56 protein-coding genes (1 of these 56 only partly in view) are annotated in these 55,977 nt (G+C 69.2%); 20 read left to right on the top strand and 36 right to left on the bottom strand.

Features of this window, described 5'->3' with window-relative positions:
- Together ACZ6O0_RS15955 and ACZ6O0_RS15950 are read right to left on the bottom strand one after the other, a co-directional pair.
- A protein-coding gene (locus tag ACZ6O0_RS15955; RefSeq protein ID WP_465765658.1) for an ATP-binding protein crosses the window boundary here: on the bottom strand, positions 1-326 show its 5' portion. It extends 2,401 nt beyond the left edge of the window; 326 of the gene's 2,727 nt are visible here — the first part of the coding sequence; it begins with the start codon at positions 324-326; its stop codon lies off the left edge, out of view.
- A gap of 186 nt (positions 327-512) precedes the next feature.
- On the bottom strand, positions 513-3,230 hold the full coding sequence (locus ACZ6O0_RS15950) for a family 20 glycosylhydrolase (RefSeq protein ID WP_465765657.1): 2,718 nt from the start codon (positions 3,228-3,230) through the stop codon (positions 513-515).
- Between the two features lie 437 nt (positions 3,231-3,667).
- Between ACZ6O0_RS15950 and ACZ6O0_RS15945 the strand changes: the two genes are divergently transcribed.
- On the top strand, positions 3,668-4,105 hold the full coding sequence (locus ACZ6O0_RS15945; RefSeq protein ID WP_465765656.1) for an RNHCP domain-containing protein: 438 nt from the start codon (positions 3,668-3,670) through the stop codon (positions 4,103-4,105).
- 32 nt (positions 4,106-4,137) lie between these two features.
- On the opposite strand, the gene ACZ6O0_RS15940 is transcribed toward ACZ6O0_RS15945, so the two are convergent.
- The 3 genes from ACZ6O0_RS15940 to ACZ6O0_RS15930 form a co-directional block, all read right to left on the bottom strand.
- Positions 4,138-5,592, bottom strand: coding sequence for a nitric oxide synthase oxygenase (locus tag ACZ6O0_RS15940; RefSeq protein ID WP_465765655.1), 1,455 nt, complete (start codon positions 5,590-5,592; stop codon positions 4,138-4,140).
- Positions 5,593-5,663: 71 nt separating this feature from the next.
- Positions 5,664-6,197, bottom strand: coding sequence for a DivIVA domain-containing protein (locus ACZ6O0_RS15935; protein ID WP_465765654.1), 534 nt, complete (start codon positions 6,195-6,197; stop codon positions 5,664-5,666).
- The gene (locus ACZ6O0_RS15930; protein ID WP_465765653.1) at positions 6,145-7,446 is read right to left on the bottom strand and encodes a globin domain-containing protein; all 1,302 of its coding nucleotides are present in this window, start codon (positions 7,444-7,446) and stop codon (positions 6,145-6,147) included. Before ACZ6O0_RS15930 ends, ACZ6O0_RS15935 begins: the two co-directional genes overlap by 53 nt.
- A gap of 534 nt (positions 7,447-7,980) precedes the next feature.
- Between ACZ6O0_RS15930 and ACZ6O0_RS15925 the strand changes: the two genes are divergently transcribed.
- From ACZ6O0_RS15925 to ACZ6O0_RS15915, 3 genes are all read left to right on the top strand, one after another.
- Complete coding sequence (locus tag ACZ6O0_RS15925) at positions 7,981-8,223, top strand: hypothetical protein (RefSeq protein WP_465765652.1); 243 nt, start codon at positions 7,981-7,983, stop codon at positions 8,221-8,223.
- Positions 8,220-9,305 (top strand): hypothetical protein, encoded by a 1,086-nt coding sequence (locus ACZ6O0_RS15920; RefSeq protein WP_465765651.1) that lies wholly within the window; start codon positions 8,220-8,222, stop codon positions 9,303-9,305. Before ACZ6O0_RS15925 ends, ACZ6O0_RS15920 begins: the two co-directional genes overlap by 4 nt.
- Before the next feature lie 227 nt (positions 9,306-9,532).
- The gene (locus tag ACZ6O0_RS15915; protein WP_465765650.1) at positions 9,533-10,471 is read left to right on the top strand and encodes a GNAT family N-acetyltransferase; all 939 of its coding nucleotides are present in this window, start codon (positions 9,533-9,535) and stop codon (positions 10,469-10,471) included.
- Between the two features lies 1 nt (position 10,472).
- Here ACZ6O0_RS15915 and ACZ6O0_RS15910 read toward each other — a convergent pair whose 3' ends face one another.
- Genes ACZ6O0_RS15910 through ACZ6O0_RS15900 form a run of 3 tightly spaced genes read right to left on the bottom strand, consistent with a single transcriptional unit; the run spans position 10,473 to position 12,107 of the window.
- Positions 10,473-10,880: a helix-turn-helix domain-containing protein gene (locus tag ACZ6O0_RS15910; RefSeq protein ID WP_465765649.1), complete on the bottom strand. Its 408-nt coding sequence runs from the start codon at positions 10,878-10,880 to the stop codon at positions 10,473-10,475.
- Positions 10,832-11,278 carry a hypothetical protein gene (locus ACZ6O0_RS15905; protein WP_465765648.1) on the bottom strand — a complete coding sequence of 149 codons (447 nt, stop codon included), beginning with the start codon at positions 11,276-11,278 and terminating at the stop codon, positions 10,832-10,834. The genes ACZ6O0_RS15910 and ACZ6O0_RS15905 overlap by 49 nt, the downstream gene beginning before the upstream one ends.
- Before the next feature lie 22 nt (positions 11,279-11,300).
- Positions 11,301-12,107, bottom strand: a complete 807-nt coding sequence (locus tag ACZ6O0_RS15900) for an alpha/beta fold hydrolase (RefSeq protein WP_465765647.1) — start codon at positions 12,105-12,107, stop codon at positions 11,301-11,303.
- A gap of 167 nt (positions 12,108-12,274) precedes the next feature.
- Here ACZ6O0_RS15900 and ACZ6O0_RS15895 point away from each other — a divergent pair, with 167 nt between their 5' ends.
- The gene (locus tag ACZ6O0_RS15895; protein ID WP_465765646.1) at positions 12,275-13,750 is read left to right on the top strand and encodes an alpha/beta hydrolase; all 1,476 of its coding nucleotides are present in this window, start codon (positions 12,275-12,277) and stop codon (positions 13,748-13,750) included.
- Between the two features lie 2 nt (positions 13,751-13,752).
- Here ACZ6O0_RS15895 and ACZ6O0_RS15890 read toward each other — a convergent pair whose 3' ends face one another.
- Together ACZ6O0_RS15890 and ACZ6O0_RS15885 are read right to left on the bottom strand one after the other, a co-directional pair.
- Complete coding sequence (locus ACZ6O0_RS15890; protein ID WP_465765645.1) at positions 13,753-14,124, bottom strand: VOC family protein; 372 nt, start codon at positions 14,122-14,124, stop codon at positions 13,753-13,755.
- Positions 14,125-14,138: 14 nt separating this feature from the next.
- Positions 14,139-14,873, bottom strand: a complete 735-nt coding sequence (locus ACZ6O0_RS15885; protein ID WP_465765644.1) for an arsenate reductase/protein-tyrosine-phosphatase family protein — start codon at positions 14,871-14,873, stop codon at positions 14,139-14,141.
- Positions 14,874-15,003: 130 nt separating this feature from the next.
- Between ACZ6O0_RS15885 and ACZ6O0_RS15880 the strand changes: the two genes are divergently transcribed.
- From ACZ6O0_RS15880 to ACZ6O0_RS15850, 7 genes are all read left to right on the top strand, one after another.
- Positions 15,004-16,974: an amino acid permease gene (locus ACZ6O0_RS15880; protein ID WP_465765643.1), complete on the top strand. Its 1,971-nt coding sequence runs from the start codon at positions 15,004-15,006 to the stop codon at positions 16,972-16,974.
- A gap of 82 nt (positions 16,975-17,056) precedes the next feature.
- A complete protein-coding gene (locus ACZ6O0_RS15875; protein ID WP_465765642.1) occupies positions 17,057-17,416 on the top strand; it encodes a DUF2089 domain-containing protein in 360 nt (119 codons plus the stop codon).
- Positions 17,413-17,673 (top strand): hypothetical protein, encoded by a 261-nt coding sequence (locus tag ACZ6O0_RS15870; RefSeq protein ID WP_465765641.1) that lies wholly within the window; start codon positions 17,413-17,415, stop codon positions 17,671-17,673. Before ACZ6O0_RS15875 ends, ACZ6O0_RS15870 begins: the two co-directional genes overlap by 4 nt.
- Positions 17,674-17,692: 19 nt before the next feature.
- Positions 17,693-18,100, top strand: coding sequence for an SHOCT-like domain-containing protein (locus ACZ6O0_RS15865; RefSeq protein ID WP_465765640.1), 408 nt, complete (start codon positions 17,693-17,695; stop codon positions 18,098-18,100).
- Positions 18,101-18,169: 69 nt separating this feature from the next.
- The gene (locus ACZ6O0_RS15860) at positions 18,170-18,505 is read left to right on the top strand and encodes an ArsR/SmtB family transcription factor (RefSeq protein ID WP_465765639.1); all 336 of its coding nucleotides are present in this window, start codon (positions 18,170-18,172) and stop codon (positions 18,503-18,505) included.
- Positions 18,502-18,939 carry an SRPBCC domain-containing protein gene (locus ACZ6O0_RS15855; protein WP_465765638.1) on the top strand — a complete coding sequence of 146 codons (438 nt, stop codon included), beginning with the start codon at positions 18,502-18,504 and terminating at the stop codon, positions 18,937-18,939. The genes ACZ6O0_RS15860 and ACZ6O0_RS15855 overlap by 4 nt, the downstream gene beginning before the upstream one ends.
- A 15-nt stretch (positions 18,940-18,954) precedes the next feature.
- On the top strand, positions 18,955-19,359 hold the full coding sequence (locus ACZ6O0_RS15850) for a DUF6855 family protein (RefSeq protein ID WP_465765637.1): 405 nt from the start codon (positions 18,955-18,957) through the stop codon (positions 19,357-19,359).
- Between the two features lie 25 nt (positions 19,360-19,384).
- On the opposite strand, the gene ACZ6O0_RS15845 is transcribed toward ACZ6O0_RS15850, so the two are convergent.
- A complete protein-coding gene (locus ACZ6O0_RS15845; RefSeq protein ID WP_465765636.1) occupies positions 19,385-19,858 on the bottom strand; it encodes a MarR family winged helix-turn-helix transcriptional regulator in 474 nt (157 codons plus the stop codon).
- 83 nt (positions 19,859-19,941) lie between these two features.
- Between ACZ6O0_RS15845 and ACZ6O0_RS15840 the strand changes: the two genes are divergently transcribed.
- Positions 19,942-20,607 carry a hypothetical protein gene (locus ACZ6O0_RS15840; RefSeq protein ID WP_465765635.1) on the top strand — a complete coding sequence of 222 codons (666 nt, stop codon included), beginning with the start codon at positions 19,942-19,944 and terminating at the stop codon, positions 20,605-20,607.
- Between the two features lie 7 nt (positions 20,608-20,614).
- Here the strand turns inward: ACZ6O0_RS15840 and nagA are convergent, their stop codons facing one another.
- Genes nagA through ACZ6O0_RS15810 form a run of 6 tightly spaced genes read right to left on the bottom strand, consistent with a single transcriptional unit; the run spans position 20,615 to position 27,548 of the window.
- Entirely contained in the window at positions 20,615-21,736 is a 1,122-nt protein-coding gene (nagA, locus tag ACZ6O0_RS15835; protein WP_465765634.1) for an N-acetylglucosamine-6-phosphate deacetylase, read from the bottom strand.
- Positions 21,736-23,202 carry a glycoside hydrolase family 3 protein gene (locus ACZ6O0_RS15830; protein WP_465765633.1) on the bottom strand — a complete coding sequence of 489 codons (1,467 nt, stop codon included), beginning with the start codon at positions 23,200-23,202 and terminating at the stop codon, positions 21,736-21,738. Before ACZ6O0_RS15830 ends, nagA begins: the two co-directional genes overlap by 1 nt.
- A gap of 19 nt (positions 23,203-23,221) precedes the next feature.
- Positions 23,222-24,043, bottom strand: coding sequence for a carbohydrate ABC transporter permease (locus ACZ6O0_RS15825; RefSeq protein WP_465765632.1), 822 nt, complete (start codon positions 24,041-24,043; stop codon positions 23,222-23,224).
- Complete coding sequence (locus ACZ6O0_RS15820) at positions 24,040-25,014, bottom strand: carbohydrate ABC transporter permease (protein ID WP_465765631.1); 975 nt, start codon at positions 25,012-25,014, stop codon at positions 24,040-24,042. Before ACZ6O0_RS15820 ends, ACZ6O0_RS15825 begins: the two co-directional genes overlap by 4 nt.
- Before the next feature lie 12 nt (positions 25,015-25,026).
- Complete coding sequence (locus tag ACZ6O0_RS15815) at positions 25,027-26,325, bottom strand: extracellular solute-binding protein (protein WP_465765630.1); 1,299 nt, start codon at positions 26,323-26,325, stop codon at positions 25,027-25,029.
- Positions 26,322-27,548: an ROK family transcriptional regulator gene (locus ACZ6O0_RS15810; RefSeq protein WP_465765629.1), complete on the bottom strand. Its 1,227-nt coding sequence runs from the start codon at positions 27,546-27,548 to the stop codon at positions 26,322-26,324. Before ACZ6O0_RS15810 ends, ACZ6O0_RS15815 begins: the two co-directional genes overlap by 4 nt.
- Positions 27,549-27,684: 136 nt before the next feature.
- Here ACZ6O0_RS15810 and ACZ6O0_RS15805 point away from each other — a divergent pair, with 136 nt between their 5' ends.
- The 4 genes from ACZ6O0_RS15805 (at position 27,685) to ACZ6O0_RS15790 (ending at position 33,011) form a co-directional block, all read left to right on the top strand.
- Entirely contained in the window at positions 27,685-28,929 is a 1,245-nt protein-coding gene (locus tag ACZ6O0_RS15805; RefSeq protein ID WP_465765628.1) for a PucR family transcriptional regulator, read from the top strand.
- Positions 28,930-29,053: 124 nt separating this feature from the next.
- A complete protein-coding gene (locus ACZ6O0_RS15800; protein WP_465765627.1) occupies positions 29,054-31,396 on the top strand; it encodes a molybdopterin cofactor-binding domain-containing protein in 2,343 nt (780 codons plus the stop codon).
- Positions 31,397-31,403: 7 nt separating this feature from the next.
- Entirely contained in the window at positions 31,404-31,880 is a 477-nt protein-coding gene (locus tag ACZ6O0_RS15795) for a (2Fe-2S)-binding protein (protein ID WP_465765626.1), read from the top strand.
- A 6-nt stretch (positions 31,881-31,886) separates the two neighbouring features.
- Positions 31,887-33,011, top strand: coding sequence for an XdhC family protein (locus tag ACZ6O0_RS15790; RefSeq protein ID WP_465765625.1), 1,125 nt, complete (start codon positions 31,887-31,889; stop codon positions 33,009-33,011).
- On the opposite strand, the gene ACZ6O0_RS15785 is transcribed toward ACZ6O0_RS15790, so the two are convergent.
- Positions 33,008-33,847, bottom strand: a complete 840-nt coding sequence (locus ACZ6O0_RS15785; protein ID WP_465765624.1) for an alpha/beta fold hydrolase — start codon at positions 33,845-33,847, stop codon at positions 33,008-33,010. The genes ACZ6O0_RS15790 and ACZ6O0_RS15785 overlap by 4 nt on opposite strands.
- A gap of 12 nt (positions 33,848-33,859) precedes the next feature.
- Positions 33,860-35,263, bottom strand: coding sequence for an FAD-dependent oxidoreductase (locus ACZ6O0_RS15780; protein ID WP_465765623.1), 1,404 nt, complete (start codon positions 35,261-35,263; stop codon positions 33,860-33,862).
- 165 nt (positions 35,264-35,428) lie between these two features.
- Between ACZ6O0_RS15780 and ACZ6O0_RS15775 the strand changes: the two genes are divergently transcribed.
- On the top strand, positions 35,429-37,537 hold the full coding sequence (locus tag ACZ6O0_RS15775) for an AAA family ATPase (protein WP_465765622.1): 2,109 nt from the start codon (positions 35,429-35,431) through the stop codon (positions 37,535-37,537).
- A gap of 6 nt (positions 37,538-37,543) precedes the next feature.
- On the opposite strand, the gene ACZ6O0_RS15770 is transcribed toward ACZ6O0_RS15775, so the two are convergent.
- The 4 genes from ACZ6O0_RS15770 to crcB (ACZ6O0_RS15755) form a co-directional block, all read right to left on the bottom strand.
- Positions 37,544-38,413 carry an LLM class flavin-dependent oxidoreductase gene (locus ACZ6O0_RS15770; RefSeq protein WP_465765621.1) on the bottom strand — a complete coding sequence of 290 codons (870 nt, stop codon included), beginning with the start codon at positions 38,411-38,413 and terminating at the stop codon, positions 37,544-37,546.
- A gap of 264 nt (positions 38,414-38,677) precedes the next feature.
- Entirely contained in the window at positions 38,678-39,043 is a 366-nt protein-coding gene (gene crcB / locus ACZ6O0_RS15765) for a fluoride efflux transporter CrcB (protein WP_465765620.1), read from the bottom strand.
- The gene (locus tag ACZ6O0_RS15760) at positions 39,040-39,384 is read right to left on the bottom strand and encodes a DUF190 domain-containing protein (protein ID WP_465765619.1); all 345 of its coding nucleotides are present in this window, start codon (positions 39,382-39,384) and stop codon (positions 39,040-39,042) included. Before ACZ6O0_RS15760 ends, crcB (ACZ6O0_RS15765) begins: the two co-directional genes overlap by 4 nt.
- Positions 39,381-39,863, bottom strand: coding sequence for a fluoride efflux transporter CrcB (crcB, locus tag ACZ6O0_RS15755; RefSeq protein WP_465765618.1), 483 nt, complete (start codon positions 39,861-39,863; stop codon positions 39,381-39,383). Before crcB (ACZ6O0_RS15755) ends, ACZ6O0_RS15760 begins: the two co-directional genes overlap by 4 nt.
- Before the next feature lie 218 nt (positions 39,864-40,081).
- On the opposite strand from crcB (ACZ6O0_RS15755), the gene ACZ6O0_RS15750 reads away from it, so the two are divergent.
- Positions 40,082-40,282: an ATP-binding protein gene (locus ACZ6O0_RS15750; RefSeq protein ID WP_465765617.1), complete on the top strand. Its 201-nt coding sequence runs from the start codon at positions 40,082-40,084 to the stop codon at positions 40,280-40,282.
- Complete coding sequence (locus tag ACZ6O0_RS15745; protein ID WP_465765616.1) at positions 40,279-40,923, top strand: response regulator; 645 nt, start codon at positions 40,279-40,281, stop codon at positions 40,921-40,923. The genes ACZ6O0_RS15750 and ACZ6O0_RS15745 overlap by 4 nt, the downstream gene beginning before the upstream one ends.
- A 142-nt stretch (positions 40,924-41,065) precedes the next feature.
- Here the strand turns inward: ACZ6O0_RS15745 and ACZ6O0_RS15740 are convergent, their stop codons facing one another.
- The 13 genes from ACZ6O0_RS15740 to ACZ6O0_RS15680 form a co-directional block, all read right to left on the bottom strand.
- Positions 41,066-43,828, bottom strand: a complete 2,763-nt coding sequence (locus tag ACZ6O0_RS15740; RefSeq protein WP_465765615.1) for an ATP-binding protein — start codon at positions 43,826-43,828, stop codon at positions 41,066-41,068.
- 6 nt (positions 43,829-43,834) lie between these two features.
- Positions 43,835-44,980 carry a helix-turn-helix domain-containing protein gene (locus ACZ6O0_RS15735; protein ID WP_465765614.1) on the bottom strand — a complete coding sequence of 382 codons (1,146 nt, stop codon included), beginning with the start codon at positions 44,978-44,980 and terminating at the stop codon, positions 43,835-43,837.
- 82 nt (positions 44,981-45,062) lie between these two features.
- Complete coding sequence (locus tag ACZ6O0_RS15730) at positions 45,063-45,686, bottom strand: sigma-70 family RNA polymerase sigma factor (protein ID WP_465765613.1); 624 nt, start codon at positions 45,684-45,686, stop codon at positions 45,063-45,065.
- A 157-nt stretch (positions 45,687-45,843) separates the two neighbouring features.
- A complete protein-coding gene (locus ACZ6O0_RS15725; protein ID WP_465765612.1) occupies positions 45,844-46,794 on the bottom strand; it encodes an alpha/beta hydrolase in 951 nt (316 codons plus the stop codon).
- Between the two features lie 37 nt (positions 46,795-46,831).
- A complete protein-coding gene (locus ACZ6O0_RS15720; protein ID WP_465765611.1) occupies positions 46,832-47,641 on the bottom strand; it encodes an alpha/beta hydrolase in 810 nt (269 codons plus the stop codon).
- 96 nt (positions 47,642-47,737) lie between these two features.
- A complete protein-coding gene (locus ACZ6O0_RS15715; RefSeq protein ID WP_465765610.1) occupies positions 47,738-48,973 on the bottom strand; it encodes an MFS transporter in 1,236 nt (411 codons plus the stop codon).
- Between the two features lie 76 nt (positions 48,974-49,049).
- Positions 49,050-49,757: a DUF4386 domain-containing protein gene (locus ACZ6O0_RS15710; RefSeq protein WP_465765609.1), complete on the bottom strand. Its 708-nt coding sequence runs from the start codon at positions 49,755-49,757 to the stop codon at positions 49,050-49,052.
- Positions 49,754-50,029, bottom strand: a complete 276-nt coding sequence (locus ACZ6O0_RS15705) for a hypothetical protein (protein WP_465765608.1) — start codon at positions 50,027-50,029, stop codon at positions 49,754-49,756. The genes ACZ6O0_RS15710 and ACZ6O0_RS15705 overlap by 4 nt, the downstream gene beginning before the upstream one ends.
- 87 nt (positions 50,030-50,116) lie before the next feature.
- Positions 50,117-52,765 carry a winged helix-turn-helix domain-containing protein gene (locus ACZ6O0_RS15700; RefSeq protein ID WP_465765607.1) on the bottom strand — a complete coding sequence of 883 codons (2,649 nt, stop codon included), beginning with the start codon at positions 52,763-52,765 and terminating at the stop codon, positions 50,117-50,119.
- Positions 52,766-52,815: 50 nt separating this feature from the next.
- Positions 52,816-53,583 carry a universal stress protein gene (locus ACZ6O0_RS15695; protein WP_465765606.1) on the bottom strand — a complete coding sequence of 256 codons (768 nt, stop codon included), beginning with the start codon at positions 53,581-53,583 and terminating at the stop codon, positions 52,816-52,818.
- A complete protein-coding gene (locus ACZ6O0_RS15690) occupies positions 53,580-54,383 on the bottom strand; it encodes a 2-oxo acid dehydrogenase subunit E2 (protein WP_465765605.1) in 804 nt (267 codons plus the stop codon). Before ACZ6O0_RS15690 ends, ACZ6O0_RS15695 begins: the two co-directional genes overlap by 4 nt.
- 89 nt (positions 54,384-54,472) lie before the next feature.
- Positions 54,473-55,279: a polyphosphate kinase 2 gene (ppk2, locus tag ACZ6O0_RS15685; protein ID WP_465765604.1), complete on the bottom strand. Its 807-nt coding sequence runs from the start codon at positions 55,277-55,279 to the stop codon at positions 54,473-54,475.
- A gap of 68 nt (positions 55,280-55,347) precedes the next feature.
- Positions 55,348-55,977, bottom strand: a 630-nt coding sequence (locus tag ACZ6O0_RS15680) for a sensor histidine kinase (protein ID WP_465765603.1), incomplete at its 5' end; no start/stop codon positions are given.

The following is a 55,977-nucleotide window of genomic DNA, read 5'->3' as shown; positions in this document are numbered from 1 at the left end:
TCCGGGGCCGGTCCGGTCTGCAGGCCGAACGCCGTACCGAGAGCGTCGTGCTGGGGAGGCGGCAGGCGGTCGATCCGGTCGAGGAACGGGTGGCACAGCTGATGGAGTCCGGCGTAGGCGAGCTCCATCTCGGACTCGATCCCGACGACCTTGGTGACCTGGCACGCCTCAGCGCGTGCCGCCAGCGAGTCCAGCAGGGCCGACTTGCCGACTCCGGCCTCACCACACAGCACGAGGACATCACTCCGGCCCGTCCGTGCGGCGCTGAGCAGCCCGTCCAGTACGGCGTTCTCCTGCCGCCGACCGCGCAGTTCACGCTCCGCCATGCCCACCCCTGCCGTCTCCCGGGGAGCCCCGCCGCCCACCAGCCCGGCTCTGATCGGCAGGCGTCACACGAGCCTCAGGCTGCACCCAGAACCGATCCCGCGCAACCGAGCTCGGCTCTCTATCTGACCGGCGCGGCCCTGCGCAGGTTGTGGGTGCGCAGGGCCGCCGTGGTCAGCTGCCGGGTGTCAGAGGCCGGTGCACTGGCCGGACTTCGGGCCGGATGCGGAGTTGGGTTCGCCTTCGTTGGTCGGCGCGGGGGAGTTGCCCGTACAGGACAGCGGTCCGCTGATGTGGTTGCCAGAGATGATCGTGGAGCCGGTGTTGTTCTGTACGGCGAGTGGCCCGGCGATCGTGGCGCCGTCGATCGTCACTTGACCCACTGAACCGGTGACCCTCACCAGACCCTTGACCGTCGAGGGCGCGCACTCGCCGTTGTTGTTGCCGAGCCAGACCCGGGTTGCACCGGTCACGTTCACCGGCCCGGACACGGTGGTGCCGCACAGCAGGACGTTGCCCGCGCCGGACGCCGTCACCGGACCCTGGATGTCAGACCCTGATGCGTACAGTCCGGCACCCGCAGCCACGGTGACAGGGCCCGAGACGGTGGCGCCGTCGAAGCACGCGACGCCCGAGGACACGGTCAACGGGCCCTGGTGCGTCCCGGAGAGCATCGTCGTACAGGACGGGACGCCGGTCGCGACGAACGGCACGACCCAGGTCTGGTCCTGACGGCTGTAGGTGACAGTGCCGTGATACGTCCCGTCCGCCGGGTAGGTGTGGCTTCCACTGACGGTCATCAGGCTTCTGCCCTGACGTTGGCTCGCCACGTAGTCGCGTGCTGCGATACCGGCTGCCTCCACTGGGGATCCGTCGCCCCAATCGATCGTGGCGGTGAACTGACCCGGTGGAATCGAGCCGGCGGCCAGACGTCCCAGCGGTGCGTTGTTCACGGTCCGGTCCACACCGAAGCGGGTGACCGTGCCCATCGCCTCCGGACTCCAGGTGACTTGAGCGATGGAGCCGTAGTTCACGTTCGCGAACGCCCACCGAGGTCCGGCGACGCTGAGCCGCTGGCGGTACGCGTCGTAGTCCTGGGTGAGCACCTTGGGCGACCAGGCCTTCTCCAGGATGCCGGCCAGCCGCGGGAAGACCATGTACTCGTTGGTGGCCAGCCCGCGCATCTGCTCACCCCAGATGGGCGCCTCGATGCCGATGATGTCCTCCGCCTTCGGACCGCCGTACGCCGGTTGCGCCCAGACGGACCGGTACTTCTCGTACACCCACTCCGGGTCCCACGAGTAGGCCTTGTCCAGTTCGGTGCGGGGCGTGCGGCCGGGCGAACCGTCGTACCCGAAGTCGAGGTAGGCGTTCCACTCCGGGGTGGTGATGACGTCGCGGCCCTGGTTGAACCACTCGGGCTTGATGAGCGGCGGACCGCCGCCGGTGTAGTCGGACCAGTAGTGGTTGATGGACGTCGAACCCGGTGCGTAGCCCTCGAGTGCGGGGTTCCAGCCCATCATGCGCTTGCCGGTGGCGTCGACGATGGCCTCCATCTGCCCGATCCACCACTTGTAGTCCTCGTGCGGCATCCCGATGGCCTCGTCGCCGCCGATGTGGATGATCGGCCCGGGTGAGATCGCGGCGAGCTGCGCGATCGCGTCCCGCCAGAACGCCAGCGCTCGTTCACTGGCTGGGTCGTTCGGGTTGGTGCAGAACCGGTCGGTCTGGGTCTGGCCCTGGCACCCCATGACCGCGACACCGCCCAGGGATCTGACTGCCGCGGTGGCGTGGGCCGGGCCTTCCAGTTCCGGGACGATCTCGACGAACCGGTCGGCGGCGTACTTGACCAGGCCCTTGAAGTCCTCTTGCGTGTAGAAGCCCGCGATACAGCCCGATCCGTTGCAACCGGTGCCGTCCAGCGCCGGGTAGCCCTTGATCTCCAGGCGCCAGGACTGGGAGTCGCTCAGGTGCAGATGCAGCTGGTCGCCCTTCAACGCTGCCAGCTGGTCGATCATGGATCGGATCTCGGCCACGGTCATGAAGTTGCGGGCAGGGTCGAGCTGAAGACCGCGATGTTCGTAGCGCGGGTAGTCGAGGACCGTGATCGGCTGTACCGTCCACGGCCCCACGCCGGTGGCCGGCGAGTTGATTGCCGCTGGCAACAGCTGCCGAAGGCTCACGAAGCCGTTGAACAGGCCGTGCGCCTGCGGGGCGGCGATCGTCACGCCGGCACTCGACACCGTGAGGGAGTAGCCCTCGGCCGTCTTGTCCGCCGGGAGGCCGGACACCGGCTCGAGGCTCAGCGCGATGTCGGAGGCCGTCGCGGAACCTGTCACCACGGGGAGCACGAATCCGGTGGCCGGCCGCAGGTAGCCGGCGAGCACCTCGGCCGTGGCGGCGAGGGCACTGCTGGACACGACGATGCGGGACGTGTCCGTGAGCTCCCACGGCTGGCCGGTGCCGGGCGTCTGCTTCACCGGGACGGGAATGATCTGCCCGACGACCGGCGGCGGCTTGGGACCGGACCAGATCTCGAACTCGTTGATCGTGTACCCGATCGTGGACGTCGTGGCCAGGGCTTGCATCCGGACACACGAGATCGGGTCCTTGCGATCGATCACCTGGGAATCCTTGTCGCTCGGATTCACCACGTGCGTGACGGTCGACCAGGTCTGGCAGTCCGCGTCGGTGGAGACCTGCAGGTCGTACTCGGTCGGCTTGGCCGGGGAAGTCCAGCGGCTGAACACCTCGTAGACCGGGGCGGGTGTGGCCAGCTTGACCTGGAACCAGTCCTGGGTCGGGTCGTAGCCGTTGCCGACCGACGCGTAGTTCGAGGTCCATCCGTTGTGCACGAACACGTCGACCGCGTTGGCGGGCGCGTACGTCGCCGCGGGTGCGGTCATCCGTTGGGACTTGGCGGAGGCGACCGCGCCCGGCAGGAGGGCGAGGTTGATGCTCTCGGAGTCAGCGGCGGCCGTTGGTGGTGTGTCGGCGGAAGCCGGTCCGACTGACAGGGGAACCAGAGTTGCAGCCACAAGCGCACCAATTGCGAGAGCGGGTACGGCACGAGGCTTGGACAAGAAGGAGAATCTCACGTCACTCCTTACCGTGCAGGGCGGTGTCACGCGGTCTGGAAGGCGACCGTACCGGCGATTTTCCGCCCCACTCACCAGCCGTGCAACAACACCCAGCGCGCCCCCGAAGCCGTTAATTGTTTGACGCCGCCGGACGTGTGCTGATCTGCTGTGGGGACAGTGCGCCGGACACGCCGGCGCGGGCCGGAAGGAGGGAAGCCGATGACCATCTCGTCCTGTTTGCTTTTCTCTGAAAGGTTCCTGGTTTGGCATTCGCGCGTTCGTTCAGCTGTGAGCATTGCGGCGTAGAGGTTTCTCTCGACGCCCCTGGTACCACCCATCGCAACCACTGCCCGAGTTGTCTGTGGTCACGTCATCTCGATCGCAACGTTCCGGGCGATCGCAAGGCCGATTGCAGCGGCGGTATGGAACCCATCGCGGTCACCGTCCGCGGCGAGGGGCGCTGGGTCCTCATCCATCGGTGCACCAACTGTGGCCGCCTTCGTCTCAACAAGACCGCGGGTGACGACAACGTGCTGTTGCTGATGCGGCTGGCGGCGCTGCCGCTGACCATGCCGTTCATCCCGTTCGCGGCCGAGCCCGAGGCCGCGGGCAACGGCATCGGCAATGGCAACGGCACCAGCAACGGCAACGGTGGGCATCCCGTCGTCCGCAAGCCGAGGGCGCGCAAGAGCAAAGCCTGAGTGGCGCCCCCGCGCGGTCCCCCCTCGGCGTGTCAGTGGAAGGCGGGGGGACCGCCGTGGAGGGCTCGGTGGGTGGCGTCGGCGTCGCCGAAGAAGTTCGGCAGTTGGTCGCCGGCATTGTCGTAGTAGCGGTGGAAGACCGGGGTCTGCGAGCTGGACATCGGTGGCACGATCCAGGTCCAGTCGGCAGGGCATTGGCGACCCGCTCGCTCCTCCCGCTCCAGATGGATGAGGAATCTGCGGGACTCGGTGTGGTGGTCGGTGATGGTCACGCCGTTCGCGCGGAACGAGTGCAGGACCGCGCGGTTGATCTCGACCAACGCCCGGTCCCGCCACAGGGTGGCGTCGTCCGAGGTGTCGAGGCCCATCCGTTCCGCAACCTGCGGGACCAGGGCGTAGCGGTCGCTGTCGCCGAAGTTGCGGGCCCCGATCTCCGTACCCATGTACCACCCGTTGAAGGGTGCGGCCGGGTACGAGACACCACCGATCACCAGTCGGTTGTTGCTGATCACCGGCACCGCGTGCCACCGCATGCCCAGGTCGGCGAACCACGCGAGCTCAGGGTGCTCGAGCGGGACCTCGTGAACCGCCTGGTCGGGGAGCTGGAACATCCGAGGTCCCTCGTCGACGGTTTCGACGACGAGCGGGAGTACGTCGAAGGCTCCCGGAACGTCGGGTGGACGCCACCCGCGCCGGACGAGCTCGCTGGTGAAAGCCCGGTAGCGGGGATCCCCGAGGACACGGCCGTCCGGCTGCTCGTACCCGGCGTACCGGATGAGTTGCTCGTTCCAGATCCGGGGCGCGGGCCTGGCTGGGGTCTCGGGAGCGAACACGCTGATCATCGGCCGGATCTTGCCGTCGTTGTGAGCCATGCGCAGGTGGTCGAAGCAGTGCGCGGCGACCCGGCCGGCGTCGGAGACAGTCCTCAGGTCGCGCACCTGCAGGCTGCGCCAGTACAGCCGGCCGATGCACCGGGCGTTGTTGCGCCAGGCGACGCGGGCACCGAAGGCCAGCTCCTCGGCGGTGTGCCAGTAGGTCCCGGTCATGTCGATCTCGCGCATCACCGCGGCGATCCGCGGCCCCATCCACCCGGCCTGGGGATTCTCGGCATGAAAGAGCTCGAGGAACTCCTTGGCCGCGGCCCGAACCGTCTCGATGTCCGGGCTGTCAGGGCTGTCGGGACTTGGCCGGGGATCGGGCCGGCTCACGGGGTGGGCGGGCCTCGCCCGGATTCTCCCGGGACCTGGCGACGCCCGCCGGCCGGCCCGTGGAGCCTTGCCCCACGACCTGTCGCCGACCTGGAGCAGCTGTTCTCCGGCGTGGGCCGCGACGAGCTGGTGGGAGCAGATCCGAATGGCCAGGAACAGGATGGCCAAGCTCAGTACGACGACGGCCGGGCGGCCGGTCGGCGCGGTCCAGCCAATTTCGACCGCCCCGACGGTGGCACCGGGCACGGCCAGTGCGGCGACCGCGAGGGGGAGAATCACTAGTCGGCGATGCTCTGTCGCCGGTTGGTGGGCAGGGATGCTGTGGGCGGGGCAGCTCGGCTGCGAACGGTTCATGTGGTGCCTGGACGCTGGGTGTGCCAGTCGCCCGAGTTGTCGAACAACGGGTCGTTCTGCGGGGGCGCCGCGGACCCCGGCGCGGCGGACAGCGACGTACTCCCGAGCTGGTCGACCTCGGTGGCGAACGAGTCCACGATCGACTGCATCTGCGCGTGGGCCGTCTGTGCGTACGAACGAACCTGCTGCCCGGCCGTGTCCATCGCCTCCGCGACGATCCTGCGCTCGTGCTCGCGCGCCTGGCCGATGCGCTCCCGGGCGTCCCGGGTGACGTCCTGGACCATCTCCTCGACCACGAGCTGGGCCTGGCTGAACATCTGCACGACCTGTTCGTTCACACGGTCGCCGGCCTGCTCGTACTGGTCCAGTTCCGCCTGCATGCGCTGCAGGTCCGCCCGCCCGCGCTGCAGCTCGGCCTCGAGACGGTCGTTCCTGGCCCGGCTCTCGCCGAGCTCTCGCTCCGTGGCCTCCACCTGGTCAGCGAGCAGATCGAGGTACCCGTAGACCTTGCTCGCGTCGAGGCCCCGCATCCGGCGCGGGAACGCCTCGTCCCGGATCGCCCGGGCTGTCTGATAGCCCGGGGAGTCGTTGCGGTGGTTGTTGGTCACTTGTCGTCTCCTGACCTGGTAGAGCTGGCAGGGCGGTGTGGTCCCCCGCGGCCGCGTAGTAGAAGTGCTCGTACTTGATGTGCTCGGGTTGCATGCCGGCGGCGGCCAGTTGCTCCAGCGTGTGCGCGACCATCTGCGGGCCGCCGCACACCATCGCCGTACGGCCGTACAGCAGCTGGCGGGCCGCGACCGTACCGACCTTCCCGCGCGTCCCGGGATAGGACCGGTCGTCGGACACGACCTCCGTGTAGTCGAACCATGGCCGCGTCTGGGCCAGATCGCGTAGCCGGGGGCGGTCGTAGAGGTGCCAGGGCATCCGGACGCCGTGGAGCAGGTGGACCAGAGGTCCGGTGCCCGCGCGTTGCCACTCGAGGTCGATCTGCTCGAGTACGGCGAGGAGCGGTGCGAGACCGGTTCCGCCGGCGACCAGCAGCAGATCTCTCGTGTCGCCGGCCCGGCGGGTCAGCCGCTCGCCGACCGGCGCTCCCAGCTTCACGGTGTCGCCGGCCTTCAGGGACCGGACCACGGCCGGGCTCACCTGGCCACCGTCGATCTGCTGCACGTGCAGATCGATCGAGCCGTCCTGACGCGGGGCGTTGGCCGGGCTGAAGTACCGCCACAGCCGGGGGCGTTGCGGGATCTCCATCGAGACCGACTGGCCGGGGAGGAACTGGTACGCGCGACTGGGCCGGACCGTCAGCAGGGTGAGGTCCATGGTCCGCCGCTCGGCAGACACCACTTCGGCGTCCCACCAGTCAGGGGTGGACTCCGAGGACATCTCGGCCGCCTCGACCATGATCCGCGCGACCACCTGGTAGGCCGCCGTCCACTGCGCGGCGAGATCCTCGTCCCACTCGGGTCCGAGGAAGTGCATCAGGGTCGCGCACAACGAGGCACCCACCGCGTTGTAGTGCTCCGCCACGACGGCGTACTTGCGGTGGTCGCGGCCGAGGTGCTGCAGGAAGGCCGCGTCGTTCTCGATCTGGTCGGCGTGGCTGACGATCCGGCCGAGTGCACTGACGAACTTGTCCCGCTGGTTCGACATCGAGAGCGGGAACATCGACCGTACCTCGGGATGAGACACGAAGATGTGTGAGTAGAAGTACAGCGCTACCTGGTCCCCGTGCTTCGTGACCTGGTCCCAGCTGCGTTGCAGGGCGTGTGCATCCATGGGGGCTTGGCTATCCGTCTCGGAAGGGCAGCTCCTCGAACGGAACAGGCCGCCGATCAGACGGCACCATGTACTCCCGGTTGTCGGCGGCGCGTGCCGACGGGTACTGCGTTGACAAGGGTTCGTCCTCCCAGTCCAGACCCCGAGTCTTTTCCAGTCCTCCCGTGCCCTCCCGACCTACCCGCGGCCCCACAGCCTGAAACCGCCAAATCGGACTTAATCGTGCCGAAATCTCAACACGCCGCCAGCCACCCCACGCGCGCCACCCAGGCGCTATCCTCCCCGCCCCTCAACGCGCCCGCTACGCCCGCTCCCACCCACCCTCTGGCTCATCGCAGGCACCTACCTCGCCACCGCGGTTCTGCTGCTGATGAACGCCGCCCCGGAATGATGGCTGCCGTTGCCCTCGGCATCTCATGGCTACTGGCGTCCCCGCACTCATTTCTGGATCCCGTGCCCAGGCGTTGACATCGTTTCGATTCGGGAGGAACGCTAGGTGCGATCGACAATGCCGGATGGAATGGGGTGGGCGGCATGATCGACGTCACGGGCATATCAGAGGACGATCCCCCGATCTTTGCGCTGCGGATCGTCAGCGACGAGCCCTACGGTGAGCTCAAGTCCTGGTTGGACGATCGAGACGAGGTCCGAAGCGTCGTACTGGATCTCGCGGGTGGGGCCGACCTGCTCCCGGACGAGCTCGACGAGCTGTCCGAGGTGCATGATGTCACCATCCAGGTCATTGCCGGAGGCACGGACGAACCAGCGCCGGCATGAAACTCGGCGGCTGGAGACGCTGGCTCAAAGAGTCGCCGGCCCAGGAGCAGAACAAAGGCAGCGCGGCTGAGCAGCCGAAGCCCGCCGAACCCTCCGGTCCGCCCGTCGCTGTACAGGCGGAAGCTCTCAAGCAGATGGCAACCGCGGTGACTTGGCTCATCGGGGCGCTTGCGGCCGTCGCGGCAGCGATGATCGCCGGAAGCCAGTTGTCGAGTATCGGGAAGCTGTCCTGGAGCGCGGATCGCGATCGCTTGCTGATCGCGATCGTGAGTGTCTCGGCGGCGGTCGGCGTCATCCTTCTCGCGATCGGACTGCTGTACCGCGCACAGGCTCCGACCAACACGGACTTCAGCCGGTTACGCAAGCTGGCGGAGGCAAAGAACCTGACGCGTCAGGATGTGGAGCTTCGGAGGCAGGTGGCGGACGACAGCACGCTTCACGGCGGGTACGGGGATCTCGGCAAGCTGATGGCCGCCTTTGATGACGTGCGCGAGAAGTTTCACCGTCTCAAGGACGAGTGTTATCAGGCCGAGCTGGCGATCGCTCGCGAGACTGACGACGACGTCAGGGCGTCGAAGCAGGCCGAGCTGAACCGGCAGGCTGCGGTGCGCGAAGTCATCGGGAGAAGGATGACGGAGTGCCGAACCTCCCTCGTCCGCGTAGCCCAGTTGGACAAGTACCTGCGAACCAAGGCTCGCTATCGACGCACTGCCTGGACCGTCATGGGACTTTCGGTCCTGGCGGCGTTCGGGTTCGTGAGCTTCGCCTGGGCGGCCAATCCGCCGGAGAGGCCCACCGGCGCGGCTGCGCAGCGCATCGTCGCCGCTCATCTGACTCTCAACTCCCACGGTCTGGACGCACTCAAGCCGCAGCTCGGCGAACCCTGTGCCACAGCCGCCGCTGCTGCCGGCGGTGTGCCGGTTCTCGCCGTGAGTTCGACGGATTCGGGCATCGAGGTGATCTTCGTGCCGACCGGCGAGTGCGTGGAGCCACGTCGTCTCGTCATCAGCCAGGACGACGGCGAGGTGACGGCGGACAAGAGTGCGGTTCCGGCCAGCCCTACGCCTCAAACGCCACGGTAGTGAGCTGCGGAGTCGGCCGATCGATCTTCCTGCCAGAAGTGGGCGCCGTGGGTGCCGGGGCGTTCGGTGATGATGATGTTCCGTCCGTGGCCTCCTGGTCGCAAAGGTTGCTTTTGGCAAGCACTTGCTCCGTGACGGCTCAGACCGTACATGCGCCCCGACAGTTCGGCCGGGATTGGTCGTGAATCCGGAAGGAGGATGTCCGGAATGGGGCTTAGCATCTGGCTATGGATCACGAGTTCGTCGGAGAGGTGATCGAGTGGCGCGGCCCGGCGCCGTACTACTTCGTTCCGGTGCCGGACGAGGCTGGTGTCGCGCTGCGGGACGCGGGGTTGGCTGCCAGCTACGGCTGGGGAATGCTGCCGATTCGCGCTCGGATCGGTGGCAGTGAGTGGAAGACGTCGCTGTGGCCGAAGGACGGTGGGTACCTGCTTCCGCTGAAGGACGCCGTGCGCAAGCCCGAAGGGCTGGACGCGGGTGACACGGTGGAGGTTCGGGTCACGTTCGAGGCGCAGCCTCGCAAGCAGAAGTCGCAGGCCAAGCGGGCCACCGTTCCCCGGCCGACGGGCTCGCGGGAGCCGGTCACCGCGGAGCAGTTGACGATCGTTCCGGCCAATCAGGCGGACTGGGAGGATCTGCAGGCGGTCTTCGGTACGACCGGGTCCACCGCGCGGTGCTGGTGCCAGCGATTTCGGATGCTGCCCAAGGAGTCGTGGGCGTCTGAGGGTCCCGAAGAACTCGCTGCCCGGTTGCGCGATCAGACGGCCTGCGGCAACCAGAAGGCGCGGACGACGAGCGGCCTGGTCGCGTATCTCGACGGCGAGCCCGTCGGCTGGTGCGCCGTCGCGCCGCGGGCGGACCACCCGCGGTTGCTGCGCGACTTCCGCGTTCCCTGGCTGGGCCGCGACGAGGACAGAGCCGACACCACGGTGTGGGCCGTGACCTGCTTCGTCACGCGCGCCGGCTACCGACGCCGGGGGATCGGCCGCGCACTCGCCCGCGCGACCGTCGAGTTCGCCCGTGAACAGGGCGCGGGCGCCGTGGAGGGCTACCCGGACTTCGTGGACGGCGGGTCCGTCGGGACGCTGGCGATGTTCGCCGATGCCGGGTACGTCGAAGTGAGCCGGCCGGGCAGCCGTCGGGCGGTCATGCGGGTCGACTTCTGAGCTAGTACGGCCAGGCGACGTCGTCGATCGCCAGCCACGCAGCGGTGGCCAGCGCGGTGGGTGTTGTGCTCGCGAACGCTGCGATCTCGCGGTGGAGGTGGGACTGGTCGACGTACCCGCTGTCCGCGGCAGTCCTTGCGGCGCTGTGGCCCGCGGCGAGCAGATGCGCGGCGTGGTCGAAGCGGACGAGTTGGGCGGCGCGTTTGGGGGTGATGCCGAGTTGGGAGCGGAAGCGGGACCACAGGCGCTTGCGGCTCCAGCCGGTCTCGTCCGCCAGGCGTTCGATCCGCACGCGGCCCCGGCTGGCCGACGTACGTCGCCAGGTGTGGATCACCTCGGGATCGATAGAAGAAGACCTGCTCAGCCGCCGGCCGAGGACGTCCACGACGACGTCGAATCGTTGGTCCACGGTGTGGCGCGCAGTCTCTCCTCGAAGCGTCCGGCGTCGGGTCCCCACACGTCCGCGAGTGTCGCCACCGTGCCGGTGAGGTCGATCGAAGGGCCGAACACCATGGCTGCCGCGATCGGCGAGAGGCGGACCTGGAGACAATCGCCCGTCGCCCCGGCGGCGCGGAGTTCGCCGGGAAGCAGTCCGACGAAGACACTGCCCTGCTCGCGCCGGCCGTGGACGTCGTACACGATGCCGTTGCCCTCGCTCAGGTCGACGATCAGGGTGACCGACGGGTGCGCGACCATGGCGATGTCCACGGGCGTCCGGCCCCGGTGGCGGAATCCGGCCATGCTGACGCCGGGCAGCCGGCGACGTGCGACGGCGACGTCCACCAGCGCCCAGTCGATCGATGGCATGTGAATGATGCTAGGCCCGGTGTCAGCGGCCCGGCGCGGTGAAGTCGAGCAGCAACTTGCTGGTTGCCTCGGGCGCTTCGAGCATCGGGACATGGCCGATTCCCGGCAGGAGCTCGACCCGGCCGCGCGGCAGTACGTCGTACTCGTGGGCCGACGCCGGGTCCCACCGGGGATCGGCGGCACCGAAACCCACCAGCACCGGGAAGTCGAGCTTGGCGAGCCGGTCGGGAACGCTGCGCTCGGCGATGTACTCGCCGTTGTGGCGTAGCACCGAGACGAAGGTCTGGTACGCCAGTCCGCGGAGCTCGGCGACCAGCGCGTCCGGAATGTCGATGGGCCGGGCGCAGGTCACGTTGATCCCCCTCCGGATCAGCTTGTCCGAGCGCAGCGCCCAGACGAGCCGACCGAGCGGCGGGCGCGTGAGGGCCCGCAGGAGTGCGGGCTGCGGGAGGAGTGCGCCGGGGCTGGGTCCGGTGCTGATCAACGCGATCTCCTTCACCAGCTCGGGACGCTGCTCCGCGAGCGACGTGGCCACATAGCCGCCGCTCGAGTGTCCGACCACGGTGACAGGTCCGGCGTCGAGGCTGTCGATCAGCTCCGCCACCCGGGACGCCTGCGTCGGGACGTCGTATGACGTACCGGCCCCGGAGTGACCCATTCCCGGCAGGTCGACCCGGACGACGTCGTGATGGTCGGCCAGCGCCGGGACCACGGGCACCCAGGTCGTGCCGGAGGCGCCCGAGCCGTGGATGAGCACCATCGGAGGCGACTGGCGCGAGCCGTCGCGGACCATGTGCAGGCCGTGCAGGTATTGGACGTACTCACTCATACGTCCCAGCATGCGCGGAAGCCGACGATCAGTCTTGTACGAATGTCCTTCGGGTTCAGTCGCCCGCGAGTAGTTGTCCGCTGAGCCCCACCTGGTCGAGGCGGAGAAGGGTTTCCTGCAGTGCCGACCTCTGTCGCGGCTCCGGACCGGCGGGGTTTACTGAGGGCGTGCGACTGTTGGGTGGGGTCGTGGTCGTGGCCACGGTCCTGGGGGTGGGCTCGTGTACGTCGTCACCGTCGCGGGACTCGACCTCCGTCGAGTGGGGAGAGTGCGCTGCCGTCACCGACGTGCGAGCGGCGAATCTGCCTGCTGAGCGGTTCGGACGGCTCGAGTTCCGCTGTGGCGCCGTGGACGTCGATCTCGATGCCGGCCGCAAGGAGGCCGGGACGCTCCCGGTGCAGCTGATTCGGGTCCATCAGACAGGTGGCGCCGCGACCAAGGATCCGCTGCTGCTGATCGCCGGCGGGCCCGGTCAGTCGGGTGTGGACTTCGCAGTCGTTGCCGCCGGCATGCTTCCCGATGCTGTCCTGGATCGGTTCGACCTGGTCGGGTTCGATCCGCGCGGGGTCGGGCACTCACAGCCCATCCGGTGTGAGCATGCCGAGTCCGGGCCGCCGAGTTTTCCCGATCTGCTGACCGCCGCGGGTTATGCCCGGGCCGCGAGTCAGATGCGCAAGGCAACTGATGAGTGCGCCGCGGCGCTGGGCGCGAAGGCGGCCTTGTTCAACACGACAGCCACAGCCGTCGACATCGACCGCATACGCTCGGTCCTCGGCCAGTCGGCGCTGACCTACCTGGGGTGGTCGTACGGCGCCAAGCTCGGGGCGGAGTACGCCCGGCTGTACCCGGACAAGGTGCGGGCGGCCGTGCTCGATGCGCCGACCGATCCCGGTGTGACCTGGGTCGAGACCGTCGAACGCCAGATCGCCGGCTTCGAGCACGCCTTCGACCAGTTCACCGCGTGGTGCGCCGCCCAGAGCCGTTGCGATCGGTTGGGCAACGTACGGAACTTCGTCGGCGATCTCGTCCGCCGGGCGCGGCAGTCGCCGATCCCGAGCGGGCGACCGGGCGACGACGTACCGACATACGGCGTCGACATCATCGACGCGGCGGCGGCCGCGCTGTACGACGACGTCCGGTGGCCGGATCTCGCCGATGGTTTGGGCGAGGCCGCCGACGGTGACTCAGGCACCTTGCGAGGCTTGGCCGACGCCGGCCGCGGTGCGGACGATCACTCGGCCGATGCCCAACTCGTCATCAACTGCAACGACAGCGCTCCCGGGCCGACCGAGGCCGAGATCAAGGCGGCCGGAGCTCGTTTCACGCAGCGGTTCCCGCTGTTCGGGGTGTGGGGATCGTGGCAGTTGTTCGGATGCGCGTTCTGGCAGCCACCGCGGCACACCCTCCACCCGCCAGTCGCCGCCACCCCGCACCCGATCGTCGTCGTCGGCACCCGTCACGACCCGGCCACGCCGTACGCCGGTGCCGTCGCGATGGCCACCAGCCTGGGCAATGCCGAGCTACTGACCTGGGAAGGGCAGGGGCACGGGGCGGTAGGCCGCGACGACTGCATCACCCGCCTCGCGGCCGACTACCTGATCTCACTGACCGTGCCGCCGCACGCAACTCGCTGCCCAGCCTGAGCTCAGGTTGCGGGCTGGAAGAGCTCGACGAGGTTGCCGGCCGGGTCCGCGATCAGGACCTGGCGGCCGCCCGGCCCGGTGACCGGTTCGCTGCGGAACTCGACGCCGGCGTCCTGGAGACGGGCGATCTCGACGTCGAGGTCGTCGACGATCAAGTGGATGCGATTGCGGCCGGCGCCGGACGTGTCGGCCGGGGTGGCACGGGCACCGGACGACTGGGGTCCGGAGAGCAGGAGGCGCAGAGGGCCGAGGGTGACGTCGGCGAAGGCTGGTGCGGGGTGACTGAGTACGGCGAATCCGAGGTGGGTGGTGTAGAAGTCGAGCGCCGTCGAGACGTCGTCGACGATGTAGCGGACGCTTGCGTAGGTATCCATGGTGGGTCCTCCAGCTAGGTGCTGAGAGTCGGTAGGAGATGCCGGACGCGGGTGTCGAGCTCGGCCGCGGTAGCCACGTACCTCGAGTAGGCGCTCCGTCCGTCCTTGCCCGCCGCCGGGTCGGCGATGCTCCAGTGAGCGCGGGGCCAGTGCCCTGCCTCGGGAAGAGCCTCGCGGGCCTTGTCACACAAGGTGATGACGCGGTCGAACCGACGGTCCCGTAGCAGGTCGAGCGGGCGCGGTACCTGCCCCTCGATGTCGATGCCGTAGTGCTCGCGCAGCACCCGGACCACGTGGTGAGGGATGCGGTCCTTGGGCTGGGTGCCGGCGCTGGTCACGCGGACCCGGCTTCCGGCTCGATGCCGCAGCAGTGCCTCGGCAATCGGTGAGCGAGCGCTGTTACCGCTGCAGACGAACAGCACATTCGAGCCTGAACGCACCGCAGGGGAGTCCGGCACCATCCGCAGGGCCGGGTGCAGCGCGGCGCCAACGCCCGCGAGCGCCTGGGCGCAGCGGTCGAGCTCGAGGTGGTAGTAGCTGTCCCGCGCGTCGAAGCTGCTGCGCCGGGATGCCACCAGGCCGCCGTCGCGCAGGAGCCGCAGGTGATAGGAGACCAGGTTCTGTGGTTCGTCGACGATCGTGACGAGCTCACGCACGCGCAGGTCGGTCCGCGCGAGCTCGGCGACCAACCGCCACCGCAGCGGATGGCTGACCAGCCGGACGAACTCCGGCAGTCCCGCAATGCCCATAACCTGAAACTACATCAAATGCAGTTGATGGAATAGGCCTGCGCTCGCGCGACGTGACATTCGTCGGGGCTTGTTAGAGGGGTGTTAGAGGCGGCGGGTCTGGTGGTTTCCGCTGGCTAGGCTCCGGCCGGTGACAGAAACGTGTGAGAACGACGTGGCCGCGGAGACGGTCGGCGCGCCGGCTCCGGTGCACGGGCGGGTGGTCGGCTGGTTGCTGCACGACCGTCCGGCCGGGCACGCCGGGCCGCACCGGCCGGCGCCGCACCCGACGCACCGCTGGTGGAAGGTGATGTGCCTGACCGGCGTCGACTACTTCTCGACGCTCGGGTACCAGCCGGCGATCGCGGCTGCGGCGGTCGGGCTGCTGTCACCGGTGGCCACGTTGGTGCTGGTCCTGCTCACACTGCTCGGCGCACTGCCCGTGTATCGCCGGGTGGCCGCCGAGAGCCCGGACGGGCAGGGGTCGATCGCGATGCTGGATCGGCTGCTCGGCCGCTGGAAGGGCAAGTTCGCCATCCTGGCGCTGCTCGGCTTCATGGCCACGGACTTCATCATCACGATGACGCTGTCGGCCGCCGACGCGACCCAGCACGTGATCGAGAACCCGTACGTACCGCACTGGTTCGAGGGCAAGGAGGTGATCATCACCCTGGTCCTGCTCGCGTTGCTGGCCGGTGTCTTCCTGCGCGGGTTCGACGAGGCGATCGGGATCGCCGTGGTGCTGGTGGTGGTGTACCTCGCGCTGAACCTGATCGTGGTGGCCGACGCGCTCTGGAACGTGATCACCGCGCCCGAGCTGGTGACGAACTGGCGCGGCATGCTGACCACCGAGCACTCGAACATCTGGGTGATGATCGGCATCTCGCTGGTCGTGTTCCCGAAGCTCGCGCTCGGCCTGTCCGGGTTCGAGACCGGGGTCGCGGTGATGCCGCAGATCGAGGGCGGCGCGGACGACGAACCCGCCCGTCCGGCCGGGCGGATCCGGAACGCGCGCAGGCTGCTCACGACCGCCGCCCTGATCATGAGCGGCTTCCTGATCACCAGCAGCTTCACCACCATCGTGCTGATCCCGAAGCACGAGTTCGAGGACGGCGGCGAGGCGAACGGCCGCGCGCTCGCCTATCTCGCGCACGAGCACCTCGGCAGCGTGTTCGGAACCGTCTACGACGTCAGCACGATCCTCATCCTGTGGTTCGCCGGGGCGTCCGCGATGGCCGGCCTGCTCAACATCGTGCCGCGCTACCTACCGCGGTACGGCATGGTCCCGGACTGGGCCCGGGCGACCCGGCCGCTGGTGATCGTGTTCGGCCTGATCGCGTTCGTGATCACGTTGCTGTTCAAGGCCGACGTCGACGCGCAGGGCGGCGCGTACGCGACCGGCGTACTGGTGCTGATCCTGTCGGCCTCGATCGCGGTGACGCTGTCCGCACGACGCAAGGGCCAGAAGGCGCAGACGATCGGGTTCGGCGTGATCAGCCTGGTCTTCCTCTACACCACGATCGCCAACGTCATCGAGCGGCCGGACGGTGTCCAGATCGCGTCCTTCTTCATCGTCGCGATCATCGTCACCTCGCTGATCTCGCGCGCCACCCGCTCGCTGGAGCTGCGGGCGACCGAAGTCCGGTTCGACGAGGAGGCGTGCCGGCTCATCGCCGAGGCCGCCGTGGCGGGCGAGCTGCGGATCATCGCGAACGAGCCGGACGCTCGCGACGTCGCGGAGTACCAGGAGAAGGAGGCCGAGCAGCGCGAGGTGCGCAACCTGCCCGAGGGACTGCCGATCCTGTTCCTCGAGGTGACGCTGACCGACGCGTCGCAGTTCGAGACCGAGCTGGACGTCCACGGCGAGGAGCGGTTCGGCTACCGGATCCTCAAGGTGGAGAGCCCGAGCGTCCCGAACGCGATCGCCGCCCTGCTGCTGAAGATCCGCGACGAGTGGGACGTGATGCCTCACGTGTACTTCGCCTGGGCCGAGGGCAACCCGTTCCACTTCCTGTTCCGGTACCTGATCTCCGGCGAGGGCGACGTACCTCCGGTGACCCGCGAAGTGCTCCGCCGCGCTGAACCCACCCGCTCCAACCGTCCGTGGGTCCACGTCGGATGATCTCAAGAAAGTTAAGACATCTGCGTTGAGATATTGAGAAAATCAAGATACAACTGAAGAGAGGCGAGGAGAGGGGCCGAGGGTGGAGTGGCAGGAGCTGACGGACCTGACCCGCGGGCAGGCGTTCGTGGTCGAGCGGGTCCGCCTCGAGAGCGGCGTGGCGATCGAGGGTCGGTTCGAGCCGCCACAGCTGGCGGAGCTCAGCGTCGACGACCAGGTGTTCGTCGCCGCGTTCGTCCGGTCGCACGGCTCGATCAAGGAGATGGAGCGGATCTTCGGAGTCAGCTATCCGACGGTCAAGTCCCGGCTGAACCGGATCGCCGAGCAGCTCGACTTCGTCGACACCGACCCCAAGCCCACCGGCGCGGATGTCGTCGACCGCTTGCGGCGGGGCGAGATCACCGCCGAGGAGGCGCTGGCCGAGCTGGAGGGGCCTCGATGATCCCGCAGCTGGTGACGGTGCGCTATCGCCGTTCCGACGGGCGCTGGCGACGGCTCTATCTCCCCGTCGTGCCGCTGCTGCTGGTGCTGTCGCCGTTGCTGCTGCTGGTCGTGCTGGCCGGGTTGGTGGCGTGCCTGATCTTCCGGATCGGGCCGGTCGGCGCGCTGTGTGCCGCCGGGCGACTGCTGTGCGCGCTGCGCGGGACGCGGTTCGAGCTGGACGACGGTCAGATGGCCGTCTTGGTGAGCGTCAGTTGAGTCAGGACAAGGAGCAACGATGAACGAGCAGCGCCGTCAGATCCTGCAGATGCTTGCCGAGGGCAAGATCACGGCGGAGGAGGCCGAGCGGCTGATCGACGCCCTCGGGCGGGAACAGTCCGAAGCGCCCGCGTCGAGACCCCGACCCAAGTACCTGCGGGTGGTGATGCACGACTCCAGCGCCGGAGCGCCGAGCCGGATCAACATCCGGGTCCCGCTCCAGCTGCTGCGCGCCGGCGTCAAGCTCGCCAGCTTCGTCCCGCCGCAGGCGCTCGCCAAGGCGAACGTGGAGCTGGCCAAATCCGGGGTGCCGATCGATCTCACCGAGCTCAAGCCGCAGCACCTCGAGGAGCTCATCGAGCAGCTCGACGAGGTCACCGTCGACGTCGACGACCCCGACACCAAGCTGCAGGTGTTCTGCGAGTAGCCGGGGCACAGGGGCCGCCGCGGGAGCGTAACGGGATGGTTACCGTAACTGATGGGTTACGCTTGCGGGGTGGTGACGGAGGCGGGGCGTGATCCGTTCTCGGCGTTGGGAGATCCCACCCGGCGGCGGATCCTCGAGTTGCTGGCTGACGGGTCGCGGTCGGTGGGGGAGCTGGCCGGGGAGTTGCCCGTCAGCCGGCCGGCCGTGTCGCGCCATCTCCGGCTGCTCAAGGAAGCGGGGCTGGTCGAGGAAGCGCCGGAGGGGACCCGACGGATCTATCACCTCCAGGAGTCCGGCGCCGAGGTCGTGCAGGCGTACCTCCTGCAGGTGTGGGGAGAGGCAGTCGGGCGGTTCAAGTTGCTGGCCGAGAACACCCGGCCGCCGTCACCCGGGGAGGCGCCGTGATCGAGCCGTTGCGGGTCGAGGTCGTCCTGGACTGTTCTGTCGAGCACGCCTTCACGACGTGGACCGAGCGGTTCTCGGCGTGGTGGCCACGTGGCCACTCGGTCAGTGGCGACCCGGCCGCGGTCACGTTGGAGCCCCAGGTCGGTGGGCGCATCTACGAGCGCACCCGCGATGGCGAGGAGATCGACTGGGGATGGATCACCGCGTGGGATCCGCCGCACCGGCTGAGCTACCGGTGGCACATCCGCCGGCCGTCCGCCGAGGCCACCGATGTCGAGGTCCGCTTCGTCGCCGTCCCCGGAGGCCGAAGCAAGGTGGACATCACGCAGACGGGCTGGGAGCGGCTCGGGCCCGAGGCAGAGCGCTGGCGCGATGCCAACGCCGGCGGCTGGAGCGGACTCCTCCCGTACTTCGTGGCCGCCTGCAACCCCTGACCGAAGGAGAGCGACGTGAGCGGCACCGGCACCACAGAAGATCCCTGGGTTCTCAAGACACCACCCGGTACGTCGGAGTACACCATCCACCGCGACGACACCGCCGACCCGGCCGAGCTCGTGTGCCAGGTCGGTACGACGAAGCTCCGCTATCTCGCCCGCTGTCTCGACGACGTCCCCGCGATGCTGAAGGCGCACGGTGACTGGATGGAGCTGGGCAGCGCGGACGAGAGCAAGCCGGCGAAGGACGGGACGCTGGAGGCGTGGGCGCGCGCGGACGGCAACCCGGTCGGCGGATGGTACGGCCTCCGCAAGGGATACCGCGGCCGCTTCGCGATGTACATCCCGCCGCTACTGGAACAACTCGGCCTGGTCGAACTCGAACACAACCCCCGCAACAACCGCATCCGCGTTCCCTGACAGACGAACAGTCGGACCGCCCGGGTCATGCCGTCGGCGGGTCCTGTTCGGGTGCCGCGAGCTTGAGCATCAAGGTGATGAACTGGCGCCGTTGCGCGGTGGTCAGGGGTTCCAGGACTCGTTCCTGGACGGTGTCGATGACGTTGTCCAGTTCCAGGAGTTGGGCGACGCCGGCCTGGGTGATGGTGACGATGTTGCGGCGTTTGTGGTTGGGGTCGACCGACCGCTTGACCAGCCGGCGTGACTCGAGCTCGGACAGGGCCGCGGTGACGTCGCTGCGATCGATCCCGGTGCCGCGGCCCAGTTCGGCCTGGCTCGCTGGGCCCCACTCCTCGAGCGCGGCCAGGAGCCGGTAGTGGTAGCTGCGAAGTCCGCGGCCGTGCGACTCGAATCCGGCGGCGAGAAGGCCCGACGAGCGGGCGAAGGCCCGGCTGATGAGCCAGGTCGGACGGTCCTTGACGCGGGCGGGAGTACGGCTCGGCGGGTGATCCATCGGCATGGGGAGACGGTACCAGTTGTTGGCTCGGCCAACACTTGCTATGTTGGCCGTACCAACACTCAAACTTCCTGGGAGACCGGTTCATGGACATGCCGAACACCAGCGTTCTCGTCATCGGCAGGAGCCCGAGCGTGATTCTCGACGCTGCGGACATCCTGCGGAGCAAAGGCTTCCACGCGGACGCGACCAACCAGTTCGACGAGGTGCTGACGGAGTACGACACCGCGAGCCTCGATGTCGTCGTGTTCGGTGGGATGGTTCCGCCGGACACCAAGCGGCACCTCAGAGAGGAGATCTCCAAGGGCAACGGTCACGTCACCTTCGTCCAGGGACTCGCCGGAATCGCGGGCCTCATCGCGGCCCAGGTCGAGGGCGTCACGTCGACTGCCCGAGACGACAACGGCGTGATCTATGACTCGGCCGAGCGAGCAGTGCGGCTCACTCTGAAGGAGCGGGCCCGAGTGGTGGTCGAGGCATGGTGGGGCACGTCCTTCACGCCACCCGAACCGACGAGCACCTCGATGCGTGTCGTCGACTCCGACTTCGATTCGGGGGAGCACCTCATTCCGCTCCCCGCCGACGTTCCGGCCGTGGCGTCGTTCGTCACCGTATCCGTGGGGCCGGCCGTCCACGCATTCACGGTTGGCGCGATGCCGGACGCAGTACGGCGTATGGTCCCCACCGGCGGCGCGGCCCAACCTGCCGCACTCCCACCGGTCCGCGCAGTAGCCACCCACCACAACGACTGACCGGCCGTCACCCTTGCTGCCGGCGGCCTGCCAGGTAGACGGCCTCGACGGTGAGGTCGGGGGAGAGCTGCACGAGGTCGGCGGGGTTGCCGGGGGCAATGGTGCCGCGGTTGGTCCAGCCGTAGTGGTGGGCGGCGTTGGTGGCGACGAGGGTGGCGGCCTCCGCGGGAGTCAGGTCGAGGAGGCGTACGACGTTGGCCAGTGCGTCGGAGAGGAAGTGGACGGAGCCGGCGAGGGTGTCGGTGTCGCGGAGTTTGGCGATGCCGTCCCGGACGGTGACGTGGCGGTCGGCGTACGAGTAGTCGCCGTCGCCCAGCCCGGTGGCGGCCATCGCGTCGGTGACCAGGATGCTTCGGTGCAGGCCTGCGGTGCGGGTCGCGACGGTCAAGGCTTCCGGTGACAGATGGGTGCCGTCGGCAATCAGTTCGCAGGCGACCCGGTCGTCGAGCAGGGCGACGCCGACCGGGCCGGGTTCGCGGTGGGTCATGGTGGGCATCGCGTTGAAGAGGTGGGTCGCGGTACGGGCGCCGGCGTCGAACGCCTGCCGGGTGTGGGATCCGTCGTCGTCGGTGTGACCTACGGCGAAGCTGATCTCCTCGTGGTGGCGGCGGATGAGGTCGATGGCGCCGGGGAGCTCGGGAGCGATGGTCATCGACACGGCCAGGCCGTCGGCGGCCTCGATCAGCCGGGCGAAGACCTGCTCGTCGGGGGCGAGCAGCGCGGACTCTGTCTGGGCGCCGCGTCGTCGGTGGGACAGGAACGGACCTTCGAAGTGGATGCCGCGGATGTTCGGCGCGTCGGCTTCGGCGATGGCGCGGGCGGCGGCGAGCATCCGATCCAGCCGCATCGTGGCGACCGAGGCGACCAGGGTGGTGGTGCCGTGCAGTAGATGAGTACGAGCGGCCTGGACCACGTCGGCGGGATCGCCTGAGTAGAGGGCGGCTCCGCCGGCGCCGTGGCAGTGGGTGTCGACGAAGCCGGGCAGCACCCACTGCCCGGCCACATCGACAACTTCTCCGGCGTACGGCGGTTCGCCCGGGCCGAGCGCGGTGATGAGACCGTCGTCGATCCGCAGCCAGCCGTCCACCGGCGTCGGCGCACAGATGCGGGCGTTGACGAAAGTCGTCATCAACCGAGCAGGCGACGGGCGGCAGCCTCGGAGCAGACGCGGGCGCTGCCGAAGGTCTGGATCCAGCCGGCGAAGCCGGAGTAGTCCGTGCCGGGAACGCCCATGTCGACGACGATCATGTCCGGGTGCTGGCTGTGCAACTCACCGATGAGCTTCTCCTGCCAGTCGAACCGGTGAGCACCCCGAACCAGCAGGACGACCTGGCTGTCAGCGCCGTGCTCCGACCGGAACTCGCCAACACTGGCCCGAGCCATCCCCGGCCCGTTGTACGTCTGCCCCGACAACCCGATGCTCTCGACAACCTTCCCGGCGTCGCGCAGCAGCGTCTCAACACCCCAGCCCGCCGAGCCGGCCGCGGGGGAGTGCGTCGGCTCCAGCCGGATGATCAGTACGGCGTCACTCCGCAGTACCGGGTCTCCGTGGGTCACCACGACCTGGTCGGCCAGCTGCGAGCCGAGCGCGTTGTCCCGCAGCGCGACATCCGCCTTGGGGCGCGTCCCCAACCGGGCCAGTCGCTCGTTGGCGCTCCGCAACCGCTCCAACGGCAGCCGCCCACTCTCGACGGCCTCGACCAGAGCAGCGGCCGCGACGTCCACGTCGTCGAGGAACGACCACGACCCGAGGCAGAGCGCGTCGGCCCCGGCCTCGATCGCCCGTACGGCGGCCTCCGGCAACGGGGCCACGTCGGCGATCCCATACATCTCCAGCGCGTCGGTGATCACCACCCCGTCGTACCCGAGCTCGCCACGCAGGATGTCGGTTAGCAGCACCTTGCTGATCGTCGCCGGTACGTCGTCCACCTGAGGCACGAGGTCGTGGGACACCATGATGCTGTCGACGCCGGCCGCGATCGCCGCCCGGAACGGATCGAGGTAGCTGTCCAGCAGCTCATCCCGGGAGACGTCGACGAGTGGCGTGGCGAGGTGAGCGTCCGTGCCGCTGAGACCGTGTCCCGGATAGTGCTTTGCACAGGCGCTGACCCCGGCCGCCTGCAGGCCTTCCACCCAGGCAGCCGTGTGCCGGCTGACCAGATCGCGGTCGTTGCCGAAGCACCGGATCCCGTTCGGGCTCAGCGGGTTGACGGCCGTGTCGACCGCCGGGGCCAGGTCCCAGTCGATCCCGGCCTCGACCAGCGACAGACCGATCTGGAACGCCGCCTGCCGGGTCAGCTCAACGTCGTTCAGCTCACCGAGCGCCCGGTTGCCCGGCATCGAGAAACCGCCGATGTTCTCCAGCCGGTTGACGTCGCCGCCTTCCTCGTCGATCGAGAGCAGCACGTGGTCCCGCAGGCCGTGCAGCTCGGCCGCGAGCCGCTGGAACTGGTCGCCGTCGACGATGTCCCGGCCGAAGATCACGAAGCCGCCGAGGCCTTTCTGGATCCGCGGTCCGACCCAGTTCGGCACCGTGGGCCGGCCGAGGGCGGGGAACAGTACGCCGTGGGCGAGCCGGTCGAGCTCTGAAGTCACAACATCCTCCTGAGGGGATTCATCCTTTGACCGCGCCGCTCGTCATCCCGCCGACCAGCCGACGCTGGATCAGCAGGAAGACGATCAGCACCGGGAGCGAGAAGATCGCGGACGCCGCGATGGTGGCGCCGTTGTCGATGCCGTCGGACGTCTGGAACGAGACCAGCCAGACCGGCAGCGTGTAGTTGCTCTGCGACTTCAGGAACACGTAGGCGAACAGGTAGTCGTCCCACGCGCTGATGAAGGCGAAGATCGAGGTGGCCACGATGCCCGGGGCCAGTAGCGGGAGCTGGATGTGCCAGAAGGCGCCGAACCGGCCGCAGCCGTCGACCATCGCGGCTTCCTCGAGCTCCAGCGGGATACCGGCCACGAAGCCGCGCAGGGTCCAGATCGTGAACGGCAGGACGAACGTCATGTAGGTGATGATCAGCCCCGGCACGAAGTCGATCGCGCCGACCGAGCGCAGCATCAGGTACAGCGGGATCACCATCGCCGACCCCGGCACCATCTGGACCAGCACCAGGCCGACCAGGAACGCCCGGCGGCCGAGGAACCGGAACCGGGCCAGCGCGATCGCGGCGCCGAGGGCAACGATCAGCGCGATCAGCACTGTCGACACCGAGACCAGCAGCGAGTTGCCGACGTACCGCAGGAACGTGCCGTGGGTGAGTGCGGTGTGGAAGTTCTCCAGGCTCAACGGCCAGGGGACGAACTCCGGTGTCGCCGACAGGATCCTGCCGGGCTGCTTCAGCGCGGTGGCGAACATCCAGTAGACCGGGAAGATCACCACCAGCGACACCAGGACGGCGATCGTGTTGGGGAGTGCGCGTCTGCGTCTCATCCGGTCACCTCGCCCTGGGCGAACAACCGCCGGACGTAGAGCACGGCCAGGACGGCGAGCAGCACGACGGTGACGATCGCGATGGCTGCGCCGCCGCCGTAGTCGTTGCGGGTGAAGGCTTCGAGGTACGAGTACACGCCGAGCGTCGTCGTACCGCCGTCGGGGCCGCCCTGGGTGAGCACCCAGAACGGGGTGAAGGAGTTGACCGACCAGATCACCTCCAGCAGTACCAGTACGGCGAGCACCGGGCCGAGGATCGGCAGCGTGATGTGGCGCGCCATCGACCACCGCCCGGCGCCGTCCAGGCCGGCCGCTTCGTACAGGTCGTCGGGGATCTGGCCCATCGCGGCGTACAAGGTCAGGGCCACGAACGGCAGCCCTTTCCAGACGATCAGGGCGATGATCAGGAACAGGGCCTGACCCGGCGACGAGAACCAGTCGTGCGCGGAGAAGTCACCGAGGACCCGCACCTGCGTGATGACCCAGTTCAGGACGCCGTACTGCGGCTCGAACAGCCACCGCCAGATCATCGCCGCCGACACCATCGGCATCGCCCAGACCAGCACCAGGCACACCGACAGCATCACCCGGGCCCAGCCCGACACCTGCCGCAGCAGCGAGGCGAGCAGGAACCCGATCACCATCAGCGCGCCGACGCAGGCCACGCTGACGATCAGCGTCCGGAGCAGGACGTGCCAGAAGTCGCTGTCGCCGAGCACCCGGGTGAAGTTGCCCAGGCCAACGAACGGCGCCTCCCCGGTGAACAGCGACCGCGGCCCGAAGGCCTGCACCGACAGCCAGACCAGCCGGACCATCGGGTAGCCGAGGACGACCACGAACGCGATCACCGCCGGCCCGACCAGCCCGTACGGCGTGAGCCGTCCGAGCCGGTGGGGCCGGACCGGCCGGCCGGCGCGTGGTGGCGCCGGCGTGACGGTTCCCGTCTCCGGTGCTTGGGTGAGCGAGGTCATCAGCCGCTACCGTCAGCGCTGGCCGGACTGGGCGTTGAAGGCCTCGGTCGCGTGTTTGTCGTAGTCCTCGGCGGCCTTGGCGATGTCACTGCCCTTGGCGATCTTGGAGAAGAACTGCTCGTTGTAGCTCTCGGTCTCCAGGGTCGCCTCGCCCGGTGTCGACGGCAGGGCCTGGCTGACGGTCGCCGCCTGGGCGCCGAGCTTCAGCACCTCGGGCACGTCGTCGGTCGGCAGGAAGCCGGTGACGACCGGGAGCTGGTGGATGGTCCGGGTCATCGTCTGCTGGAAGGTCTTGCCGGTGACGATCTTCAGCCAGTCGACCGCCGTCTCCTTGTTCGGGCTGTTCTGCGCGATGCCGATGGTGGAGCCGGCCACGATCACCGGCAGCGGCTTGCCGGGCTCGTAGCCCGGCATGATGAAGTAGCCGGCATCCGCGGCGACCGCGGCGTTGATCTCCTTCACCGCGCCCGGCTCCCAGGCCTTCACGTAGATCATCGAGGCCTTCTGGTCGGCGAAGATCTGGTCCTGGTCAGGGCTGTCGGTGTTCGCGCCGATCGAGGACGGCGTCGAGCAGGCGTTCTGGAACCTCTTCCACTCCGCGAGGCCGGCCTGGTTCTCGGCGCTGCTCATCTCGGCGGCCCACTTGCCGTCGTTCTCGCTCGCGATCTTGCCGCCCTTGCCGAACAGGAACGGCATCCCGGCGAACCAGTACTGCCCGGGCATGTAGAACGCCGAGAAGTTCGGGGTCGCGGTGTGCGCCTTGGCCAGCTTCCCGCAGTCGGCGACCAGCTCGTCCAGCGTCGCCGGCGGCTTGGCGATGCCCGCGGCGGCGAACATCTTCTTGCTGTACATGACGACCTTCGTCCCGCCGTACAAGGGCGCCGCGTAGAGCTTGCCTTGGTACGTCGAGGGCCCGGCCAGGCCGGCCAGCCACTGGTCGGACGACTCGAAGTCGCCCTTGTCCGCGGTGAGCTCGGCCAACGCGCCGGAGGCGGTCAGCATCGGGGTCTGCGTATTGCCCATCTCGACGATGTCGGGCGGGTTGTCCGAGGCCAGTGCGGTGGTCAGTTTGGTGACGATGTTGTCCCACTGCTGCACCTCGACCTTGACCTGGACGTCGGGATGCTTCTGGTGGAACTCGTCGGTGACGTTCTGGATGATCTTGTTGTCGCCGGGGCCGCCGGTCATCATCCAGACCGTCAACTCGTTCGTCGGCGCCGACTTGCCCGGCCCTCCGCCGCCGCAGGCGGCCAGGGCGGTGAGGGCGGCGGAGATCGATGCGATGACAGCCAGCGTCTTGCAACGTGTCATGCTGGTTCCTCTTTCGCTGATGGGTCGACAGCGCAGCCGTCCAGCGAGGCCACGACGTCAGGGGCGGAGGTCGTGATCGAGGCGACCTGATGGCGCGCCACCCCGATCGAGGTGTAGTAGCCACTCAGGGCCGCGGCCATCGCACCCAGCAGGCCGCCGGAGTCCCCGAGCACGGATCGGCGCAGGTCGCTGTGCACGCCGACGGTCTCGTACGTCTCGGTGCTCACGGTCTGCAGGGCGGAGTCGCTGAACGCTCCGGAGAAGCCGCCGGTGAAGACGACCGTGCTCGGTTCGTACGCCAGGGCGACGATCGATACGAGGTGCAGCAGCGCCTCGTGGATCTCGTCGACGAGGCCGCCGAAGCGGTCCGGGTCGGCGAACACGTCGTCGGCCCTGGCGAGCCGGTGACCGGAGGCCTGGGCGAGGGCGAGCAGGCCGGCACCGGACAGCAGGTCCCGCAGGCGCTCTTTGCGACCGGGCAACCGCAGCCGGCCGAACTCGCCGAGCAGACCCTCGGGCCCGGCGAGCACCTGCCGGTTGAAGGCGACCGCCGAGCCGAGACCGGTGCCCAGGCTGAGCAGGACGACGGTCTCGTCCCTGGGCAGATCGCCGTAGTGCAGCTCACCGAGCAGAGCCAGGTTGGAGTCGTTGTCGATGATCGTCGGTACGCCGAGCTCGGCGCCGACGGTCCGGACGAAGGTGGTGCCGAGGATCTGCGGCAGGTTGAACGCGCCGACCACGCGGTCCTTGGTCGAGGCAACCACACCGGGCAGACCGATCGCCACGGACGTCAGCGGTACGCCGTCGCCGTACCGGTCGACCAGACCGAGCACGCGGGTCGCGATCCAGGACGCCAGCTCGGCGGCCTCGAGATCGCGTGGTGTCTCGTCCCGGCAGCGGATGATCGCCGAACCGATGCCGTCGGCGATCACCATCCGGCAGTATGTGCCGCCGAGATCGATCCCGCAGACCAGCCCGGACCGCGGGTTGAACCCGAGCGCGGCGGCTTGCCGGCCCGGGCCGTCCCGGACGATCTTGTGCTGCTCCAGGGCCAGCCCGTCGGCGAGCAGGTCGTCCACGATCCGGGCCACGGTGGCCCAGCTCAGTCCGGTCTGCTCGACCAGTTGCCGGCGGTCGATCCCGGCCTCGGACAGCAGCGCGGCGATGATCGCCCCGCGGTTGGCCGTCCGGGTCCCGGCACTGCCTCGTTCCAGCTTCGTCATTTATTCTCACGGTGAATAGAATTGGTTGAGGTGAGACAGTAGTCCCGGCATCCGGGCAGTGTCCAGGGATTCTCGGAGGTGTCCTGCATCGCGGGATCTGTGCGATTCGGCCACGGTGTGCGATGCTGTGCCGACTATGAGTGAGGTTGCCCGTCAGGACGTCGCGCTTCCGGTGGCCCCGCGGACCGCGGAGTCACTGGCCGGCAGCCTGCTGCAGCACCTCTCGCCGGTCACCGACGCGCTGGTCGAAACCATCTACGCGCAGAACCCCGCCTATCGCGAGCTTGACTCGGTCCCGGCGGACGACCTGTGGCGCTCGTGTCACGACAACGTCGCCCGGGTCGTGCAGATGATCGCCGGCACGGACCGCCACCTGGGCCGGTCCGCGACAGTGGACTACTTCGATGCGGCGCGGGAGACCGGACGGCGCCGGGCCGAGCAGCGGATGCCGCTCGACGACGTGCTCCGCTCGTTCCGCCTGGGTGGCCGGCTGGTGTGGGAGGCGCTGATCGACGAGGCCCGGGCCCAGGGCGTGGTCGACTCCGACGCCCTGCTGGATGTCGCGAGCAAGGTCTGGGAAGTCGTCGACAGTACGTCGTCGCAGGTCGCGGCCGCGTATCACGCCGCGGAGCGGCACCTCGTCCGCGCCGACGAGCGACGACGATCGATGCTCTGGGAAGGGTTGCTGCACGGCCGCGCGAAGGACCGGGCGTTCGTCCTGGAGGCGGCCACGGTCCTCGACGTCCCGGTGAACGGTGCGTACGCCGTGGTCGCGATCGACAACCTGGTCGACGACGAGTGCACGGTCGCGTCGCTCGCCCGGCGGTTGGCCGGCGTCCGGGTCGCCTCGGCGTGGCAGGTGCGCACCCACACGGTCGTCGGATTGCTTGCCCTGGGCACCGAATCTCCGGACGCCGTTCTCCGATCGCTGCGCGCCGCCGTCCGGGCGCCCGCGGGGATGTCCGGGGTCGTCTCCGGACTGGCTGATGTGGACGTCGCGTACCGGCAGGCGACACTGGCCCGGCGGACGCTGCCGGCCGGCCAGATCGGGGTGGCGTCACTGACCGAGCGGCTCCCGGAAGCCTTGCTGCTCAGCGCTCCGGAGCTGGCCGAGCAACTCGTCCAGACGTGGCTGGTGCCGCTCCTGGAAGTGCCGGAAGCCGAACGTGAACTACTGCTGGACACCCTCGAGAGATGGGTGGCCGCGGGCGGTTCCGTCCGGCGCACAGCCGAGTTGGCGTACTGCCATCGCAACACGGTGATCAATCGGCTGCACCGGATCCATCAGATCACCGGCCGCGACCTCACCGACGCCGCATCGCACCTGGATCTCGGCCTCGCGATCCGGGCCATCAGGCTGTTCCCACCGCGCGCCGGATGAGCTCGGCGGCTGTGCGTTGTGCACAGCCGGGCCGGTCCGAACGTAGGCGTTCTGGCCATGCCGCGACGCCTTTCCCACTGTCAGACTGCGTTCCCAGCATTGGTCGAACACGGAGGAATCTTTGATGGCCGAACACCGTCGGTCGCCGGACGAGTCACCACAGCAGCCGGCCGGAGTGCGCGGCCTGCTGGGCCGCCGTCGCGTTCTCGGGTATCTGCTCGCCGCGCCGACCCTCGCGGTCGGGGTGAGCTGGCTCGCCGACTCGGCGGACCCGCGGGCGGCGGATGCCGCCGTACCGTCGCTGCCGCAGCCCGAGGACATCTTCGACCTCGGCGATCTGCAGAACCTCGCGGCCCTTCCCACGTCCGGCCTGATCTCGGTCGAGCTGAAGACCGACGGCACCGCGTTCTTCGCCGTTCCCCGGGCCGAGGTCGGCCAGGGCGTGACGACGTCGATCGCGATGATGGTCGCCGAGGAGCTGGACCTGCCGATGGACAAGATCACCATCGGGCTGGCCGACGCACGGCCGGAGTTGCTGATGAATCAGCTGACCGGCGGTTCGAACTCGATGCGCAGCATGTACATCCCGGTCCGTACGGCCGCCGCGATCACCCGGCAGCGCCTGGTGGACACGGCCGCCGCGCAGTGGGGTGTGCCGGCCGCCAAGCTGACGACGCGCAACGGTGTGATCAGTGGACCGAGCGGGCGGACGGCCACGTACGGATCGCTGGCCCGGGCCGCCGCGAGTTCGCAGACGATCACGGTGTCGGCCGAGCTCAAGCCCCGGTCGGAGTTCACCGTCCTCGGGCGCCCGCACAACCGGGTCGACGCGCATGACATCGTCACCGGCCGCAAGCAGTTCGGGATGGACATGGACGTCCCGGGCGCCAAGCCGACCATGGTGGCCCGGCCGCCGACGATCAACGGCACCGTCAAGTCGGTCAACAATCTGGCCGAAGTCCGCGCGATGCCCGGCATCACGGACGTCGTCGCCATCACGCACGGCGTGGCGATCCGGGGTGAGACGTTCGGTCAGTGCATCGACGCCATCCAGGTGGTCGACGCGACCTGGGGCCCGGGAACGGTGGACAACGAGTCCGATGCCACCGTGCTCGCGAAGCTCCGTGCGGCACAGCTCCCGATGGCCGTGCCGCCGCTGCTGTCGAACACGATCGACGCCGAGTTCGTCTTCGCCTTCGCCAGCAACAGCCCGCTGGAGCCGGACTGTGCGATCGCCGACGTCCGCCCGGACAGCGTGGAGATCTGGTCCTGCCTCAAGGTGCCGATCGTCGCCCAGGAGGACATCGCCAAGCGGCTCGGCCTGCCGATCGACGCGGTGAAGGTGCACGTCATCCAGGGCGGCGGCTCGTTCGGCCGGCACCTGTTCCACGACGTGGCGGCCGAGGCGGCGGAGATCTCGCAGAAGATGGGCAAGCCGGTCAAGCTGTCCTGGTCGCGGACGGACAACTTCCGCCAGGGCCGCGTCCACCCGATGTGTACGTCGCGGGTCCGGGTGAACTACCTTGCCGGGAACGTCCTGAGCTACGAGCAGCGGCACACCAGCGTGCAGACCGAGTTCGGTCACGGACTCGGCGAGATGATCACGTCGACCGCCGCGCATCTGCCGGTCGGCGGCAACCTCTCGTTCGCCGAGACGATCTTCGCGCTCAGCCAGTCCTCGCCGTACAACTTCGGGGTCACCACACAGTTGCTGAACGAGATCCCGCTGAAGTTCAACACCGGCAGCATGCGCAACATCTACTCGCCGAACGTGGTGTGTGCCGAGGAGCTCGTGGTCGACCGGCTCGCGGCCAAGATGGGCCAGGACCCGGTGCGGTTCCGCCGCAACTTCCTCAAGGATCAGCGTTTGCTGGCGGTGCTGAACAAGGCGGCCGAGGCCGGCCACTGGGGCAGGACGATGCCGAAGGGCATGGCGCAGGGTGTGGCGGTGCACTCGGAGTACCGGGGCGCGGTCGCGACGCTGGTCGAGATCGACTGCCGGCCGGAGACGGTGAACAGGCCTGTTCCGCACGGTGTGAGCGGTCCGCGGGTGACCAAGGCACTGATCGTGGTGGATCCCGGGTTCTGCATCAACCCCCGCGGGCTGGAAGCGCAGATGATCGGCGGTTTGCAGGACGCCGTCGCGCTCGCGCTGACCTCGAGCCTGCACATCAAGGACGGCATGCCACTCGAAGGCAGTTGGGACGACTACTTCTACACCCGGCAGTGGAATACGCCTCGGGACGTCGAAGTGATCATCATGCCCAACACCAGCGACAACCCCAGTGGCGCCGGTGAGCTGGCGGTGGCGCCGGCCTTCGCCGCGATCGCGTGTGCCTACGCTCGTGCCACCGGGACGATGCCGACGTACTTCCCGATCAACCACGGCACGCTCGGTTTCGAACCGCTGCCGCTGGAGCCGTCCACCCCGCAGTCACCCACCGACGGTCTCGACCACACGTTCTGAGGAATTCATGGCAACGCACACTTTCAAACTCAACGGCAAGCAGATCAAGGTCGAGGCCGAAGGCAACGTTCGTCTGCTCTGGGTGCTCCGCGACCTGCTCGGCGTCACCGGGCCGAAGTACGGGTGCGCGCTGGAGGTCTGCAAGTCCTGCACCTCGCACATCAACGGCAAGGCCTTCAACCCGTGCGCGGTTCAGGTCAAGGAAATCCAGCCGGCCGACGAGATCACCACCATCGAAGGCCTGCCAGCGACCGTCGGCAAGGACCTGCACCCGATGCAGCAGGCCTGGCTCGACCACGACGTCTCCCAGTGCGGCTACTGCCAGCCCGGCCAGATCATGGCGGCCGTGGCCAAGGTCAAGCAGGCCCATGCGGCGGGCCGCGAGATCACGGACGCGGACCTCGACGAGCTGCGCAACATCTGCCGGTGCGGCACCTACTCGCGGATCCGTGAGGCCATCAAGGCCGGCGCCGAGGACATGTGAGGCGGCGTGCGTGAGCTGCTCCCGCACCTCCGGCAGTGGTACGGCGAGGGCGGGCGGTTCGCCGTTGCCACGGTGATCGACACCTTCCGGTCGGCGCCCCGCCAGCCGGGCGCGGCCATGGCCGTGTCCGGCGACGGCGTTGTGGTGGGCAGTGTCTCCGGCGGCTGCGTCGAGTCCGACTTGTACGAGGTGGCTCGCGAGGTCATCAAGACCGGCCTGCCGGCTGTGCGACGGTACGGCGTCTCCGATGACGATGTCTTCGCCGTGGGACTGACGTGTGGGGGAGTGATCGAGCTCCTGGTGCAGCCAGTCGATCTGGCGTCGTTCGCCGACTTCGATGCGGTCACCGATGCCGTCGATGCGGGCCGACCGGTCGCCGTCGCGACTGTGGTCACCACCGGAGAGAGCCTGGGGCAGCGGTTGGTCGTCTGTCCGGACGGAGTCACCGGCAGTGTCGGTGACTCCGGCTTGGATGCTGCCGTCGTCGAGGACGCGGTGGCCATGCTCGACCAGGGCTCCACCGCGATCCGGTACTACGGCGCGCAGGGCGAGTGTCAGCGGGCTGAGGTCGCCGTGTTCGTCCAGGCGTTCACGCCGCCGCCGCGGATGTTCGTGTTCGGCGCGATCGACTTCGCGGCCGCCATGGCGCGTGCGGGCAAGTTTCTCGGTTACCACGTGACGGTGTGCGACGCGCGTGGAGTGTTCGCCACTCGGCAGCGGTTTCCCGAGGCGGACGAGGTGGTCGTCCGCTGGCCGCATCGCTTCCTGGCGGAGGCGCTCGACCAGGGCCTGGTGGATCGGCGCACCGTCCTGTGTGTGCTGACCCACGATCCGAAGTTCGACGTACCGCTGCTGGAGGTGGCGTTGCGGACCGACGCCGGCTACATCGGCGCGATGGGATCACGCCGTACGCACGAGGATCGGGTGACCCGGTTGCGAGCGGTCGGCGTGACCGAGGCGGAGCTCGCCCGGCTGTCGTCACCCACCGGTCTGGACCTCGGCGCGCGGACCCCGGAGGAGACCGCGATCTCCATCGCGGCGGAGATCATCGCGTCGCGGTCCTCGGCCAGCGGCCGGCCCTTGTCGACGACCAAGGGCCGGATCCACGGCGAGCCGGCGGGCGTGTCCTAGGCGATCTTGCGCACGCCGATCCCAGGGCTGCTCAGGAAGTCGAGCAGCAGGGCGTTGATCTGATCGGGTACGTCGAGTTGTGGCCAGTGGCCGACGCCGTCGATCCGCTCGTACCGCCACGGGGCGTCGACGAAAGCCGCCGTACCGGTCAGGGCCTGTTCCGTGATGGCGAGATCCTCGGAACTCCAGATGCCCATGGTCGGTGCCTGGATGGGCGGGAGCTCCGTCGGAGGCCGGATCAGCGATTCCGGGGGCAGGATCGCCCGGTACACCGCGAGGCTCGCGGTGAGGGCCGCGGGGTCGCGGAGGTGTGCGATGACAGAGTCGATGTCCGGGTGCCGGCTCCAGGTCCGCAGATTGGCGAAGTCGTCGGCAGCGAGCCAGCGTTCGGCGACGCCGGGGAACTGGAACAGCAGCATGTACCACGACTTCTCCCGCTGCTCCCAGCCCGCGGCCGCGAACGCCGCCGGGTGACCGACCGACAGACAGGTCAGGCTGGCGACTCGTTCGGGCGCCAGGGCGGCGAGCACCGCACCGATCGCACCGCCCCAGTCATGCCCCACGACCTCGGCCTGTGGTGCCCCGAGGACGTCGAGGAGTCCGATGAGATCGCTGACCAGCTGGATCATTCCGTAGCTCTCGACGGTGCCGGGCTTGTCCGAGAGCCCGAATCCGCGGAGGTCGGGCGCGATGATCCGGTAGCCGGCCTCGCCGAGTGCGCTGATCTGGTGGCGCCAGACCTCGTGGGTGTCCGGCCAGCCGTGGAGCAGGAGGACGGGCCGGCCGGTGCCGTGGTCCTCGACCTCGAGGACCGTTCCGTTGATGTCGAGGCGCATGGCGAGCTCCTTTCAGGCGATGGCGGACAGGAGTTCGCCGCGGTTGGGACCGGGTAGTGGGTACTGCGGTGCGTTGGCGCCGAGAGTGAGGACCCGACCGACCAGACCGGGTGCTGCCAGTGCCTCCTGCGGAGTGCACAGCATCGAGACGACGGACACATAGGCACGCAGTACGTCGGGATCGTGGCGGGCCGCGGCGTACAGCGCTTTGCTCATCGCCCAGGCGGCGTCCGAGGTGTGGTAGGGCTCCCCGGCGACGTCCCCGGCGATCTCGTTCAGCCGGTGCCGGTCGAAGCCGACGGTCATCCGGTACAGCGGGGTGACCGTGCTCTCGGTGATCTCGTCGAACCGCCGTACCAGCTTCTCCGGCTGGTCCGGGCCGACGTCGCGGAGCAGGTCGCGGAGGGCGCAGGCGTGCAGCATCCCGATCGACGCGCCGCGACCGAGCGAGGGGTTGGTACACGCCCACGCGTCGCCGACCGCGACGAGCCCGGTGACCACCGGTTCGCCGTCGACGACGTACCGGCGGTAGCGGTCCTCGATGCCGGCGATCACCTGGACGTCGGTGATCGGTTCGGCCTCGCCCCAGTGGGCCACCGTCGGATAGAGCTTCAGCGCCGCCTGCCAGGCGGACGCGTCGCGCAGCCCGCGCACCTGCTTGTCCCGCGCGGACGTGATGAACCCGACGCCCCAGGTGTCGTTGTCACAGGGCAGCGTCAGGACCGACAGGCTGTCGAAGTGCTGGAGCAATGTGCCCAGGGCCGCGGGGCGGGATCCGTCGGCCGAGCGGAAGTGGCGGGCGTAGTACACGAATCCCGAGTCCTCGCGCTCCTCGTGCGGCCGGCGGCCACCGGCGGACTCGATCATCGTGCTGACCTGCGACCGCCGCCCGGTCGCGTCGACGACGAGGTCGGCACGGAGTACGGCGCCACCGTCGAGCACGACCCCGGTCACGTGGGGTGCGGCTGCGACCGAGCTAGGCCCGGTGAGCAGTCCGGTGACCGTGACGCCGCGGCGGATCTCGACACCGGGAGTCGTCCGGGCGACAGCGGCGACGGCTGCCTCGAGGATCGGGCGCCGGGCCGTCACCGTGCCGAAGCGCTCGTCGCCGTCCCGCCGGCCACCGGTCAGCTCGGCCGGCAGCTCGTCGAACACGTTCACGCGGGTGCCGCCGAGGGCGATCAACTGCTCGAGCACGGCCGGCAGTTCGTGCTGCATCAGTGTCCGCCAGCGGGGCAGCATGAAGTGCAGCTGGCGGAACTGGTTCACGCCCGGCCGTTGCCAGTCGCGCCAAACGTCGTCGCCCGGACCCGCGTCGTCGCGTTCCAGGATCGTCACGCGGTGGCCGTCGCGGGCCAGGAGCATCGCTGTGACCAGGCCGTTCAGGCCTGCGCCCAGCACGAGGATCTGCGCCATGTCGCACCTCCGGAGCCGTCAATCAGTGCCGGAAGCGTGCGGCAGGGACCTGTTCACCTTCCAGACCGATCACTGTCCATTCGCTGTCCAATCACTGTCCGGGGCGTCCATCCGTCTTGACCGTCAACCGGGCGCGGGGCAAGTTGGACTGAGGGGGTGTGGCGCATGACGAGCCGTGGCAGGTCGACGCCGACAGCGCAGCTGGGCGCGAGCACGGTCGCGGATCGGCTCCGGCAGGCGCGACGCCGGCGGTTCGTCGGGCGGGCCGGTGAACTCGACTTGTTCCGGACCGCGTTGACGCCGGGCGAGGCCGGTTTCACGGTGCTGTTCGTGCACGGGCCGGGCGGGATCGGGAAGACCACACTGCTGGGCGCTCTCGCCGAGGCCGCCGAGGAGGCGAATGCCACGGCGGTGCGGCTGGATGCGCGGACGATCGAGCCGTCGCCGCCCGCGTTCCACGCTGCGCTCGGCGCGGCTCTCGGCGTACCGGACCGGGCGGCGTCGCTGGAGGGCATCCCGCGCCCGATTCTGTTCATCGACACCTACGAGCAGTTGACGCCGCTGGACAACTGGTTGCGTGAGGAGTTCCTGCCGGCGCTTCCCGCGGACGCCCTGGTCGTGGTGGCCGGGCGGATTCCGCCGTCGCCGCAGTGGGCCAGCGATCCCGGCTGGGGTGAGCTTCTGCGAGTGGTTGCCCTGCGCAACTTGCAGCCCGACGACGCGCGCGCGTACCTGCACGCCGCGGGTGTGGCCGAGGACCTGCACGGCCGGGTGCTCGGGATGACTCACGGCCATCCGCTCGCACTGTCCCTGCTGGTCGACGTCGTCGAGCAGCACCGGGGTGCGCTCGCGCCGGGCCTGTCCCTGCAGGAGACGCCGGACGTGGTCCGGGTGCTGCTCGAACACTTCGTCGAGTGGGTCCCCAGCCCGCGGCACCGGGAGGCGTTGGAGGTCTGCGCGCACGCCAGGTTCACCACGGAAGACCTGCTGCGCACCGCGCTCGGCGGCGACGACGTACATGAGCTGTTCGGCTGGCTGCGCGGGTTGTCGTTCATCGAGGAGGACCCGTACGGCGTGTTCCCGCACGACGTGGCGCGCGACGTCCTCGACGCGGACCTGCGCTGGCGGGACCGTGCGTCGTACGCCGATCTGCATCGACGCGTACGCCGGCACCTGATCGAGCAGGCCCGCCGTACGACCGGGCTGGAACAGCACCGCTGGACCGCGGACATCATCTTCCTGCACCGTAACAACCCGGCGATGCGGAGCTTCTGGGACTGGGAGTCGTTCGGCCAGGCGTTCCCGGACGAGCTCCGCGACGAGGACCGCGCGCCGATCCTCGCGATGACCAGGCGGCACCAGGGGACCGAGCAGGCCGAGTTCGTGGCGCACTGGTTGGAGCATCCGGCCGCGACATTCGTTGCCATGCGGGCCGGAGCCGGCGAACCGATCGGGTACGCCGGGGAGATCTGCTTGGAGCAGGCCGGGGAGTCCGGCCTCGCTGCCGATCCCGCGGCCGCGGCGATCTGGGAGTACGCCCAGCGGCACGGCCCGCCGCGGCCGGGCGAGACCGTCTACGCGGCCAGGTTCTTCATGGATCGCGAGGCCTACCAGAAGCCGTCGCCGTCGAACAACGTGATCACCGCACGGCACATCCAGCATGTGCTCACGAGCCCGGGACTGTCCTGGGACTTCATCGCGTGTTTCGAGGACGCGGACTTCTGGGAGCCCTTCTTCGCCTACATCGACTACCACCGGGCCCACGAGGCGGAGTACGACATCGGGAACCATCACTACGCCGTGTACGCCCACGACTTCCGGCGGCTGGGGCCGTTGGACTGGCTGGAACTGATGTCCGATCGGGAGATCGGCGCCCCGGCCGGACCACCGACCGGCGCCGATCCGGAGTTGGTGCTCTCCCAACCCGAATTCGCCCAGGCCGTCCGTGCCGCCCTGCGGTCTCTGCACCGGCCGGACCGGCTCGCCGGCAACCCGCTCCTGCGATCCAGGCTGATCCGCGACCGCGGTGACCCATCCGCCGAAACGCTGCGTACGCTCGTCCTCGAGGCGGCCGAGTCCCTCCGGGCCGACCCCCGTGACGACAGACCCTTCCGGGCTGTCGACCGTACCTTCCTCCGCCCGGCCACCACCCAGGAACGTGCCGCCGAGGTCCTCGGCCTGCCCTTCACCACCTACCGCCGCCACCTCACCCGAGGCGTCGACCGCATCACCGACTGGCTCTGGACCCGGGAACTCCACGGCCCCCAGGGCTGAGCCGGGTCAGCCGGGGCTTGTGGTGCTGGCGATCAGGTCGATCTGGTTCAGGTCGGGGTTGCAGGGGAAGAGGATCAGTTCGTCGCAGCCTGCTTCGGTGAAGCCGGTGACGGTGTCGGAGAGCCGTTCGGGTGTGGTGATGGCGCCAGCCGCGGCTCGTTCGGCGTACGGGCCGGCGAAGGCGTAGTAGTCGCCGAGGTACTGGCGGGCGTGGTCTTCGGCGTCCGGGCCGAGGCTGACGTAGCCGATGGCGACGAGGCGGGGAGTGCCGTCGCGGCCCGCGGCCTGCCAGGAATCGCGGGCCTGCTGTGCGCCGGCGGCGAAGGCGTCGGGGCCACCGGCGCCGAGGATCCAGCCGGCGCCGTACTCGGTCATGCGGCGGAACGCGGCCGGCGAGCCGCCGCCGATGACCAGCGGGGGACCGCCGGGGCTGACCGGGGTCGGTCCGATCGCTCCGGCGTACCCTCGCGACGCTCCGGACCAGATGGCGCGCATCTCGGTGAGTTGGGCGTCGAAAGCCTTGCCCCGGGTCGCGTATGGCGATGCCGTCGCTTCGAAGTCGTCGGGACGGGCGCCGACCGCGATGCCGACCGTCAGCCGGCCTTGGGAGATGACGTCGATGGTGGCCAGCTGCTTGGCCAGGACCGCGCCGTTCCCGCGGTACGGGCCGATCATGATCGCGGTCGTCAGCCCGATCCGTTCGGTCACGGCCGCGGCGGCGGCCAGCGCCGGCACTGTCTCCAGGTTGCCGTAGACGACGCGATCGAGGGTCGCCAGGGTCGAGAAGCCGGCCGCTTCCGCGGCTCTGGCCCAGTCGAGGATCAGCCGGCCGGGAATGCCGGGGATCGTGGACGGAAGTCCGATGCCGATCTTCATCTGCCGCTCCCTGCGTTGCTGCCGAACCGAGCGAGGCACTCCACAGCCGAACATACCCGCGAGCCCGCACCTCGTGCACCCCTACCAATCGGCGGCACCGGCACGCCCTGGCTGGTGCTTGCTGTAGGCAACCAGATGCCCACGGCTCGCGTACGCCGACCTCGTGATCCTCTCCGACAACCCGACTCGCTCTTCGACATCGAGGTCCTCACCACCATGGTCGGCGGTCACATCGAACATTGCGCCGACAGCGACCTGTGCTGACTAGGCGCCCGGCCAGAGTGACTGGCTGATGGTGGTGCCGAGGAAGATGCCGCCGAGGGCGGCGGTGATGGATGCCGCGATGTTGGCGACGGCGAGGAACTTGGCGTCTTCCTCGATCAGGCGCAGGGTTTCGTAGGAGAAGGTCGAGTACGTCGTCAGGGCGCCGCAGAAGCCGATGCCGGCGAGGAGCTGGAGCTGGTGCGGCACGCCGCCGGCGACGATGCCGAGAACGACCGATCCGGTGACGTTGACGGTGAAGGTTCCCCACGGGAAGACGGTGTCGTGGCGGGCCTGGATCGCGCGGTCGGTGAGGTAGCGCAGGGGTGCGCCGATCGCGGCGCCGGCGATGACGAGGAGCAGGTTCACCGATCCGCCTCGCGTCCGGCGTACCGGATCACCTCACAGTCGTCGAGGATCACCAGGCCTTCGGTGACGAGCTCGTCGAGCTGGGGGAGGAACGCGTCGACGCGGCAGTGGGTGTCGACGATGACGATCACCATCGGCAGGTCGTCGGACAGGCTGAGCAGCCGGCTGGTGTGGATCAGGTTCGACGCGCCGTACCCCTCGATGCCGCGCAGGACGGTCGCGCCCGCCAGTCCGGCGTGGTGAGCGCGGTGCACGATCTCGGCGTACAGCGGTTTGTGGTGCCAGCGGTCGGACTCGCCGATCATGATCGTGAGCCGTACGGCGGTGCCGGTGAGCCTCATCGTTGCCTCCAGTTGACCAGTGCCCGGGTGAGGTTGGCCGTCGCCCAGACCGCGATCAGCGCCCCGCCGACAGTTGCCACGAGATAGAGCAGGGCGGTCCCGGCGTGCCGGCCGGCGACCAGGCGCTGGATCTCCAGCGCGTACGTCGAGAACGTCGTGAACCCGCCCAGCACACCGGTGCCGAGGAACGGGCGGAGCAGCCGCCGCCGGGTCAGCACGTCGGTCACCACGACCATCAGGATCCCGATCAGGGCGCAGCCGGCCACGTTGATGACGAAGGTGGCCCAGGGCAACCCGCCGGCCGCGGTCGGCCAGGCCTGGCCGATCAGGTACCGCGCGGCCGCTCCGACGGCGCCGCCGACCGCGACGGCGATCAGCAGGACGGGGTCACGGGTACGGCGAACGTCGCGATCGGCCCGTAGGTCGACATCGGAGTCGACGGGTTCGCGGACGAGCGGATCTGTCTGCTCATGCTCCACCGGGGAGTCTCCCTACCTGGACACGGTGATCTACAGGTAGGGACTGTTGGTCGCCAGGACGGCGACGGTTCGGGCCGGCGAGCCCCACCGCCGGTCAAGCCTCACCAGCATATCCACACCGGCGAAGTTGGGGTCAGGACCCCATGGTCCGGCGTCCGGGCGGTCACAAGACTGGTCTTCGAGGCGGCCGCCGGGCGGCGGCGGTCAGGGAGGTCAGGGTGTCGCTGCGACGACAGGGTCCGTCGGTTGTCCTTGCGGTCGACGACGACGGGCTCGGGCTGCGTGGTGCCGGCGAAGGCACCGGGATCCGCGGGATGCGGGAGCGTGCGTTCCTGATCGGCGCGCAGCTGGCCCCCGGACCGGGCGAGCTGGGCGATACGGCGGTGCGCCTCACGGTCCCGTTGGAGGTGGCGCGATGATCCGGATCCTGCTGGCCGACGACCACACGCTGGTGCGGCGTGGCGTACGGCTGATTCTCGACCACGAGCCCGATCTGCAGGTGGTCGCCGAGGCGAGTGACGGAGCTGAGGCGGTCGAGGCGTTCCGCCGTACGCCGATCGACCTGGCCGTGCTCGATGTCGCGATGCCCCGGATGACCGGGCTGCAGGCCGCCCGGGAACTGTCACGCCGCCGCGAACCGCCGCGGATGCTGATGCTGTCGATGTACGACAACGAGCCGTACTTCTTCGCCGTTCTCAAGGCGGGCGCGTGTGGCTATGTGCTCAAGTCGGTCGCGGACCGCGATCTCGTCGACGCCTGCCGGGCCGCGGCGCGCGGTGAGTCGTTCCTCTACCCGGGCGTGGTGAGCACGCTCGTCCGCGACTACCTCGAGCGGGTCCGGCGCGGCGAACGGGTGCCTGGTCAGGTGCTGACCGAGCGGGAGGACCAGGTGGTCAAGCTGATCGCCGAAGGACAGTCGTCCAAGGAGATCGCGGCGATCCTCACCATCAGTCCGAAGACCGTCGAGCGGCACCGGGCCAACATCCTCCAGAAACTGGGCATGCGCGACCGCACCGAACTGACCCGCTACGCCATCCGGGCCGGCCTGATCGAACCCTGACCGTCCTAGACCGTCGCCGGCGAGCTGAGCGATCCGCGCCTCCTGTGACGAGAGGTCGTCGTACGAGGCGACTGTCCCTTGCTCACCAGCGCACGCACGCGGGCCGGTCGTCCGAGCCGGACGATGCCGCGCCGGTCGGCGGTCAGGCGAGAGGTGCGGCGTCTGCGGACAGGGTGGTCCGGAGCTGCTTGCGGGACGTGATCCCCAGCTTCAGGAACACCTTGCGCAGATGCCACTCGATCGTGTGCGGGCTGAGGAAGAGCTCCGCGCCGATCGCCGGATTCGTCAGCCCGGCGGCGGCCAGGTGAGCGATCTGTGCCTCCTGGGGTGTGAGCCGCGGACGTGTTTCGACCGGTCGCGTCCGTACTCGCGCTCCGATGGCCTCCAGCCGGCGTCCGGCCCGTTCCGTGAACGCCTCGGCTCCCATCCGGGCGAACATCTCGTGGGCGGCGCCCAGTTGTACCTGCGCATCGGCATGCCGGTTCCGACCGGACAACCACTCGCCGTACAGGAGGCGCGTGCGAGCTCGCATCACGCGGACCTCGGTGCGGTCGAGGCGCTCGATCGCCTCCCGGTACGACGCCTCCGCGGCTGGTCCGTCGGTCACGAGCGCACGCATACTCGCCAACGTGCCCAACGCCCATGGGGTGCCGGCGGGATGGGTCAACCGGCTCAGTCTGTCGAGTGCCTCGTGCGCGGCCTCTGGCCGGTCGGTGCGTACGGCGGCCTCGACGAGCTCGACCAACGACCAGGTCGACAGGCCCAGCTCCTGTGGATGTGCGCAGCCCTTCTCGGCCGCGGCGTACGCCTCCTCGAAGCGGTCGAGGCTGTTGTACAGAACGGCGGCCGCCCATTGGGTCGCGGTCAGCACCTTTCCTTCGCCGCGCAGGGCTCGTGCCTGCGTGATGGCCTCGATCGCGTGCCGGGTCGCGGCTTCGCTGCCCCGCCACGGCTCGATCACCAGCGCGCCGTACTGGGCCAGGAAGCGGCTGCCCGTGGCTTCACCGATCGTCATCGCTTCGGCAGCCAGCGAGTCGGCGCCGGCGATGTCGCCGGCGAACACGCGATTCGACAGGCGCAACAGCAGCGCCGACGGCAGGACCGAGAGAGCACCCGCCTCGCGGGCGAGGTCGACCAGCTTCGCCGACAACACGGTCCAGCTGTCGAACTCCCAGACGTCATGGGCCATGCGACTGGCGAGCGGCAACCAGCCCAGACCCTCCTTCGGGGTGATCGGCTCGCTCTGGAAGGCGATCAGTGCCTGCTTCAGCATCGGCACGCCGATGGCATAGCCCCGAGCGACCACCGCGGCGACGCCGTACAGCAGCAGATCCGAGCGTCCCGGATCCGTCGAGGGCGGTGCGGTGAGCGCTGCCTCGGCGATCTCCTCGAGTCCACCGCTCGGCAGACGACCGGCGGTGAGCGCCGCGTAGAGCGCGTCGCGATAGGTCTCGCGCGCGACCCCGGCATCGAGTGGCTCGAGGCGTTTCGCCGCGTCGAGCAACAGCGGCAAGGCTGCGCTGGGACTCCTGGACGAGAAGATGATCCGGCCGCGCAGAAGTTCCGACGTGGCCAGCTCGAGTTCACCGAGATGGCTGAGCTCGGCAGTGTCGAGCAGTTCCAGCGCGGTGTCGAACGCACCCGCCTGGTACTTCGCCTGTGCCGCGGCGAAGGCTCTGGCGCCGCGTCGACCGGGATCGGGCGTGAGCTCGGCCGCGCGCTCCAGGAACGCGGCTGCCGCCGCGATCCCACCTCGGGCCTGCGCTCGGTCGGCGGATCGCTCCAGCTCGACGGCCACTGCCTCGTCGGGACGGGCCGCGGCGCGGGCGAGGTGCCAGGCCCGCCGATCGGGATCGATTCGGGGATCTGTCGCCGCGGCCAGCGCCTTGTGGACCTTCCGGCGATCCTGCAGCGCCGCGCCGTAGTACACCGCCGAGCGCACCAGCGGATGCCGGAAACGTACGCGCGCACCGATGGTGATCAGCCCCGCGGTTTCCGCGGGTGATGCGGCGGCGAGTCCGATCCCGAGCTGCTCGGCCGCGCGCCAGAGCAGCAGGACGTCGCCGACCGGCTCGGCCGCGGCGATGAGCAGCAGTCGCTGGGTCGTCGCCGGGAGTGCGTCGAGGCGGCGGAGGAAGCCCTGCTCGAGCCGGCTCGCGAGTGGTCGCGGATCAGGGTTCCCGAAGCCTCCGGCGATCTGCGCCGCGGTCAGTCCGCGCGGCAGTTCCAGGATCGCCAGTGGGTTGCCGCGGGTCTCGGCGACGATCCGATCCCGGACCCGCTCGTCGATGCGTCCCGGCGTCACCGAGTCGAGCAGGGCGCGGGAGTCGAGCTCGCCCAGTCCCTGGACCCGGAGCTCAGGCAGCCCGGGGAGCTCGCCCTCGGTGCTGGAGTCGCGGGCGGCGAACAACAGGCCGACCGGTTCCGCGAACAGCCGGCGCGCGACGAAGGCGAGCGTCTGGGCGGAGACCCGATCGAGCCACTGGGCGTCGTCGACCAGGCAGACGAGCGGCCTCTCATCGGCCACCGCGGCGAGCAGGCTGAGCACCGCGAGCCCGACCAGAAAGCGATCCGGCGGCGTCCCGGCGCTCAGGCCGAACGCGGTCCGCAGCGCGTTGCGTTGTGGCTCCGGTAGGTGATCGGCGTGATCCAGGAACGGGATGCACAGCTGGTGCGCCCCGCCGTACGCCAGCTCCATCTCGGATTCCACACCGGCTGCTCGGACGACCCGGCAGCCTGCCGCGTTCGCCGCCACGTACTCGAGCAGCGCGGTCTTGCCGATGCCGGCCTCTCCGCGGAGGATCACGACCGCGCTGCGTCCCGCGCGGACGGTCGCGATCTGCCGGTCCAGCGCCTCGCATTCGGTCTGCCGACCGTACATGCCATGGCCCGGATCGTGGCGCACGGTGCATCATCCGGCGGAGACCGGCGTGACGGCGTCGATCGAGGTCGCGTCGAGCTGTCTGCGCGACGTGACGGCGAGCTTGGTGAACACCTTGCGGAGGTGCCAGTCGACGGTGTGCGGGCTGAGGAACAGCTGCAGGCCGATCTCTTGGTTGGTGAGCCCGTCCGCGGCGAGGTGGGCGATCTGCGCCTCCTTCGCGGTGAGGACCTCGGGCGTGCCGGCGTCCCGTCTCCGCGTTGTCTCGCCGCTGGCCGTCAGCTCCAGGCGAGCCCGCTCGGCGAAGGCCATGGCGCCGCTGTGACTCAGGCTGTCGTGGGCGAGGCGAAGCTGGATCCGCGCGTCCTGGCGCCGGTTCTCCCGGCGCAGCCATTCGCCGTACAGCCGCAGGTAGCCTTCTTCGATCTTGCTCGCGAGCTCGCCCGCGTCCGGCATCCCGAAACCGGACGCCAGCTGTCCCGCCGACAGACCGCGCGGCAACTCGATCAGCGCGAGGGGGTTGCCTCGCGTCTCGGCGACGAACCGGTCGCGGACGTGCTCGTCCACGACACCGGTGATCGTCGTGTCCAGCAGGGCGCGGGCATCGCCGTACCCGAGGCCGGTGACGACGAGTTCGGGGAGACCGGCCAGTTCGTGGGCGTCATCGGGCTCGCGGATCGCGAACACGAGCGCGACCCGCTCGGCCAGGAGCCGGCGTGCGACGAAGGCGAGGGTCTGGGCGGAAACCCGGTCGAGCCACTGGGCGTCGTCGATCAAACAGATCAGGGGCCGGTCCTCGGCCACCTCGGCGAGGAGGTTCAGCATCGCGAGTCCGACCTGGAACCGGTCGGACGGCGTCCCCGCGGTCAGACCGAACGCCGTACTCAAGGCACCGAACCGTGGGTCGGCGAGGCGCTCCCGCATCTGCCCGCAGAGTTGGTGCAGGCCGCCGAACGCCAGTTCACGCTCGGACTCGACGCCGGCTGCTCTCGCGATCCGGCATGCCGGCGAGTGGCCGTGGATGTAGTCGAGGAGGGCGGTCTTCCCGATGCCGGTTTCGCCGCGGAGCACCAGCGCAGCGCTCTGTCCGGCTCTCAGATTGGCTATGAGCCGATCGAGAGTCTCACACTCGCTGTGCCGGCCTTCGAGCTGAAGGCCCCGATCGCCGATCGCCATAGCCCACCGCCAACAAAGGAGCCTATCCGCGCCGGGACTGGCGGGCAACGAACCCAGTGACTACCGGACAGTCACTGCCCGTTCAGCCGGCGAGGTCGGCGGCGAGGCACTCTTCGAGGCCGGTGAGGTCGCCGGCCCGGGAGGCGTCGAGGAATGCGTGGAGGAAGCGCCGGGACGATCCCGGGTGGGCATCCACGGGCCGGTCGGCGGCGATCCGCCCGCGGGCCCGGCTGACCACCTGCCTGGTGTTGGCCTGGCCGAGGTGGAGGAACTCCGAGATCTGTCCGTACGGGTAGTCGAACGCCTCCCGGAGCACGAAGGCAGCGCGTTCTCGCGGGTTCAGGCTCTCCAGGATGATCAGCACCGCTTCTTCGACGGATTCGCGGCGTTCGGCCCTGGTCGCCGGGTCGGCGCCGGGATCGGCCCGCTCGGGCGCCGAGGGGGCCACGGTGGTCTCGCGGCGCCGGCGCGCGCATTGGCTGAGGTTGATGGCGAGCCGGGTGGTCATCGTCGCCAGGAGAGCCTGCGGATCCAGGACGACCGTACGGTCGGTCTTCTGCCAGCGGAGCCAGGTCTCCTGGACGATGTCCTCGGCCTCGCTCGTGTTCGCGAGGAACCGGTAGGCGATCGCCATCAACCGGGGTCGCACTCGGATGAAGGTCGCGACAGCCTCGTCGAGGTCGCCGTTGAGGTGCTCGGCGTTCACAGTCCCAGCCCCTTCCGCTCTTGTTTCCAGAGTGCGGGTAGCGGCCGTCCTGTCGCGCCTTGCGAACCACGTGGTTGGCCACGTAGTCGTGGCCCACCACGTGATCGTGGGAATGCCGCGTCACCTCGGTGGCGACGCGGCATTGTGTGCTGTCGGATCAGTCGGTCCCGAGGGCTTTGCGGAGGACGTGGATCGCCTGCTCGACCGCGCCCGTCGTAGCGGCGGTCTCGCGGAGCGGGTTGAGCATCATGAAGTCGTGGAGGATGCCGTTGTAGCGGATGCACGTCGTCCGTACGCCGGCCTCCGTGAGCCTGCGCCCGTACGCCTCACCCTCGTCGCGGAGGACGTCGTTCTCGTCGACGATCAGGAAGGCCTCCGGCAAGCCGGTGAGGTCGTCGATGCTCGCTCGCAGTGGCGATGCGGTGATCTCGGAGCGCTGGGCGTGGTCCGGCGCGTAGCAGTCCCAGAACCAGGCCATTGCCTTGGCGGTGAGGAACGGACCGTCGGCGAACTCGCGGTAGCTGTCGGTGTCCTGCCCGGCGTCGGTCACCGGGTAGTACATCGACTGGTGGACGAACGTCACGTCGCCCCGCTGCTTGGCGAGCAGCGCCAGTGCGGCGGTCATGTTGCCACCGACCGAGTCGCCGGCCACCGCCAGCCGGTTCGCGTCGAGGCCCTCGGCCGAACCCTCTTTGGTGATCCATTGGGCGGTCGCGTACCCCTGCTCGATCGCGACCGGGTAGTGAGCCTCGGGGGAGCGGTCGTACTCCACGAACGCGATCGCCGCGTTCGCCCCGACGGCCAGTTCGCGGACCAGCCGGTCATGGGTTCCGGCGTTACCGAGGACCCAGCCGCCGCCGTGCATGTAGAGGACGGTCGCGACGGGGCCGGTCACGTTCGGGGGTTTGACGATGCGGACCCGCACGTCGCCGACGTCCGCCGGCACCGTGATCCAGGTGTCCGCCACGTCGAGCTTGGCGATCGGTGCGCCCTGGACGTCGTCGAGTACCTTGCGGGCCCCGTCCGGGCCGAGCTCGTAGAGGAACGGCGGTTTCGCCGTCGCGTCCGCGAACTCCTGGGCTGCTGTCTCGAGGAAGTGCTTGCTCATGAGGGATTCCGTCCTTTCCGGAGGTGGTTGCCGGTGGTCAGTCGATGGCGGCCGGCGCGCTCGTATGACTCGTCGCCCAGTCGAGCGCGAAGTCGGCCACGGTCTCCCAGCCGGGAGCGCCGGCGGTGAAGTGCGGGCGTCCGGCGAACTCTTCGTACTGCACGACCGCCTTCGACTTCCCGAGGCGCATCGCGGCCTCCTTGCTCACCGAGGCGGGGATCGTGTGGTCCTCGGTGTTCCCGATCACCAGGAGCGGAGGGCGGTCGTCCTTGTGGAAGTCGACCTTGGTGGCGGCGCGCGGGTTGAAGTTGGCGGACGCCCCTTGGAAGACCACACGGCCCGGGGCGGCAACGGCGTACCGCTCGTACGCCGCTTGGGCGTCCTCGTCGGTCATCGTGTTCGTGAACGCGTAGCGGAACTGCTTCGGGGTCATCGCGAAGGTCTTGTGCCTGTTGGCCGGATTCCTGAGGACCGGGAAGACGGAGCGCAGCAACGCCGGCGGTAGGCGCAGTACGCCCTTCACCGGTGCCGGCGACAGGGCGACGCCGGCCGCGCCCAGGCCGCGGTCGAGCAGCAACTCGGTCACGAGTCCGCCGGTCGAGTGCCCCATGATCACCGGCGGACTGCCGAGGTCGCGGATGATCCGGTCGTAATGGTCGACCACCTCGGCGATCCCGAGCCCGTTCATGACGGACGGGTCGCGCCGGAGCGCCTCGACCTCGCCCTCCATCCGCGGCCACGCCGGCGCGAGCACCTCGTGCCCCCGCTTCTCGAACCGCGCCTTCCAGCCTTCCCAGCTCCGCGGTGTGAGCCACAGCCCATGAATCAGAACGATCGTGCGTGACATGACAACTCCTCTACTGACCCCACGCCCCAGCCGCGAAGACGATCCGGACACCAACCAAGTCCGAACAGCCCTCCGATCCGTGACACGCCGTCCGCGTCAGCGGACGCGTTTGACCGGGAGGATGGCGGCGGCGCCGGTGACGGCGGAGATTGCCGCGGCTGTGTAGAGGACGGCATAGCTGCCGTCGGAGAGGGCGAGGATGGCTGGGGCGATCGCTGGGGCGACGAAGAAGGGGAGGGCGCTGGCGATGTTGAAGACGCCGAGGTCCTTCGCGGCGGTGGCTCGGTCGGGGAGTACGTCGGCCACGAGCGCGAGGTCGACGGCGACGTACAGGCCGAAGCCGAGTCCGCTGAGGGCCATGCCGATGAGGTAGCCGGTGAACGTGTCGGCGAGGGCGATGACGAGCAGCGCCACGCCGTACAGGAGGGAGGCGGTGATGACGAGGATCTTCCGTCGGCCGGTGCGGTCGGAGAGTTGGCCGCCGGCGAGGGATGCGGCGATGAGGACGACGGACTGGGCGAGGGTGCCGAGGAAGACCTGGTGCGGTACGTCGGCCTCGGCGGTGCCGATCTGGTCGAGTAGGTAATAGGCCTGGTACGTGGTGAGCAGGGCGTAGGCGAGCAGGAGCAGGAATCGGCTGGCGAACGCCCAGGCGAAGTCCGGGCTCTTGCGTGGGTCGAAGGAGAACGTGCTGGCCAGTTCCCGCAGAGACCAGGCCGGCTTGTCCTCCGGGTCGAGTCGGCGATCCTTCAGCGTGACAACGAAGAGCAGGACGAAGAAGCCGCCGATCGCGCACGGAACCAGGAACATCGCGAGCCGGTTGCCGGTGAACAGCTGAACCAGGTAGGTCGCGCTGACCGACGCGATGGGGAGGGCGATTCCGAGGACGCCGGCAACCAAACCGCGTTGGGCGACCGGGACCTGGTCCGGCAGTACGGCGACCTGAGCGGCGAGCAGCGCGTTGAGCGAGAGCTGGGCCAGGCACCACCCGATGAGGACGACCAGGATGGTGGGCGCGAGCGCAACGACGAGGATGCCCAGGCATCCGCCGGCCAGGCCGGTGACCATCCAGGGCCGCCGCATGCCCAACCGCGATGACGTGCGGTCGCTGAGCTTTCCGAAGAACGGGTTTCCGAGCATCGCCACGATGGACCCGGTTCCGGCGACGAGCGCGAGGCTGTTGGGAGCCTGTTCGATTCCGACGAGCGAGTTGACCTTCAGGGCCAGGGAGACCAGCAGGGGAGCGAGGAACAGCAGGGAGGTGCCCATGGACGCCAGCGCGTACCGCGAGATGAAGCCCCGGCCAACCCGCTCGAGCGGCTCAGGCTCCACTGGGACTCTCCTCGCGGTGGGTGCGAGCGTCTCACGGTATCGGCCCACCGCCCCGGGGCGGTGGGCCGGAACGCGATCAGTCGACCTTGGTCAGGCCGGCGGTGATTGGTGCGGGCTTGAATCCCTTGACCGTCATCCAGATGCCGACCGAGAGCTCCCAGGCGGCGATGGGCAGCGTCGCGAGCATCGTGATCGCGGAGGTCTGCTCGTTGTGACCGAACAGGGTCGCGACGTTCGCGGTGAAGAGCAGCGGAGCCCCGATGAGTCCGAGGGTGGGGATGATCCGCGGGACCAGGCCCGACTTGTACATCAAAGTGCCGAGCAGGACGGCGTTGACGCAGGCCATGAAGCCCGGGCCGAACAGGAATGTCCAGTCCCGGATCGCCACGAGGGCCTGGTCGGTGCCCGCCGTACCGGCGCCGTTCTGGTTGAGGGTGACAACAGCGAGCAGGCTGACGACCCCGGTCATGATGATCGCGGCCTCGATCAGCCGTGAGGTGACCAGGCCGAGCGCGAAAGCCTGGTTCTGGCGCTTGAGCACCGGGAACAGCGCGACGGCGCTGCCGACGCCGGCGAGGGCGTTGACGAAGTCCAGGAAGCCGGCCGACAGGAGTTGGGTGTCGTGCCCGGCGGCGACGGTGAGGTCCGGGTTCACCGCCGATCCGATGAAGGCGAAGGCGGGCAGGGACGCCGCGAAGGTGATCAGGTAGAAGATGCCGGCGGCGCGGGCGTGATTGCGAGTGGGGTCGCTGGTGGCTGTCCTGGCTGGTGTGGTGGTGGTCATGGCTGTCTCCAGTCTGAGCTGTGCGGATCTTCGGGTTCGGGCTCCACCTGGGCGACCGAGAGGAGGGGGACGCCGAGGTCGCGGAGTCGTTGCAGCAGGCCGTGCAGGGCGGCCTGATCCGCGACGGCGCCCCGGATGGTGGTGGTGCCGTCGGCTCCGGGGGTGAGGGTGAGCCCGTCGAACCAGACCGACCACCGGGGGTCGAGACGCCCCTGGAGGCGGATCTCGTACCAGTTGCCGTCGTACGGCCGGCCGGTGGCTGTGCTGTTCACGGGTGCTCCTCTTGTGCAGGTGTCTGCAAGCTAGGAGCCGATGTGGTGAGTTGACCTCACATCATCTGGTGAAATCGCCGATGAGCTTCAGGGGCGGTGGGACAACAGGTTGAGCTGATGTGCCCGGCGGACGGCGGCGCGGCGGTTGTTGACGCCGAGCTTGGCGTAGACGTTCTTGGTGTGGGTACGCACGGTGTTCAGCGACACCACGAGCTCCCGGGCGATGGACGGGCCGTCGAGCTCGCTGACGAGCAGCCGCAGCACGTCCAGCTCGCGCCCGGTCAGCGGCTCGATGAGGCCCGCCTGGCTGGGCGAGGGACGAGCCGATTCACCCGTTGCGTCGAGGAGTCGGCGCACATACGCCTGTCCCGGTCGGTGCCGGTCCAGCGTAGTGAGCAGCTTGGCCATCGGTCGGCCTTCGCTGGAGAAGACCCGGACATAGCCTTCGGGCTCGGCGAGCGTCAGCGCGCGTTCCAGTGCCGCCTCGGCCTCGCTGTCGTTGCCGACTGCGTGCTGCGCGATCGCTAGCAGCGTCAGGACTTCGATGACGGTCCCTTGCCTGCCGCCATCCTCGGCCGCGGAGAGAAGTCGTTCGAGCAACCCGATGGCGTCGCGCTGCTCGGCGAGGAGGACCCGGGCCAGAGTCACATGCTCGTACTCGCGCAGATACGACACCTCATCGTCGACGGAAACGGCGGACTGCCGCGCCCAGTCCAGCGCGGAGGCCACGTCCCCGTGCGCAGCCAGCATTCGCGCGCGTAGTGCTGGGACTGGGCGTACGTTCGGCGCAAAGTCGCCCACGTACACGCGTTCCGCCTCGGCGAGCAGTCCGAGTGCGGCGTCGAGATCGCCCTCGGCCTCCCTGAGCAGTGCCATCGCCACTCGCCAGCGGTAGGGGTTCTGTGGCAGGCCGGCCTGCTCTCCGAGCTCGTCGCTGTGCCTCAGGTGTTCGGTGGCGGCGGCCAGGTCGTTGTGCTCGAGCGCGAGCTGGCTCAGACCGACGTACATGTCGCGGGTGCCGCGCAGGGCCTGGCCGGCGGCGAGGTCGAGGGCGCGTTCGTACGTGCGTCGTGCCTGGCGGAGCCTGCCCTGCGTGGATTCGAGGTCCGCGAGGGTGATCGCGCATCCCAGTACGTCGGCGACGTACCCGACTCGGTGCAGCCCGGCGGAAGCGTCGGTGTAGCTGCGATGGGCGGCCTCGAGGTCGCCCGTTGTCCAGGAGGCGAGTCCGGCAAGGGCCTCGGCCGATGCCCGGGTGAGGTCGTCATGCTCGGGCGCGCGGACGACTGCCAGCTGGGCGTGCTTCAAGGTTCCGGACAGGTCTCCGGCGATGAGTGCGAGCGCGGCACGGTACAGCTCGATGCCACCGGGCAGTCTGGCGAGTTCAGTCTGATCGACGACCACGAGCTCTTGCGATCGGCCGTCTAGGAGCTGCTCGATGTCGGACAACCGGCGGTCGACGTCGCTGAACTCGTTGCCGGCCATCAGTGCGCCGACGAACCCCATGGCGAGCACCGGGCGGCGGTCGACCACCTCGTCGGGCAGTTCGTCGATCCAGCGGCGCAAGGTGTGCTCCTGGCGGTTCTTGCGCAGTTCGGGAACGGCGCGCTCGACCAGGTCGGCCGCGTGCCCGACATCGCCGGCCGCGAGGGCATGCCGTACGGCGGGCACCGGCTCGCCGGCGTCGTCGTACCAGCTGCCGGCGCGTCGATGCAGGTCCGCGACGTCGCCGCGCTCGTCGAGCAGATGGGAGTGCAGGACGTCGGCGAAGAGGTGGTGGTAGCGGTACCAACGGCGCTGGTCGTCGAGCGGGACCAGGAAGAGGTTCGCCCGGTCGAGCCGCTCGAGCATCGCCTTGCCGTCGTGCTCGCCGGTCACCACGTCGCACAGTGCGCCGGTCAGACGGTCGAGGATGGATGTCTCGAGCAGAAAGCGTCGTACCTGCTCGGGCTGCCGGTCCAGCACCTCTTCCACCAGGTAGTCGACGACGAAGCGGTCGTCGCCGGCGAACCCGGCGATGAAGCCGGCGGCATCGTCGCGACCCCGGAGTGACAGGGCCGCGAGCTGCAGGGCCGCGATCCAGCCCTCGGTGCGTTCTTCGAGTGACGCGATGTCCCCGGTGGTGAGACGCAGGCCGGTGACGTCGTTCAGGTAGGTGCCGGCCTCGGCGAGGGTGAAGCGGAGGTCGGCGGCGCGGATCTCGATGAGCTCGCCGCGTGCGCGGAGGCGGGCCAGCGGCAGGCCGGGATCCGCCCGGGTGCTGATGATCAGGCGGACCTGCGGGGGCAGATGGTCGAGGAGGAAAGTCATGCCCGGCCGGATGCCGGGGCCGTCGACGAGGTGGTAGTCGTCCAGGACCAGGGTGACCTCACCGGGCAGCACGCTCAGCTCGTTGAGAACGACGGTCAGCACGGCCTCGATCGGCGTCTTCCCGGCCTGGAGCAACGGAAGCGCGCCGGCACCGACACCTGGAACGGCGCGGTCCAGTGCGGTGAGCACATAGGTCCAGAACGACGAAACCTCTCGATCGCCCTCGTCGAGGGCAACCCACGCGACTGAGCCTCCGGCGCGCGCCAGCCACCGCCCCACCAGCGTGGTCTTGCCGAACCCCGCCGGCGCCGAAACCAGCACCAGCCGCCCGCCACGAGCCAGGACCTCATCCAGCCGAGCCCGCGCCACGATGCCGTCCCGGGGTGCAGGCGGAAAGAGTTTGGTCTCGACGAGAAGATCCGTCATCGTGCGCTAGGTAGTGGACCTGGTCGGTGTTGCTTGATGGGTTGTCATCGTCAGCCTCCGACCGTGGCCGTGGGGATGATGGCTACCGGGCAGGTGGCGTGGTGGAGGACGGTTTGGCTGACGGAGCCGATGAGCATGCCGGCGAAGCCGCCGCGGCCGCGGGCGCCGAGGACCAGGAGGGCGGCGTCGGCGGAGAGGCTGAGGAGGTGTTCGGCCGGGTGACCGGTGATCTGGACGAGTTCGGCGTCATGGCCGCCGCGGTGGTGTACGGCGTCTTGGAGCTCGGCCTCGGTGATGCGGTGCAGTTCGGTTCCCGGGGGCTGTGCCGCGACCACGCGGACGGCGAGGTCGTGGCGGCGGGCGTAGTCCAGGCCGAGATCGAGGGCGGTGTCGCTCGCGGACGAGCCGTCGTACCCGATCACGACGCGGCGGCCGGATTCGTGGAGGTCGGGTCGTACGACGACGACCGGGCACCTGGCGTTGGCCGCGAGGTCGAGGCCGGTCGAGCCGATCAGGGCGCCCAGCATCAGGCCGAGGCCGCGGCTGCCGATGACCACCAGAGCGGCATCGCCGGAGGCCTTCATCAGGATGGTCGATGCTGAGCCGGTCTCGGACCAGCCGTCGACCGTAATGGCCGGTTGGAGCCGGCGTGCGAGCGCGATCGCCGCGGGGACGATCCGCTGGGCCGAGGGGTCGGGTGTTGGCGTCACCGCGTACACGAGGTCCAGCTCCGCGCCGAGCGAGGCCGCTTCGATCGCGGCCCATCTGATCGCGGCTTCCGCGGCCGGTGATCCGTCGATACCTGCGACAACTCTCATGCCGGCCTCCTCGCCGGTCGGGCGGACGAAATGCCGTCGGCGGCCGTCAGCAGGTCGCGCAGGCGCTTCACGAAGCGGGCGGCGGGTGCTCCGTCCACGACGTCGTGGTCGACGCTGACGGTCAGCTGCAGGAACTCACGTTCGACCAGCCGGCCCTGGAACAGGATCGGGCGGCGGGTGATGCCGCCGACGACGATGCCCAGCGTGTGAAGCTGGAAGGCGATACCCCACCCGCCGCCGGCGCCGAACATGCCGACCGCCGTCACGCCGATGGTTCCGGCCAGCGCCCGCTGGCGATCGGGCAACCGGTGAAGCGCCCGGAGCAGCCCGATGCGCACGAAGGCGGGGAGGATCAGGTACGCGCGCGCCCACAACGCTTTCCGCACCGATGGGCTGAGGTGGGGATCCGCCTTGACGTCGCGGATCTCGCGATGCAGGTCCTGCACGGTGCGATTGCCGGCATCGCGCAGTACGTGCGTGAACGCGAACGAGCTTCCGTTCAGGTCGACCTCGATGGGCAGGCCGACGTCGACCTGGTCGAAGATCACCTCCCGGCCGCGGAGGTTCCGGTACGCCTGGATCGTGGGATCAGCGGCGACCGCGCGGGCCACACAACTGATCACGAACGCGGTGAATGAGACGTCGTGACCGGTCGCCTCCCGCAGCGCCGCGCGGGCCGAGGTCACATCGACCTCGACCAGGCCGTGCACGACATGGCGGCGCCGTGCCGCCCGGCCGGCATCGATCACGAGCCGCCGGGCCCAGGGCACGGGGACGACCTTCGAGTGCAGCTGGTGCACGGTCCACCTCCGATCTGCCTCGAGCATCGCCCCGCTCGCGCAGCCTCCGCATCGGCCGATCGGTCTGTGCGACCCGGGACCTTCGACTCTCATCGGGTGAGTTGCGCCGCGTGGTCCGGAACCTGGGTCTGCATGTCGCGCGGCGGGCGCTCGTAGCCTTTCGACGGCGGGCGGGGTGGCAGGTCGAGCGGTGTCCGCTGGACATCGTGGTACTGGATCGTCGACAACAGGTGCGCGATCATGTTGACCCGTGCCGAGCGCTTGTCCTCGCTCTCGACGACGTGCCAGGGCGCCTCGGGGATGTCGGTATGGACGAACATCTCGTCCTTGGCGCGGGAGTAGTCCTCCCACCGGCTGATCGACTCCAGGTCCATCGGGGAGAGCTTCCAGCGCCGCATCGGGTCCTCGAGGCGGCTGCGGAACCGGTTCTCCTGCTCACTGTCGCTGACCGAGAACCAGTACTTGCGCAGCAGGACGCCGTCCTCGACCAGCAGCCGCTCGAAGATCGGGCTCTGATGCAGGAACCGCGCGTACTCCTGGTTCGTGCAGAAGCCCATCACCCGCTCGACGCCGGCCCGGTTGTACCAGCTGCGGTCGAACAGCACGATCTCGCCGGCGGCCGGCAGGTGTTCGACGTACCGCTGGAAGTACCACTGCGTCCGCTGCCGTTCGGTCGGTGCGGGCAGCGCCACGATCCGCGCGACCCGGGGGTTGAGGAACTGGGTCACCCGTTTGATCGTGCTGCCCTTCCCGGCCGCGTCCCGGCCCTCGAAGACCACCACCAGCCGGGCGCCCTCGACCCGGACCCATTCCTGCAGCTTCACCAGTTCGGCCTGGAGCCGCAGGAGCTCCCGCTCGTACACCTTCTTCGGCAACCGCTTCCTCGCGCCACTCATCCCAGCACCATCTCGCATCCGCGGCCCGGATCACAGCGGTCATGGGCCGGGGTCCGAGTCAGGCTCGGTCAGTCGCCGATCGGCGCGGTGAGTTCGACGACCGTGCCGTGCGGTTCGTTGTCGCCGACCGTGACGGTTCCGCCGAGGGCCTGGGCTCGCTCGGTGAGGTTGCGCAGGCCGCTCCTGCGGGTGGTGGAACCGATCCCGACGCCGTCGTCCGAGATCCGCGCCGTGACTTGGCCGGCGCCGACGGTGACCGCGACCGTTGCCGCGGATGCTTGGGCGTGGCGGACGACGTTGGACAGTGATTCGCGGATGGCGGCGAGGATTTGTGGCCGGACGGGGGGTGGGACGACGGTGTCGATCGGGCCGGTGCAGGTCAGTTGGGGGCGGAAGCCGAGGGGTTCGGTGTATTCGGTGACGAGGGCCTGGATGTCGGCGCGCAGGGAGGTGGTGTCGGGGGTTTGCTGGAGTTCGAAGATCGCGGCGCGGAGGTCGTGGATGGTGGTGTCGATGTCGTCGACGGCGCGGCTGATGCGTTGTTGGTGTTCGGGGCGGGCGAGGCGGTGCATGCCTTGGAGTTGGAGTCCGGTGGCGAAGAGTCGCTGGATGACGACGTCGTGCAGGTCGCGGGCGATCCGGTCGCGGTCTTCGAGGACGGCGAGCATGTCGCGGTCGCGTTGGGAGCGGGCGCGTTC

The sequence above is a fragment of the Kribbella sp. NPDC048837 genome (assembly GCF_055586945.1).
This window is presented reverse-complemented; position numbering and strand designations above follow the sequence as displayed.

Coding starts and splice junctions, on each gene's coding strand:
- ACZ6O0_RS15950 (WP_465765657.1), bottom strand. CDS start 3,230: ATGACCGCACCCGCGGCGACGTACGCGCCCGCCAACGCGGTCGACGTG.
- ACZ6O0_RS15935 (WP_465765654.1), bottom strand. CDS start 6,197: ATGCGGGGCCTCGACGCGAGCAAGGTCTACGGGTACCTCGATCTGCTC.
- ACZ6O0_RS15930 (WP_465765653.1), bottom strand. CDS start 7,446: ATGGATGCACACGCCCTGCAACGCAGCTGGGACCAGGTCACGAAGCAC.
- ACZ6O0_RS15925 (WP_465765652.1), top strand. CDS start 7,981: ATGATCGACGTCACGGGCATATCAGAGGACGATCCCCCGATCTTTGCG.
- ACZ6O0_RS15920 (WP_465765651.1), top strand. CDS start 8,220: ATGAAACTCGGCGGCTGGAGACGCTGGCTCAAAGAGTCGCCGGCCCAG.
- ACZ6O0_RS15915 (WP_465765650.1), top strand. CDS start 9,533: ATGGATCACGAGTTCGTCGGAGAGGTGATCGAGTGGCGCGGCCCGGCG.
- ACZ6O0_RS15905 (WP_465765648.1), bottom strand. CDS start 11,278: ATGCCATCGATCGACTGGGCGCTGGTGGACGTCGCCGTCGCACGTCGC.
- ACZ6O0_RS15900 (WP_465765647.1), bottom strand. CDS start 12,107: ATGAGTGAGTACGTCCAATACCTGCACGGCCTGCACATGGTCCGCGAC.
- ACZ6O0_RS15890 (WP_465765645.1), bottom strand. CDS start 14,124: ATGGATACCTACGCAAGCGTCCGCTACATCGTCGACGACGTCTCGACG.
- ACZ6O0_RS15885 (WP_465765644.1), bottom strand. CDS start 14,873: ATGGGCATTGCGGGACTGCCGGAGTTCGTCCGGCTGGTCAGCCATCCG.
- ACZ6O0_RS15870 (WP_465765641.1), top strand. CDS start 17,413: ATGATCCCGCAGCTGGTGACGGTGCGCTATCGCCGTTCCGACGGGCGC.
- ACZ6O0_RS15865 (WP_465765640.1), top strand. CDS start 17,693: ATGAACGAGCAGCGCCGTCAGATCCTGCAGATGCTTGCCGAGGGCAAG.
- ACZ6O0_RS15845 (WP_465765636.1), bottom strand. CDS start 19,858: ATGCCGATGGATCACCCGCCGAGCCGTACTCCCGCCCGCGTCAAGGAC.
- ACZ6O0_RS15840 (WP_465765635.1), top strand. CDS start 19,942: ATGGACATGCCGAACACCAGCGTTCTCGTCATCGGCAGGAGCCCGAGC.
- nagA (WP_465765634.1), bottom strand. CDS start 21,736: ATGACGACTTTCGTCAACGCCCGCATCTGTGCGCCGACGCCGGTGGAC.
- ACZ6O0_RS15825 (WP_465765632.1), bottom strand. CDS start 24,043: ATGAGACGCAGACGCGCACTCCCCAACACGATCGCCGTCCTGGTGTCG.
- ACZ6O0_RS15820 (WP_465765631.1), bottom strand. CDS start 25,014: ATGACCTCGCTCACCCAAGCACCGGAGACGGGAACCGTCACGCCGGCG.
- ACZ6O0_RS15815 (WP_465765630.1), bottom strand. CDS start 26,325: ATGACACGTTGCAAGACGCTGGCTGTCATCGCATCGATCTCCGCCGCC.
- ACZ6O0_RS15810 (WP_465765629.1), bottom strand. CDS start 27,548: ATGACGAAGCTGGAACGAGGCAGTGCCGGGACCCGGACGGCCAACCGC.
- ACZ6O0_RS15805 (WP_465765628.1), top strand. CDS start 27,685: ATGAGTGAGGTTGCCCGTCAGGACGTCGCGCTTCCGGTGGCCCCGCGG.
- ACZ6O0_RS15800 (WP_465765627.1), top strand. CDS start 29,054: ATGGCCGAACACCGTCGGTCGCCGGACGAGTCACCACAGCAGCCGGCC.
- ACZ6O0_RS15795 (WP_465765626.1), top strand. CDS start 31,404: ATGGCAACGCACACTTTCAAACTCAACGGCAAGCAGATCAAGGTCGAG.
- ACZ6O0_RS15785 (WP_465765624.1), bottom strand. CDS start 33,847: ATGCGCCTCGACATCAACGGAACGGTCCTCGAGGTCGAGGACCACGGC.
- ACZ6O0_RS15780 (WP_465765623.1), bottom strand. CDS start 35,263: ATGGCGCAGATCCTCGTGCTGGGCGCAGGCCTGAACGGCCTGGTCACA.
- ACZ6O0_RS15775 (WP_465765622.1), top strand. CDS start 35,429: ATGACGAGCCGTGGCAGGTCGACGCCGACAGCGCAGCTGGGCGCGAGC.
- ACZ6O0_RS15770 (WP_465765621.1), bottom strand. CDS start 38,413: ATGAAGATCGGCATCGGACTTCCGTCCACGATCCCCGGCATTCCCGGC.
- ACZ6O0_RS15760 (WP_465765619.1), bottom strand. CDS start 39,384: ATGAGGCTCACCGGCACCGCCGTACGGCTCACGATCATGATCGGCGAG.
- ACZ6O0_RS15745 (WP_465765616.1), top strand. CDS start 40,279: ATGATCCGGATCCTGCTGGCCGACGACCACACGCTGGTGCGGCGTGGC.
- ACZ6O0_RS15735 (WP_465765614.1), bottom strand. CDS start 44,980: ATGGCGATCGGCGATCGGGGCCTTCAGCTCGAAGGCCGGCACAGCGAG.
- ACZ6O0_RS15725 (WP_465765612.1), bottom strand. CDS start 46,794: ATGAGCAAGCACTTCCTCGAGACAGCAGCCCAGGAGTTCGCGGACGCG.
- ACZ6O0_RS15720 (WP_465765611.1), bottom strand. CDS start 47,641: ATGTCACGCACGATCGTTCTGATTCATGGGCTGTGGCTCACACCGCGG.
- ACZ6O0_RS15710 (WP_465765609.1), bottom strand. CDS start 49,757: ATGACCACCACCACACCAGCCAGGACAGCCACCAGCGACCCCACTCGC.
- ACZ6O0_RS15700 (WP_465765607.1), bottom strand. CDS start 52,765: ATGACGGATCTTCTCGTCGAGACCAAACTCTTTCCGCCTGCACCCCGG.
- ACZ6O0_RS15695 (WP_465765606.1), bottom strand. CDS start 53,583: ATGAGAGTTGTCGCAGGTATCGACGGATCACCGGCCGCGGAAGCCGCG.
- ppk2 (WP_465765604.1), bottom strand. CDS start 55,279: ATGAGTGGCGCGAGGAAGCGGTTGCCGAAGAAGGTGTACGAGCGGGAG.